The following is a 57,671-nucleotide window of genomic DNA, read 5'->3' on the forward strand; positions in this document are numbered from 1 at the left end:
GGAGCGGGAAACGAGACTCGAACTCGCGACCCCGACCTTGGCAAGGTCGTGCTCTACCAACTGAGCTATTCCCGCTTTAATCAGAACTTACTGATTTTTTTAACTTATCTTCTGGCTAATTGCTTGCTGCCTTCCGATGCGTTGCATTCTACTTACCTGACGCGGTGAGTCAATAAAATTATCGACTCATCGTGATTGATTGCCGTTTTTTAAATCACTTCGATCAAGGTTCCAGCAAATCATTACGTGCGGCGAACAAATACTGGAACATCGACCAGAAAGTCAGCACTGCCGCGATGTATAAGGCAACCACGCCAACGCCCACGGCGATATCGTTTGGACGCCACAGCAGCGCCACCAGCGAAAGCATCTGCGCCATGGTTTTCACTTTACCAATCCATGAAACGGCCACGCTGCTGCGTTTACCAATCTCGGCCATCCACTCTCTCAGCGCAGAAATGATAATTTCGCGAGCAATCATAGTCGCCGCAGGCAAGGTTATCCACCAAGCGTGGAAATATTCGGCCACCAGAACCAGCGCAATCGCAACCAGTACCTTGTCAGCGACCGGGTCGAGAAAAGCGCCGAAACGTGTGGTTTGCTTCCAGCGGCGGGCAAGATACCCGTCAAACCAGTCGGTGATGGCGGCGAGAACGAAAATCAGGGCACAGGCTGCCGGAGCCCAGACGTAAGGCAGATAAAAAGCCAATACGAAGAACGGGATCATGGCAACGCGAAACAGGGTAAGGCACGTCGGTATATTAAATTGCATGTGCGTAGGTAACTATCTGTCCGATGTAGATATTATGAGTATGTTGCTACAATGACCCTAGTGTTTCAACGCATTATGGATTTTTTCTGCCAATGCGTGTGAAATACCCGGCACTTTTGCAATTTCCTCTGCGCTGGCATTCAACAACGGCTGAATGCCTCCCATATACTTCAGTAGAACCTGGCGACGTTTCGGACCGACGCCCTCTATCTCTTCAAGTGCGCTGGTATTTCTGACCTTGGCACGCTTCTGACGGTGACCGGTAATGGCATGATTGTGCGAATCGTCGCGAATATGCTGTATCACGTGAAGTGCAGGCGAGTCCGAAGGCAACGCAATCCCCTCTCCTTCCGCCTTGAAGAACAAAGTTTCCAGTCCGGCTTTACGATCTGCGCCTTTGGCAATACCAATCAGCAGCGGTTTTGATTTGTCCCAGGTAACATCGAGCTCCTTGAACACGTCTAACGCCATACCGAGCTGCCCTTTCCCGCCGTCGATAAAGATGACGTCAGGAATTTTTGCCTCTTCTATAGACTTGCCATAACGCCGATTAAGTACCTGAGTCATCGCCGCATAGTCATCGCCCGGGGTGATCCCAGTGATATTATAGCGGCGATATTCAGCGCGCACCGGACCGTTGGCATCAAATACCACACAGGAAGCGACCGTTTGCTCCCCCATGGTGTGACTGATGTCAAAACACTCCATTCGATTAATCTCGGAGAGATTGAGCGTCTTGGCTAATTCTGCCAATCGCTGGTGAATGGTCGAGCGTTCAGACAGACGCGTCGTCAGCGCCGTGGTGGCGTTAGTGCGGGCAAGTTTCAGGTAGCGAGCGCGATCCCCACGTGGCTTGCTCTGAATATAAACCTTACGCCCCGCCATCTCGCTCAGCGATTCGGCCAGCAGGTCTTTTTCAGGCAGGCTGAAGTCGAGCAGTATCTCGCCCGGCAACGTACGCGCCTGGCTTCCCTGCAAGTAGAACTGTCCTACGAAGGTTTGTACCACCTCGGACATCTCGGTGCCGCCCGGCACTTTAGGATAATAGCTGCGGCTGCCCAACACTTTGCCCTGGCGAATAAACAGTACGTGCAAACAGGCCATGCCGGATTCGAAGGCCACGCCGATAACGTCAAGATCTTCACTGTTACCGCTCACGAACTGGCGCTCGGTCACGCGGCGCACGGCCTGGATCTGGTCGCGATAGCGCCCTGCGTCTTCAAAACGAAGGTCTTTACTTGCCGCTTCCATTCGCTCAATCAGCTGCGTTACCACCTGCTGGTCCTTCCCTTCGAGAAACAGTCGCACATAGTCAACCTGCTGCTTATATTCCTCTTCACTCACCAGGCCGCTCACGCAAGGCCCGAGACAGCGGCCAATCTGGTATTGCAGGCAGGGACGCGAACGGTTGCGATAAACGCTGTTTTCGCATTGGCGGATAGGGAACAGCTTTTGCAGCAGCGCCAGCGTTTCTCGAACCGCATAGGAATTGGGGAAAGGACCGAAATACTCGCCCTTGGCATGTTTTGCGCCACGGTGAATAGTCAGTCGGGGATGATTATCGGCACTTAAAAAGATCAGCGGGTACGATTTGTCGTCGCGCAGCAGCACGTTGTACCGCGGCTGATACAGCTTGATATAGTTATGTTCAAGCAGCAGCGCTTCGGTTTCGGTATGCGTGACCGTGACATCGATTTGATCGATATTCTTGACCAGAGTCTCCGTCTTGCGACTCGAGACCTGGACACGAAAATAACTGGAAAGCCGTTTTTTGAGATCTTTGGCTTTACCGACGTAAATCACCGTCCCGGACGCGTCGTACATTCTGTAGACGCCGGGTTGGCTGGTGACCGTTTTTAAGAAGGCCTGTGGGTCAAAACGCTCATTACTCACTACCAGATAACGTCTCCGAGTTGAAAAGACCGTGGCGGATTGCCAGATGGGTCAATTCTACATCACCGTTGATATTTAGTTTACTAAACATTCTATAACGATAACTGTTGACTGTCTTGGGGCTAAGATTGAGCTGCTCGGAAATTTCGTTCACCTTTTGCCCTTTGGTGATCATCATCATTATCTGAAGCTCACGTTCGGACAGCGTATCAAACGGCGTTTCTGACTGTGGCTCAAGCTGGCTTAGCGCCATTTGCTGAGCAATATCGGAGGCAATATAGCGCTGGCCAGAATCGACCAGGCGAATCGCGTTGACCACTTCCTGTGGTGCGGCCCCTTTACTGAGATAACCCGAAGCACCTGCCTGCATCACTTTGGCAGGTAAAGGGTTTTCAGTATAAATAGTCAGCATGATTATCTTGATATCGGGGCAAAAGCGCACAATCTTCTTCGTGGCTTCAAGGCCGCCAATACCCGGCATGCTCATATCCATCAAGACAATATCGACATGGTTACTGCGACACCATTTTACGGCATCTTCACCACACTGCATCTCATCAACAACTTTGATGCCTTTGATATCCTCAAGAATGCGTCGAATCCCTGCGCGCACCAGTTCGTGGTCATCTACAAGAAGAACGCTAATCAAAGAGAATTCTCCAAAAATAAAGGGCGTCACACGGTCGTATTTTTCATTCGTTTGCTCAGCGGCATCGAGTTTTCATGTAAACAATCTGCAAAAACTGCAAAAGGCACAGAACAATACATAAGCAAAAAAAGAGTCTACAGCGTCAGGTCGAACGCGTACCAGGTAAAACCTGAAAGCAAAAACATGACTGCGGAAATAAAAAAATAAATTTAAGCTAATTAAATTAACCGGCATATTTTACTGCATCCGAGGGAAATTAACCAAGCATTCATTGCAAAATCTTATCGTTTAAAAATGTAAAACTTAAATTCCATTCAGGAATCGATTACAGCGCAAGCACACAACAAAAGACTTTAAAATCATACAATAGCGTGTTTTACAACCCCTAATATCGAGTGCCTATCTACGATAAATATGACTTAGATCAACGATTATTTATTAACGAACAAAATAACAGCAGCCTAACCAAGGGATATATTGCTGATTTCAACGCGGATTATTTTCTTCTGCTAGTTCAGTTAACGGTTTTTAATATGAAAAAAGCGCCGGTTGTACCTGAACTATTCTCAACACCTGCTTAAGTTTAGTATCCTTGACGAAGATGATTATTTTTTTACAAAGATTATAAAAAAATTAATCGGCTCGAGCGGGACTTCCGCTACAGCCTGCTCCCAGCCTGACTGAGGACTGTGCTAGTATGGCGCCACCATTTTTAGCCGCCTCTGCACGCAGAGACGGTAAAGCTATTGAACACGTCATCCAGCGGCCCGGTGAGGCCACTGGTTTTTAAGGAGATATTATGAGCGCATGTGATTTTACTACCCAGGCCAACGTTGAAACACTGGCAACCGAAGTTGCCTGTCTGAAAGCGACCCTGACACTCATGCTCAAGGCCATCGGCCAGGCTGATGCCGGCAAAGTCGTGCTTAATCTGGAAAAATTCATCTCCCAGATCGAAGATCCCCAGCAGGCTCAAATCTTCAACGCCACGCTACAGCAGATCAAAACAGGCTATCGCCAATAAGTCTGACATAACCAGACGATGCCTTTTCGAAAGAGAGCCCGCGCGGCTCTCTTTTTTTACACAGTGGCCCAACTCAGCGCCCTCCTGGCCTACCTCGCGACAGGGTAAAATCTGCTAAAATGAATCACCGTGGCCTTTAAAAGGATTGGCTCTCTCGAGTAAACAATCTGGAGTAAAAGAAAATGAGCGACAAAGATAGCGAAAGCAAAACCAAAGCAGACGATGTTCACGTAAGCGACGGGCTGGCGAAGCTGCATGAGGTCGCCGAGCAGTTGACCGAGGAAGAGCTCCATCAGCTTGCCGAAGAAGCGAAACAGGCTGCTGAAAAAGCCAAAAAGAATCCTCACGCCTGAGGGTGTTAATTTCATTACCGTCATTTTTCGGAAGTTAGCTTCACCATGCATGAGAATTTTTTAGCTGAAAACCAATCGCTTGCCGCTGTGGCAGTCGATTACCAACACGGCGATTGCGAACCCTCCCACCGTCACGGCTGTTCACAGCTTATTCATGCAGTTACCGGGGTAGTACAGGTATCGACTCATCACGGCGTGTGGATGGTCCCGCCCGGGCGCGGTGTCTGGCTCCCCGCCAACGTCACCCACAGTCTGCGCTTTATCGGTGCTGTTCAGGCGCGGACGCTGTTTGTTGACTCTCTCGCCCGTGCGGATCTGCCTGCACAGTGCCAGGTGGTGCAGATTTCTCCCCTGCTGCGAGAACTGATCCTCGCCTCCTTCAGCGTGCCGGTCGACTATGCGCCCGGCGGACGCGACGAGCGCATCATTGAGTTGATTCTTGATGAACTGCGGCTGTTACCGATTCTTCCCCTTCACCTCCCGGAACCTACCGACCCGCAACTGCTGACGCTTTGCCAGCAGATCCGTGATGATTTGTCGGCGGCGTGGGAGCTTGAAGAAATAGCCAACCGTCTGGCGATCAGCGGCAGAACGCTTTCGCGACGTTTTCAGCGGGAGACGGGGTTAAGGTTTAGTGACTGGGTTCGCAGGGCAAAGATTCTTTCGGCGATGAATGCGCTGGCGCTGGGGCAATCGGTGCTGGATGTGGCGCTGGAGCTGGGTTATGACAGTCCCAGCGCCTTCAGCGCCATGTTTCGCAGAACGCTGGGCGTGCCGCCGAGCGAGTACTTCAATCCTGCGGCCCGAGCCGCAGAAACCGTGGGTTAGTTAACGCAGCAGCTGTGCGCTGGCGTTAAACAGAGCCTGCAGCGAGGCGCTGGAAACGTCGCTGTCGATGCCCACGCCGTAAACTCTTTCTCCCTGCGGACGCTGGCAGCTGACATAGGCAACCGCACGGCTGTGGCTCTGATGACCCAGCGTGTGCTCATCATAATCACCAATTTCCAGCATCAGGTCGAAGGAGCGATGCAGAGCATCTACCGCCGATGAGAGCAGGCCGTTACCGCTGCCGCTCAGCGTAATCTCTTTGCCCTGATGATTCACCTTGGCGCTGAAATGACGCAGATTGTTCTCGTCGCTGCGAATATCGTAGCTCAGCAGCTTCATCACCGGCTGGTCCACCAGACCATAGCGCTGGCGGAACAGACGCCATACGTCGCTGGTGCTCATCTCTTTACCGCTGGTGTCAGTCTCTTTCTGCACCGCTTTACTGAATTCAATCTGCAATCCACGCGGCAGTTTCAGCCCATGATTCTGCTCGAGCAGCCACGCCGCACCGCTCTTGCCGGACTGGCTGTTAACGCGGATAACCGCCTCATAGCTACAGCCCACGTCGGCAGGGTCCAGCGGCAGATAAGGCACATTCCAGATATTGCTTTCACGCTGCTTCTGCGCGGCAAAACCTTTCTTGATGGCGTCCTGATGCGAACCAGAGAAAGCGGTAAATACCAGCTCACCGGCGTAAGGGTGTCGCGGATGGACCGGCAGCTGGTTGCACTGCTCAACGATTTCGACAATGCCCTTCAGGTCGCTGAAGTCCAGACCCGGCGAAATACCCTGGGTATAGAAGTTCAACGCCATGGTCACCAGATCCACGTTACCGGTGCGCTCACCGTTGCCGAACAGGCAGCCTTCAACGCGGTCGGCACCGGCCATCAGTGCAAGCTCGGCGCTGGCAACGCCAGTTCCGCGGTCGTTGTGCGGATGAACGCTGATGGAAACCCGATCGCGACGGCTGAAGTGACGGCAGAACCATTCAATCTGGTCGGCGTAAACGTTCGGGCTGCTGACCTCAACGGTGGCCGGCAGATTGAGGATCATCGGGCGCTCGGCGCAGGGCTCCCACACGGCAGCCACCGCTTCACAGACTTCCAGAGAAAACTCCAGTTCGGTGAAGCAGAAAGTTTCCGGCGAGTATTCGAAGGTCCATTGGGTTTGCGGGTATTTTTCGCACAGCTGACGAATCTGTTTGGCACCGCGCACGGCCAAATCCAGCGTGGCGGCTTTATCCATGTTGAACACCACCTCGCGAAATATCGGCGACGTCGCGTTATACAAGTGCACGATAGCGCGCGGTGCGTCGATAAGCGCTTCAAACGTGCGCTCAATCAGGTCGCTGCGAGACTGGGTCAATACCTGAATCCAGACGTCTTCTGGGATGGCCTTGTCGTTAATCAAGCCACGAACGAAGTCAAAATCGGTCTGAGAGGCAGAAGGAAACGCCACTTCAATCTGTTTGAAGCCACAGCGCAGCAGCATGTCGAAGAACATACGCTTACGCTGATTATCCATTGGCTCCGCTAGCGACTGGTTACCGTCTCGTAAATCGCTTGAGCACCACTGCGGCACCTTATCAAGGGTCTTACTCGGCCACTGACGGTCCGGTAAGTTTACCGTTGGGAAAGCAACATACTTCTTCGACGGGTCGGCTAACATAGTTTTTCTCCATTCTTGCGTGCGGACCAAATTCCGCTACCTGAAACAAGTATGGCGTAATGTGCCGATTGCTGCGCCTCGTTAAACGACATTCACCCTCGCATAACGGACAAAACGACTTCAGGAAGAGGACGAAACGAGCAGTTGCTCAAAGAGTGTAAAAATAACAGTACATTCGCTATTAGATTCTGCAACGCCATAGCTATAATGAGCCGGAATTTAACATTATTATGGCAGATCTGCCTGACTGTCCTTCATCCTCAAGCAGCAGATCCCGCTATAAAAGCTGAGAAAAGAGCCAGATAGAGCCCTTATTCCATACATGACAGGAAGAAATAACCTATGCAACACGATACAGAAGTCATCAGTCAATCTGGGGACGAGACTCCGGAGCACCTGCGCAGAAATCTCACCAACCGCCATATCCAGCTGATCGCCATCGGTGGTGCCATCGGAACGGGCCTGTTTATGGGTTCGGGAAAAACCATCAGTCTGGCGGGTCCGTCGATTATTTTCGTTTATATGATCATCGGCTTCATGCTGTTCTTCGTGATGCGTGCGATGGGCGAGCTGCTGCTGTCCAATCTCGAATATAAATCTTTCAGCGATTTTGCCGCCGACCTGCTGGGTCCGTGGGCCGGATATTTCACTGGCTGGACCTACTGGTTCTGCTGGGTGGTGACCGGTATCGCCGACGTGGTTGCCGTCACATCCTATGCCCAATTCTGGTTCCCAGGGCTGTCGCAGTGGGTCGCCTCACTGATTTTCGTGCTGATCCTCTTCGGCCTGAACCTCGCCACGGTCAAAATGTTCGGTGAAACCGAGTTCTGGTTTGCGATGATCAAAATCGTCGCCATTGTCGGGTTGATTATCGCTGGCTTGGTCATGGTGCTAATGCACTACAAAACACCCACCGGCTCCGTCGCGGCGTTTAGCAATCTGTGGGACAACGGCGGACTCTTCCCGAAAGGCATCAGCGGTTTCTTTGCGGGCTTCCAGATTGCCATCTTTGCCTTTGTCGGCATCGAGTTAGTCGGTACTACGGCGGCGGAAACCAAAGATCCGAAGAAATCCCTGCCGCGCGCGATTAACGCTATTCCGCTGCGTATCATCATGTTCTACGTCTTCGCGCTGATTGCCATCATGTGCGTCACGCCGTGGAACGCGGTTGCCGCCGACAAGAGCCCGTTCGTTGAACTGTTTGTACTGGCAGGCCTGCCCGCTGCGGCAAGTATCATCAACTTTGTGGTACTGACCTCGGCGGCGTCTTCCGCCAACAGCGGCATCTTCTCCACCAGCCGGATGCTGTTCGGCCTGGGGCAGGAAGGGATGGCACCAAAAGCCTTCGGGAAACTGTCTTCCCGCGCAGTGCCGTCCAACGGGCTGATGTTCTCCTGCATCTGTCTACTGGCAGGCGTGGTGCTGATTTACCTGATCCCGAACGTCATAACAGTGTTTACGCTGGTCACCACCGTATCGGCCATTCTGTTTATGTTCGTGTGGACCATCATCCTGTGTTCGTATCTGGTCTACCGCCGTAAGCGCCCCCAAATGCATGCTGCTTCTGAGTACAAAATGCCGCTGGGTATTCTGATGTGCTGGGTGGGTATCGCGTTCTTCGCCTGCGTGCTGGTGCTGCTCACGCTGCAACCTGACACCCGTCAAGCCTTAATGGCAACGCCGCTGTGGTTTGTCATTCTGGGGATAGGCTACTGGCTGCGTTCTAAAAAGCGCGCCGCAGTGAAATAATGGCCGCCTGAAATCGGCATAAAAAATCCGGTGTATTTTGCGCCGGATTTTTTTTATCTTCGATATTTCATCATTTTAACCCTAAAAAATGCCCATCGGCGTGTCGGTATGGGCATTTCCCGTTGCGGGTCTAACCTCAACCCTGCGGTCGAATACCCTGCGTAATGATGTGCTGAAGATTAGCCACCGCCTGCTCGAAGAACGCCTCGTCGCCGAGGGTCTGTCCACTGATCGCCTCAATCTGTACGCCGAAGTCGGCATAGTGCTGAGTGGTGGCCCAGAGGATAAACAGCAAATGAAGCGGCTCGATAGGCGCGATTTGCCCGGCCTGAACCCAGCCACGAATAATGTCAGACTTCTCATCCACTAACACTTTGAGGTGTGTACTCAGCACCTGCTTGAGTAGCGGCGCCCCTTGCAACATCTCGAGGCAGAACAACCGGGATGCCTGGGGATGGTCTCGCGAGACGCAGAGTTTAAGATAGATGTACTGTTTTATCGCCTCCATCGGCTGCTGCTCGGGGCTTAGCGCCTTGAGCGGTTCGAGCCAGATGTCCAGCAGATCTTTCAGAACGGCGACGTAAAGCTCTTCCTTGGAGGGGAAATAATAAAGCAGGTTGGTCTTGGAGACGTCGGCACGCTCGGCCACTTTGTCGAGGCTGGTTCCGTGGAGCCCGTATAAAGAAAAGAATTCCAGCGCGGCGGCCATAATGGTGTTTCGCTTTGCCGCGACGGCGCGTGAACGCCGCGTCGGCGCCTTCTTGCTGCCGGTCAGTCCATCTGCTGCCAATTCTTCACCCTCTCTTCCTGTCAGTCTCGCTTTCGCTCAAGCATAACAAAACTCCCCCACTGCGACTATGCCCGTGCCTCTCTCCCCCAGGGAGAAATGCTGAAAATTCATTCAAAATTTAACATTTCCGCACCATTTTTGCTCATCCCTGCCTGATTTTCGTGCAGTTATTTTTTACCAAATGGTCCACTTTAGACCATTTGCTCTACCCTATTTCAAAAAACTTTTTTAAGACATTGATAATAAAGGTGATTTAAAAACTGGCATTGAGATTGCAATGTCAGTGTACGAGTAAGCGATTAGCCTGGCGCAATTAGGAACCCGCAGGATGCACTCAAGCCAGGCTTTCGCTGTTAAACGCTCCATGTTCCAGAGGCCAGACGGGCCTTTATCAAACAAGAGGTGTGCTATGAAAATCGGTGTCTTCATTCCTATCGGTAATAACGGCTGGTTGATTTCAGAAAACGCGCCGCAGTATCAGCCAACCTTTGAGCTGAACAAAACCATCGTGCAGAAAGCCGAGCACTACAACTTCGATTTCGCCCTTTCGATGATCAAATTACGCGGATTCGGTGGCAAAACCGAATTCTGGGAACACAACATGGAGTCGTTCACGTTGATGGCAGGATTGGCCGCCGTGACCAGCAAAATCAAGCTCTACGCCACTGCGGCAACGCTTGTGATGCCACCCGCCATCGTTGCCCGCATGGCGGCCACCATTGATTCCATCTCCAACGGCCGCTTCGGCGTTAACGTGGTGACCGGCTGGCAGAAACCAGAATACGAGCAGATGGGCATGTGGCCGGGCGATGAGTATTTCAGCAGCCGCTATGACTACCTGACCGAATACGTCACCGTGCTGCGCGACCTTTGGGGCACGGGCCACTGCGATATGCAGGGTAAATTCTTCAAGATGGACGACTGCCGCGTCAGCCCACGTCCACAGGCCGAGATGAAGGTTATCTGCGCCGGTCAGAGCGATGCGGGAATGGCCTTCTCGGCCAAACACGCCGATTACAACTTCTGCTTCGGTAAAGGCGTCAACACACCGACCGCTTTTGCCCCCACCGCCGCGCGCATGAAAACCGCCGCCGACGCAGAGAAACGCAGCGTCGCCTCCTACGTGCTATTTATGGTCATCGCCGACGAAACCGACGCCGCCGCGCGCGCCAAATGGGAATCTTATAAAGAGGGAGCCGACAGCGAAGCGCTGGCGTGGCTGACCGACCAGAGCAGCAAAGACACCAAATCCGGCGCGGATACCAACGTGCGTCAGATGGCTGACCCCACGTCGGCAGTGAACATCAACATGGGGACACTGGTGGGCTCTTACGCCAACGTAGCAAAAATGCTCGACGAAATTGCGACAGTGCCGGGCACAGAGGGCGTCCTTCTGACCTTCGACGATTTCGTACAGGGTATCGAAAACTTCGGCCAGTTCATTCAGCCGCTGATGAAAACGCGCCAATACCTGCTCAATGACACATCCGTCGAAAAAGAGGTCGCATAATGAAAATTGTAGAAAATGCCGTTGTTCGTCGAGATCCGGGCGCTATTAACGGCGAAGTCATTTTGCCCGCACGTCCTGAATCGCTGGCGTTCTCACCGCAGCAAACCGCGCTTATCGTCATTGATATGCAAAATGCCTACGCCTCCAAGGGCGGCTACCTAGACTTGGCGGGCTTCGACGTCTCGCACACGGGACCGGTTATCGCCAACATCAAGCGCGCTATCGCCGCCGCGCGATCGGCGGGCATCAAGGTTATTTTCTTCCAGAACGGTTGGGATAACCAGTACGTCGAAGCTGGCGGCGAAGGTTCACCAAACTTCCATAAATCTAATGCCCTAAAGACCATGCGCAAACGCCCCGAGTTGATGGGCAAACTGCTGGCCAAAGGCGATTGGGACTACGACCTGGTTGACGAACTTCAGCCGCAGCCGGGTGACATCGTGCTGCCAAAAACGCGCTACAGCGGATTCTTCAACACCCAGCTCGACAGCCTGTTGCGCAGCTATGGCATTCACCATCTGGTATTTACCGGTATCGCCACCAATGTCTGCGTTGAATCAACCCTGCGCGACGGCTTCTTCCTCGAGTACTTCGGCGTGGTGCTGGAAGATGCCACCCACCAGGCAGGCCCAGAGTTTGCTCAGAAGGCCGCTATCTACAACATCGAAACCTTCTTTGGTTGGGTGTCAAACGTCGACAGTTTCTGTAATACCGTCGCGAAAACCAGCGAAAAAATGAGCCAAACGGCCTGAGAAATTAAAATCTTTAATTAATTTTAAAAAGGAAAGCACTATGCCAAAAAGCATCATCATCCCTGAAGGCACCGGCGTCCCCATTGCGCCATTCGTTCCGGGCACCAAGGCCGATGGCGTCGTCTACGTCTCGGGAACGCTGCCTTTCGACAAGAACAATAACGTCGTGTTTCCCGGCGACGCCGAGGCACAGACTCGCCACGTGCTGGAAATCATCAAAGGGGTAATTGAAACCGCTGGCGGCACCATGGATGACGTCACCTTCAACTCCATTTTCATCACTGACTGGAGCCACTACGCGGCAGTGAACAAGGTTTACGCCGAATATTTTCCGGGAGAAAAACCCGCGCGTTTCTGCATTCAGTGCGGTCTGGTGAAACCTGAGGCACTGGTAGAAATTGCCTCAATCGCTCACGTAGGCCACTAGTTTTTCCGAAATCAGACGGTGAGAATGGCATGAGCAAAACGTCCCTGTTTTACAAAATTAGCGGCAACACCTCGCCCACGGCGCAAACCGTGGTGCTCTCTTCCGGGCTAGGCGGTGTACACAGCTTTTGGAAACCGCAGCTGGCGATGCTCGAGCAGCATTTCCGCGTGGTGGTTTATGACCAGTTTGGCACCGGCGCAAGTCAGGGTACGATCCCCGCGGGCTATCGTATGGAGGATATGGCCGATGAGCTCGCCGGTCTGCTCAATACACTGAAGATTGACCGTTGTCACGTGGTGGGCCACGCGCTGGGCGGCATTATCGGCCTGCATCTGGCGCAGCGTTATCCGGCATTGCTCGAGAGTCTGGTGGTGATTAACGGCTGGGCGACGCTTGACAGCCAGACTCGCCGCTGTTTTCAGGTGCGTCAGGATCTGCTGCTTAACACCGGCGTGGAAGCCTACGTTCGGGCGCAGCCGCTGTTTTTATATCCCGCAGACTGGCTTTCGGCACACGCCGAGCTGCTAGAACAGGAACAAACCCATCAGGTTGAACATTTTCAGGGAATGGAAAACCTGCTGCACCGTCTACAGGCATTGATGTCTTCGGACCTCAGCGGCAGCCTCGATATCCTAAATACGCCGACGCTGGCCTTTAGCTGCAAAGACGACCTGCTGGTTCCGTGGCACTGCTCCACGACGCTGGCGCATAATCTGCCCAACGGCGAGCTGGTGCAGATGTCGTACGGCGGCCACGCCATGAGTGTGACCGACAGTGAAACCTTTAACCCAATCCTTCTCGAATGGCTGCTGCGCTTTGCCCCGCCGTCTGCCGAGAGCTCACAGCCAACGGAGACATCATGGCCGAAGCATTAATCACCAGCGCACTGGCGACCTTGTTCACAGAAGCCCGCACCCACAACGGATGGCAGGATAAACCGGTCAGCGACGAGTTGCTACAGCAGGCCTACGACTTAGCGCGTATGGGGCCGACCTCCGCCAACTGCTGCCCGCTGCGCGTAGTGTTTATCCGCACTAAAGAAAGTAAAGAGAAGCTGGCACCTGCGCTGTCGAGCGGCAATCTGGAGAAGACCCTGAGCGCGCCTGTGACCGCGATTCTGGCCTACGATCCGGCGTTTTATGACCTGCTGCCGGAGCTGTTCCCGCACGGCGATGCACGCTCATGGTTTACCTCCAGTCCTGAATTAGCGCACGAGACGGCGTTTCGTAATGCCAGCCTACAGGCGGCGTATCTGATCCTCGCCCTGCGCTCGCTCGGCCTGGATACCGGCCCGATGTCTGGTTTCGATCAGGCGAAGGTCAACGAAACTTTCCTGAGCGAGCAAGGTTGGAAAGCCAATTTCTTGCTTAATATCGGCTACGGCGACAGTGGCAAGGTTTACCCTCGCGCACCGCGTCTGGCCTTCGATCGCGTGTGCAAAATTATCTGACTACGGCCCCAGCGGAGCTCATCATGACATTACCTCTTAAGGACCTCCCCCTGGCCGAGCTGGCTGGTGTGGAAAAACAGGCATTTCGCGACGCGATGGCGCATCTCGGTTCGGCGGTGAACATTATTACCACCGACGGACCCGCAGGACGCGCCGGATTTACCGCCTCGGCGGTGTGCAGCGTCACAGACACGCCACCGACCCTGCTAGTCTGCCTGAATCGCTCGGCTTCTGTTTATCCGATTTTTGAGCAGAATCAGGTGCTTTGCGTCAATACGCTGTCGGACCTCCATGAGTCGTTGTCCAACCTGTTCGGCGGCAAGACGCCGATGGAGGCACGTTTTTCTGCCGCACAGTGGCTAACGATGGCAACGGGTTCTCCCGCGTTGCAGGGCGCACTGACCTCCTTTGACTGCCGCGTCAGTCAGGTGACGCAGGTTGGCACCCACGACGTTTTATTTTGTGAAGTCATCGATATTTTACGCAGCGATGACAGCCATGGATTGGTCTATTTTGACCGACGCTATCATCCCCTGATGCGTCAAAAAACATCGGCCTGAGTTCAGGCCGTTTTCCTCTGTTTTAATCCTGGAGAAGATGATGGCGAATACGTGGTTTCCTCAATGGCGTAAAAGAACGGGCAGTCTGGAAGGGGCGGTAATAGCGCCGGATGAGCGGCTGCGCTTGGGGCCGACCATCATCATGGGACTTCAGCACGCGGTGGCCATGTTTGGTGCTACGGTGCTGATGCCGCTGCTGATGGGCTTCGATGCCAACATGGCGATTTTGATGTCCGGCATCGGCACACTGCTATTTTTCATCATCGTCGGCGGGCGCGTGCCAAGTTATTTAGGGTCGAGCGCCTCGTTCGTCGGGGTCGTTATCGCCGTCACCGGCTACAGCGGCCACGGACCGAATCCCAATATTGCCCTGGCATTGGGCGGCATTATCGCCTGCGGTGCGGTATATACGCTGATTGGCTTTGTGGTGATGGCGGTCGGAACCCGATGGATTGAGAAACTGATGCCGCCGGTCGTCACAGGGGCGATTGTCATGGCAATAGGCCTTAACCTGGCACCGATCGCCGTCGGCAGCGTCGCGGCCTCAATGTTCGACAGCTGGATGGCCGTCGTCACCGTGCTGTGTATCGGCGGCGTAGCGGTATTTACGCGAGGATTGATGCAACGGCTAATGCTGCTATTGGGGCTTATTGCCGCCTACATTATCTATTTTGTCATCACCAACGTGCTCGGCCTGGGAAAATCGATCGACTTTAGCGGCATCACGCATGCCGCCTGGTTCGGGATGCCAAGCTTTACATCGCCGGTTTTCGACAGCCACGCGATGCTGTTGATTGTGCCAGTAGCCGTTATTCTGATTGCTGAAAACCTCGGGCACATCAAAGCCGTCGCGGGAATGACCGGTAAAAATCTCGACCCTTATCTGGGACGCGCGTTCGTCGGTGACGGCCTGGCGACCATGCTTTCTGCCTCGATGGGCGGCACCGGGGTAACAACCTATGCGGAAAACATCGGCGTGATGTCAGTGACCAAGATTTACTCGACGCTCATTTTCGTGGCTGCGGCGGTGGTTGCTATTTTGTTGGGCTTCTCTCCCAAATTTGGTGCATTGATTCACACCATCCCAGGGCCGGTATTGGGCGGTGCGTCTATCGTGGTCTTTGGCCTGATTGCCGTCGCCGGTGCCCGCATCTGGTTACAAAATAACGTTGATTTAAACCAGAACGGTAACCTGATTATGGTCGCGGTGACGCTTGTACTGGGGGCTGGCAACTTTTCGCTGACCTTCGGTGGCTTCACCATGGGCGGCATAGGCACCGCAACGTTTGGGGCTATCTTGCTCAACGCGCTGTTGAAAAGCAGAAAGGTTAGCGTTATTGGCACAGATACTGCATTAAAAGATAACTGACGACCTCAGTTTCTCCTTAGCTCATCAACTTTGATGATCGCCAGCGGTTATTCGGTCCACCCGTCCGATTTAACCGCTGGTTTTTTTCTTTTTAAATCTCAAAAAATTTTTACAATCCAAAGCCCCACCGTCATCCTTTTCCGTCTATTGGAAACTCAGAGTCCGTACCGACCTCTGGCAAGTCATCAAGCTGTGGGCGAATACCTTCGGAAATATAGTCCTTGGCGGCTTTAACCTGTTTGTTGCCTTGTTCATCGCGAACCAGCACATGCTTGATGGTGCCATCCTGCAAAACCTCGCGATGAATTCCCGTAAATTGACTCATACCTTTACCCCTTTTCTCTTTGGATAATAATAAGCATAGCTTTTCGATGGCTTTTAGGGATTTGCGCGGGGGAATCAATTGGTGGAGAGAACATCGCGATGGGGAATTATTAACCCAACGTATCGCTTAATAAAAATCCGAAGTTTACACAGCGCCGTTTACAAATTCCTGTTAAATTAACATTATAGTCATTGACCCAGTGACAGGAAGAAAGCCGTAATACGTACAGGAGAAAGACACATTGGATGCGAGTACTATCAACACACTTTTTTTTATCGGCGCACTGTTGGTAGCAGCAAGTATTCTGCTTAGCTCGCTTTCTTCACGCCTCGGCATCCCTATTCTCGTGATCTTTCTGGCCATCGGTATGCTGGCCGGCGTCGACGGTATTGGTCATATCGCCTTTGATAACTACCCTGCCGCCTATCTGGTCAGCAACCTTGCCTTGGCCGTAATCCTCTTCGACGGCGGCATGCGCACCCGCGCCTCGTCGTTTCGTGTGGCACTTTGGCCCGCACTCTCACTTGCCACCGTCGGCGTACTTATCACTGCCGGTCTCACCGGTATGGCAGCGGCATGGTTGTTCCACATTAATATTATGCAGGGACTGCTGATCGGTGCCATCATCGGCTCAACCGATGCGGCGGCGGTCTTTTCGCTGATCGGCGGCAAAGGCCTCAATGAACGCGTTAGCGCCACGCTGGAGATTGAATCCGGCAGTAATGACCCAATGGCGGTGTTCCTAACCATTACCCTGATCGACATGATTGCCAAAGGTGAACACGGCCTCAGCTGGATGTTCCTGGTCGATGTTATTCGCCAGTTCGGGCTAGGTATTGCCTTCGGACTCGGCGGCGGCTGGCTTTTACAGCAGCTCATCAATCGCGTAACCCTACCCACCGGCCTTTATCCGATGCTGGCATTCAGTGGTGGGCTGCTGGTCTTTGCGGCCACGGTCGGCCTCGACGGCAGCGGTATTTTAGCGGTTTATCTCTGCGGTCTGATGCTCGGTAATCGGCCGGTGCGCAGCAAACACGGTATCATGCAAACCTTCGACGGCCTTGCGTGGCTTAGCCAGATTGCGATGTTCCTGGTGCTCGGGATGCTGCTTACCCCGAGTGACCTGTTGCCTATTGCGGTCTCGGCGCTGGCGCTTTCCTTGTGGATGATTCTTTTTGCCCGACCGTTGTCGGTGTTTGTCGGCCTGCTGCCGTTCCGAAACTTTACCCTGCGCGAGCGCTTCTTCATCTCGTGGGTCGGGCTGCGCGGTGCGGTGCCTATCATCCTTGCCGTATTCCCGATGATGGCTGGGCTGCCGCAGGCGCATCTGTACTTTAACGTCGCATTCTTTATCGTGCTGGTTTCATTACTGTTGCAGGGAACTTCGCTTGGCTTTGCGGCAAAAAAGGCCAAGGTGATTATCCCTCCTGCGCCGACGCCGATTTCTCGCCTGGGCCTGGATATTGATATCTACACCCAGTGGGAGCACTTTATTTATCAGCTTGGATCCGAAAAGTGGTGTGTCGGCGCCGCGCTGCGCGATTTGAAAATGCCGAAAGAAACCCGTATTGCAGCCCTGTTCCGCGGCACGGTTATGCTGCACCCTACCGGCAGCACGCGATTAAAAGAAGGCGACATTCTCTGCGTTATCGGCCAGGAAAAGGATTTGCCGGAGTTGGGTAAACTGTTTAGCGATACCAATGCGGTGGTGATGGACGAGCGCTTCTTCGGTGACTTTATTCTCGAGGCTGACGCACCGCTAGACGCTATCTCTCAGCTGTACGGGTTGAATCTCGATGACAGTATCGACAAAACGCTGTCGCTGGGCCATTTTGTGATTCAGCTGCTGGGCGGGGAACCGGTTATTGGTGACCATATCGAATGGGACGGCCTCACCTGGACCATCGCAGAGATGGAAGGCAATCGCGTCAGTAAAGTCGGGGTCCGCATCGTCACACAAACGGCGTAATGCTTTAGAGAACCTACAAAAAAACCTGCAACGATGCAGGTTTTTTATTTCAAACGGGCTGAGGCAAATTAGCTGCCGGTCTGAGGGTCTTTGTCGTAATCGGCACAGGTCTGGAAACCTTTATTCATCACGTGGCCGGTGTCATTAAGACTCACGAAATAAGTTTGCGCCTTGCCATCACGTGGCGCAACCGCGTAGGTCTGGCAGGTACCTTTCGCGTGAATAAGGGTAATTTCAGAAGACGGTGGGCCAGCAATCGCACGAACCTGTGCTCTTGTCATCCCTACTTTAACGTCACTTACGACCGGATCTTTAACATAGCTTGCCGCGCGGTCATAAGTCTGACAACCCGCAAGTACCGAAACCGCTGTAGCAACCATAATCAACATTTTCTTATTCATGACTTCTCCTCCAGAAGTGCTTTAAGTCCTTTTAATCCTAGAAGAAAATGGTCGTTAATCAAATTTATAGAACTTTTATTTGTTGATTGAGGCCCGAATTCAGTTTTTTCTGATAAATATGGCCCCTCGAAGTCTTAAAATCGTGCCATTGCTGCCGCTTTTTTCGTGATATTCCAACGCTTTTGTTCTATACCTGATGAAGATAACTCATTGAGATTTATGCTGGCTGAGAAATTTATTCTCTCGATCGCGCTTAGCTCGCCATTTAATTGAATCAGACCAACGAACGCTGTGGACAAGGAGCAGTGCCAATGCCGCTGAATCGCCGTCGCTTTTGTACTCTTGTCGGTTTTATGCCGTTGCTGGCGTTGCCACGGTGGAGTTTTGCCGAACCAAGAGAGGTGGCAATGGAAATTTTGCATATCACCAAGCCTGAGGGCGGCGTCCCCAACAGTCCGCTTCCGGTCGTGATTTATCACCGCGTGATCCCCCCCGATACGGTCGATAACGCCAGCTATCTGGAGCACCTTTTCAGCGCTAACGGCTGGCCGCCACAGTGGCGCTATGGTGTTTATGCCTTCACGCATTTCCACAGCAACACCCCCGAAGTGCTCGGCGTTTTTTCCGGTTCGGCCAAGCTGCAACTGGGAGGAGCGAAAGGCGAGATAATTGAGGTTAACGTGGGTGACGTGCTGCTGCTGCCCGCCGGAGTCGGGCACAGGCAGGTTTCGGCCGACGATAACTTTATGATGGTGGGGGCTTATCCGCCGAACGTCTCCGCCGATTTATGTCACGATGAACCTTCAAAACTGGCGGCGCGCACCAAGGCGGTGGCAAAAGTTCCGCTGCCCCAGACCGATCCGGTGACCGGACATTCTGAAGGCAGCATGCTGCTGTGGCGCAATGCCGCAGCGGCGGCTAACGATAAATGAGGCACGCTTACAGCCAGTGCTGCGCGTGCACCCTTTCACCGTCGGTAAAGCGTGAAAAACGAAACGGGGCAGGATCGACAATCGGCGTGCTGCCCTGCACCAAATCTGCCATCAGCTGACCCGCCGCAGGGGCGATGCCAAAACCGTGCCCCGAGAATCCCGTTGCGACAAACAGACCGGCAATCTTGTCGATGCCAGAAATTACCGGTATGGCATCCGGCAGGGTGTCAATCAGACCTGCCCAGCTTTGCGCCACCTGTACACCGGAAAACGCCGGCAGAACCTGTTTAAGATCAACAATCATCTGGCGCAGTAGCGCACGATCCGGCGCGGGATCCAACACTCTGATACGTTCATAAATTGAGAGTTTATCGGCCTGCCCCGGTCGCCAATAGAGTGCTTCTTCGATAAAACGTGGCCCAAATCTGAGCTTGAGCGACGCGCGCTCAACCTTGAAAGCGGGCATAAACGGTCTCATAAAACGCAGAGAATCCGGCGTGATATCAACCACGCTGGAGGCCGAACTGGCGACAGTCCATCCGCCGTCAAGCCGCTTGCGCAATGCCACACTGCCGAGACTGACGCAGGAAGAAACGTCGGCCTCCAGCGGCCGCGTGCGCAGCACGGTAGAGAGCACTTTTAACTGAGGAATTTCAACACCGCAGCCTTGCAGCAGCAAACGTGACCAGGCCCCACCCGCTACCACCACCGACTGGCATTTAATCTCGCCGTGTTCGGTCACGACATGGCTAACTCGTCCGGCGCTACGTTCAATGCTGCGCACCGCACAGTGTTGTTGCAGATTAAGACCCGCTTCCATAGCGGCCATCGCCATCGCAGGTGCCGCTTTTTGCGGTTCAGCGCGACCGTCTGCTTCAGTAAATAGTGCACCAGCAAAGTTCGCCTTCAAACCGGGTATCCGCTCGGCTAACTGGCTTGGGGAAAGTATCTGGCTCGCAATATCATACTGTTTTGCCTGCGCTATCCAGCGCAAATGCCGCTCACGCTGCGCTTCAGTTCGAGTCGCGTAAATAATGCCGTGACGGCGAAATCCGGTCTCACGCCCGGTGGTTTCATTCAGGGTTTCCCACAACCGCATACTGGCGTTGATTAACGGCAGTTCACGAATATCGCGTCCGGTACGTCGACACCAGCCCCAGTTGCGGCTCGATTGCTCGGCGGCCACGGTGCCCTTTTCAAGCAATACCGTTTTCACACCCTGCTTCACTAACGCTAATGCCGTGGCGATACCCACAATACCGCCGCCAATCACCACGACCTCGGCCTCGACGGGGAAATGCTCAGAAGAAGGTACCAGATCGACACTCGGTCCCATTGCCCACCTCAATCGAATGAAGAGTAAAGATTATTACGAAACAGTGAACGTTGAGTGTACCGGAATTTTCTTGATACAGAAGGAGATTGGCGCTGAGTCGGCAGGAGAGAGAGTCTGGATGAGAGCGTTTTAAAAAGTACAGATGAAAAAAAGCCGCTAATTTCTTAGCAGCTTTCTTATGTTGTTTATGGCGGAGGAGGAGAGATTCGAACTCTCGAATGGTTTCCCATCGCCGGTTTTCAAGACCGGTGCCTTCAGCCGCTCGGCCACCCCTCCGCAACGGAACGCACTATAAACTTAGGGGATGAGGATGTAAAGCCCGACGTTGTTCATTTGCTTGAAAAACAGACGTAAATTCCTTTTTTTTATGCAAAAACTTCACTCGGCGTTTATTTGCTGATTTAGCAGACAAAAAGCGTCGATAAATCCGCCCCTTACTTAACACATCATCATCAGTGGAATGAATGACTTAATGTGAATTGATTAAGGTCTTGCCCACGACATACAATGTCGTGATTAGCTAAAAGGATGAAAAGTGAACAAACAGTCGACAAACTCGGGCAAAGCATTCTCCGGCAGAGGCCGACCGGCCGTTCCCGAAGCGGAACTTGTCGAAAAAATCCAAAATGCCACCTTTCAACTGCTGCTCCAAAAAGACGTGGAGGCACTTTCTGTCGACGAGATTGCGCGTACTGCTGGGGTTGCCAAGAAAACGTTTTACCGGTTTTACAGCAATCGCACCGACGTTTTAGAAAAAATCATCCTCGACTGGTCTTCCACCTTTACCCTTTATCATCTTCCTCTGCCTAAAAAACCGCATGACGCTATCGCTATTCTCGAGCAGTTTTTTGTCGACCTCGCAGCACGCGCTCTTTCGGAAAGGTCGGTAGCATTATTCAAGTTTCTGCAAAATTCCCCCCATCAGAAAACACACTTCCTGAACCTCTATCGTGAAAGCGGCATCGACAATGCTGGCAAGATGCTGGATGCATGGCTGCAAGATTTACGACAACGGGGGATGATTGCCGCTGGCTGGCCAGAGAATGGCGCAAAACATCTTCAGGCGCTGATCATTGCTCCCGCCCTGCGTGATATTGCGCTGGGTATTCTGCCTGCCGTGCCGGAATTTGATATTCGCCCGCGGGTTCGCGAGGCACTGACATTAATGGCACCGCTGCTGGGACTGCCGCACTAAATCGTCAGCCCTTTCCTCAAGTCGTTACATCCTTTTACGCTTTGTCCCTTACTCGCCGGTTAGTGGAGTCGTATATTTAATTAAGAAACGAATTTCGTTTCTTAATTTGCCCATACCCTTAAATAATCGACTTCACGCCGGAAATTTATCATGACCAATAGAAGAGATTTTTTACGTCAGGCCACCGTTGCCGCCACCGCCATGGCCACCAGCGGTACCGCGCTTATGGCAAGCACTTCACTCAGTCAGGCGGCAACGCCAGACGAGACAAAGGTCGGTGTAAAACCGCCGAGGCGTATCATCGCGCTCGAAGAACATTTTATGCTGCCGGAGTTTGTAGGCTATCTGGGCGAAACGCGGCAAAACATCCGCCCGTCGTTGTTCGATAAAGTGGTGCCGATTCTCTCAGACTTTGGTCAGGGGCGTCTGGAGGTCATGGAGACTAATGGGGTCGATTTTGCCGTGCTCTCGCTTTCCGGGCCGGGTGTACAGGTTGAGCCAAACGCGGCAAAAGCCGTACGGCTGGCAAAATACGCCAACGATCGTCTGGGTGCCGAGATGCAGCGGAATCCAAAACGCTACGGCGGATTCGCCCATCTGGCAATGCAAAACCCCAAAGCCGCCGCCGATGAACTGGAACGATGCGTTAAAGATCTTAACATGCAGGGGGCGATGATTAACGGCGAAACGGATGGACTTTACCTCGACGATCGCCGCTATGATATTTTCTGGGAACGCGTGCAGGCGCTTGAAGTGCCGATTTATATTCATCCCGGAAATCCGCCTGATTATCCGCATATGTACACCCAGCACCCTGAGATGTGGGGGCCGGTATGGAGCTGGGCGGTAGAAACATGCAGTCATGCGATGAGATTGATATTCAGCGGGACCTTCGATAGATTTCCTGGTGCAAAAATTATCCTGGGACACATGGGGGAAACGCTGCCTATCCAACTGTGGCGTCTCGACAGCCGCATCGCCACCGCCAATCTGAAATATACCTTGCAGCATCCACCGTCGCATTACGCGCGCAGAAACATCGTGATTACTACCTCAGGTGTATGCTCCGACCCTGCCCTTCGCTGTGCGCTGGACTCATTGGGGGAAGAAAACGTCATGTTCTCGATAGATTATCCGTTCGAGAATACTGCAGTGGCCACCGACTGGATCAGAAAAGCCAGGCTGACCGACGAGGAGAGAAACGCCGTGGCGTGGGGCAATGCTTCGCGCATTCTCAAAATAACTTGAGAAACTGAATGAGAAATTAATAAACTGAATGAATAGGCTTTTTTGAGTGGTTGAAATGGGGGCTGCCTATGGAGGCATTGTTGCCGCCTGTGGGGTGCCAGTCAAAAATTCGGCTGCGCCCGCATGGCTCTCAAGCCAGCCTTCGGGCTGGTTTGTTTACACAGCCCCCCCAAATTCCAGACACAAAAAAAGCCGCTAATTTCTTAGCAGCTTTCTTGTGTTGTTTATGGCGGAGGAGGAGAGATTCGAACTCTCGAATGGTTTCCCATCGCCGGTTTTCAAGACCGGTGCCTTCAGCCGCTCGGCCACCCCTCCGCAACGGAACGCACTATAAACATAGCCCATCACCTTGTAAAGCCGGAATTGATTCATTTGCCTGAAAAACCGCCTTTCGCGCATCAAGTGCTGATTTTATCGTCATTTTAGCGCCTTTTGTCGATTTCCTGACCGCGAATAATGGGGTATCTCTGCTTTCCTGATTCATTAAGCGTAAAGAACCGGCTTAGGGGGTAAAGAAGGGTAAACCTCCTTTGTGAGCCAGGAGCAACTCTCTATTATCTCATCCTGAATGCTTTTTCATCGACTTCAATTCTGTCGCTAAGCGAGATTAAAAAATGGATCGTATCGTTGCCTCTTCTTCTTCACGCGCGGGCTCGTTGCTCAGCACGCATCGAGTGCTACGTAATACTTATTTTCTGCTGGCGCTGACGCTCGGCGTCTCCGCAATTACTGCCACAGCAAGCACCGTACTGATGTTACCGTCTCCCGGCATGCTGCTGACGATAGTTGGCTTTTATGGGCTGATGTTCCTGACCTATCGCATGGCCGATCGCCCTGCGGGTATTTTGTGCACTTTCGCCCTGACCGGTTTTATGGGTTATACGCTGGGGCCGTTGCTGAGCTCACTGCTCGCAGCGGGCGCAGGTAACATCATCATGCTGGCTCTCGGGGGGACTGCGCTGGTGTTCTTCTGCTGTTCGGCATACGTGCTGACCACCCGTAAGGACATGTCATTCCTGTCGGGAATGATGATGGCAGGCTTTGTCGTGCTGCTGGTGGCGGTCGTTGCCAATCTATTCCTGCACATCCCGGCGCTGTCACTGGCGATTAGTTGCCTGTTTATTCTGTTCTCCGCCGGTGCCATCCTGTGGGAAACCAGCAACATTATTCACGGCGGCGAAACTAACTACATACGCGCCACAGTCAGCCTCTACGTTTCACTTTACAACGTGTTCGTAAGTCTGTTGAGTATTCTGGGCCTGTCATCACGCAGCAACTGATAGTTTCTTATTACCGGCCCAGTTATCAAGCCCTGCCTTAGGCGGGGCTTTTTCTTTGGCTGGAGGCGCTTTTTTGCTAAACTTGCGCCCTGCTTTCAAGATTTCGAAGTTAGAGGTTATATGTTGGAGTTTAACGGCCAGGTTATTGAGACCGACGCCAAAGGTTACCTGAAAAACAGCGCAGACTGGCACGAAGCGCTGGCCCCGATTCTGGCAAGCCAAGAAGGCATTGTTCTGACAGACGCACACTGGGAAGTGGTGAATTTTGTGCGCAGCTTTTACCTGGAATTCAATACCTCTCCGGCTATCCGCATGCTGGTAAAAGCCATGGCGCAAAAGCTTGGGGAAGAGAAAGGCAACAGCCGCTATCTCTATCGCCTATTCCCTGAAGGTCCGGCCAAGCAGGCAACCAAAATAGCCGGACTGCCAAAACCGGTAAAATGTATCTAACAGCGCAGGCTGGCGATTCTGGAATCAGTGGCGAATACTGAATCCTTCAAATTCTACCAGCGCCTTAGGCTCGGTTAAGAGTTTATCGACCCTGGCATACTGCGGACCGCCCTGCTTCAGCCACTCGAGTAATTGTTCGATTTCCGGCTGCTCGCCACACGCAACAACTTCGACGCTGCCGTCGTCCAGATTTTTGGTGTAACCGGTCAAGCCGAGCGCTTTGGCTTTTTGCTGAGTGGCATAACGAAAGCCGACGCCCTGCACTCGGCCATAGACGTAAGCGGCTATACTGGTTTTTGGCATAATTATCTCCTCATAGCGATGAGATCCGTTGCATTCTCTGCTTCATGCTCGGACAATGTCGCTCTTTTTTGTCTCCAGACTGATTGAACCTAATTATATGACTGCACGTTTGTATCTGGCCAAAGGCCGTGAAAAATCCCTTCTTCGTCGTCACCCGTGGGTGTTTTCCGGGGCGGTACTTCGCGTCGAAGGAAAGGCACTTTCCGGCGATACTATTGATATTGTAGACAATCAGGGAAAATGGCTCGCCACCGGCGCCTATTCTCCTCAGTCTCAGATTCGGGCTCGCGTCTGGAGCTTTAAGCAGGACGAAGCTATCGACATCGATTTCTTCATCCGCCGTTTGCAGCAGGCACAAACCTGGCGTAACTGGATTGCCAAACGTGACGGCCTTGACGGTTACCGCCTGATTGCCGGTGAGTCCGACGGACTGCCGGGTATTACCATCGACCGTTTCCAGAATTTCCTGGTATTACAGCTGCTGTCTGCGGGTGCAGAATATCAGCGTGCCGCCCTGCTGAGCGCGCTGCAACACTGTTATCCGGAATGTGCAATCTACGACCGTTCAGACGTAGCCGTGCGTAAGAAAGAGGGCCTTGAGCTGACTCAGGGTCTGATTCTCGGCGAAACTCCACCTGACCTGCTGCCCATTCAGGAACACGGCATGAGCCTGCTGGTGGATATCAAAGGCGGCCACAAGACCGGTTTCTATCTAGACCAACGTGACAGCCGACTGGCGGCGCGTAACTATGCCGCGGGCCGTAAAGTGTTGAACTGCTTCTCTTATACCGGTGCATTTGCCGTCTCCGCACTGATGGGGGGCTGTGAGAAAGTGACTAACGTCGACACTTCCCAGGACGCACTGGATATTGCTAAAAAGAACGTTGAGCTTAACAAACTTGACCTGACAAAAGCGGAATTCGTGCGTGATGACGTGTTCCAGCTGCTGCGCAAATACCGCGCTCAGGGCGAACAGTTCGACATGATCGTTATGGACCCGCCGAAGTTCGTAGAGAACAAGAGCCAGCTGGCCAGCGCTTGTCGGGGTTATAAAGACATCAACATGCTGGCCATTCAGCTGTTGCGCCCGGGAGGCATCTTGCTGAGCTTCTCGTGTTCAGGGCTGTTGCCGACCGATCTGTTCCAGAAGATCCTGGCCGATGCCGCACTCGATGCGGGTCGCGAGATTCAGTTTGTTGAGCAATTCCGTCAGGCCGCCGACCACCCCGTGACCGGCGCGTATCCTGAAGGCCTGTACCTGAAAGGGTTTGCCTGCCTGGTTACGGCTTGATTTTTGCCGATTAGGCCCCATATCTCTTTCAAGATGCTATTTTGAGGAGGTCGCTATGTTAGCAAGCAAATATGGGGTCGCCAGCAAGTATGGTATTGGCCAGCAGGTGCGCCACAGAATGTTGGGTTATCTGGGCGTCGTTATCGACGTCGATGCCGAATATTCGCTGGAGAAACCTGCGGTCAGCGAGATTGAAGCCGACGATAAAATGCGTGCCGCCCCCTGGTATCACGTTGTGATGGAAGATGATGAAGGTCAGCCGGTCCATACCTATCTCGCCGAGATTCAAATCGACCACGAGGCGCGCATCGCACATCCAGAACAAAGTTCGCTGGATGATTTGGCGGAGTCCGTTCGCAGTCAGCTGCTGGCACCGCGCCTGCGCAACTAATTTGAGGTTACCCTCAATAGAAAAAACCGGTCCACGTTGACCGGTTTTTTTATGCCTGCGGTTTAACTCATACCTTAATGCGACAGCCCAAGGCGGGGGATTTCAATTTTCGGGCATCGGTCCATCACGACTTTGAGCCCTGCCTCTTTTGCCAGCACCGCCGCGTGCTCATTAATGACTCCCAGCTGTAGCCACAGCACCTTGGCCCCGATTGCAATCGCCTCCTGAGCAACGCCATAGGCCGCTTCAGGATTACGGAACACGTCCACCATATCGACGGGGTGTTTAATATCCTCTAACGTCGCCACTACGGTCTGCCCTAGTAACGTTTGCCCTGCCAGTTTTGGACTGACCGGCGTGACCTCGTACCCTTGGCTGAGCAAATATTGCATGACGCCATAACTAGGACGGGAAGGATTATCGCTGGCACCCACCAGGGCTATTGTTTTGATTTGCTTTAGAATTTGACTGACTTCGCTGTCTTGCACGGATTTATCTCCTTCACGATAAGGTTTCCTAAGTGTAATCCAGTCTGACCAGAGTGAAGGTGTTTTCACCTCGCAAATTGAGAAGACAGTTGTTTCATCGCCAGGAATAAAAATACATTTTGTAAAACTTTGACACAATATAAGCAATATTCAATAATGAGAGAGTGAGTTATTGAGGTCTGGAGAGAAAGATGAATCTTGGTTTTATGGTTGCCGGTATTTTTATGGCTAACCTGATAGCGCCCGCTTACGCATTAAGCCTTAAGCTATCGCCAGAAGTCGATCTCCTGGTTGTGGATGGAAGACTGGTTTCAGGGCCAATTTTAAAGGGCGCAGACAGTCTGGAGTTAGATGCAGGGCAGCATCAGATATTATTTCAGATAAGCAAACCCCTTCCGCAGGTGACCGCGGTTTATCACTCCCCGCCGATCATTGTCGCCTTTGATGCCAGGAATTTGCACGCGGTCAGCATCCGTTTACCTTCCTTGACAACCGAACAGGAAAGTCGTGATTTCAGCCAAAAAATGAATATCACTTTAATCGACGAAAAAGGGAATCAGATAGACTATCGACAGGACCGGCTTACGGGGCTACGAACTCACGATGCCACGAGCCTTGAAGCCGCGATGAACCAGTATAATTTATCGGGCCAGAGTGCCTCAATACCCGCCTTTGCGCTGTCGAAAAAAAGCGCGATGACGCTTAACGCCAGCAACCAGAGGCCAGAATCAGCTCGAATTGAGGGCAATGCCAGCGAGGTTTACCTCTCATTTTCTCTGTGGTCTATGTTGCAACATGACACTCGCAGCAGTACGACGGCGAAATGGTTTTCTGCTCAGTAATCTGACAATTGTCACGAATAAGGCCTGCCTGACGACATTTCCCCGCTTTATGCTTCCCTGAAAATCCGAGTTTAAGTAATCTATCAGTCATACTTTTCTCAAAGGCCAGGCTGATGGAATACACCACTCGCACGATTACAAAACAAAAACATATCGCCCTAGTCGCGCACGATCACTGTAAAAACAACCTGCTGAGCTGGGTAGATGCCAACAAGGCTCAGCTTGGCGAACATGTGCTCTACGCGACCGGTACCACGGGTAATCTGGTGCAGCAAAATACCGGCCTGCCGGTTACCAGCATGCTGAGTGGTCCGATGGGCGGGGACCAACAGGTGGGTGCATTGATTTCGGAAAGCAAGATTGATGTGCTGATTTTCTTCTGGGATCCGCTGAATGCCGTCCCTCATGACCCAGACGTTAAAGCTCTGCTGCGACTGGCGACCCTGTGGAATATCCCGGTCGCCAACAACCGCTCGACCGCCGATTTCCTAATCCAGTCTCCCCTGTTCAAAGAGGATGTTGAAATCAGCATCCCAGATTATCAGCGTTATCTGCAGGACCGCCTGAAATAATCTCAGAATAAACGCGTCGCGCATGATGTGGGCGACGCGTTTTAACCGTTACGGCTTACGCTGCGTGGGCACCCCCAGCGCCTCTAACTGCTCAATAAATACCGAGGGTCGCTCTTTGTCCTGCATCAGCCAGACCTGATGTTTCGCTCGGGTGATCGCCACATACAGCAGTCGACGCTCTTCCGCATCGGCAAAATCCTCTGGTTTAGGCAGTAACACTTCCTCCATCACTGACTCACGCGCCGCTGCCGGGAAACCGTCTTTGCCTTCATGCAGTCCAACAATTATCACGTATTCCGCCTGCTGACCTTTGCTGGCATGAATGGTCATAAAATCGAGATTCAGTTTAGGCCAACGCGTCGCCGCCTTTTCCAGCACTTCAGGCCGTAAGTGATGATAACGGGCCAGAATCAGGATCCGATCGTCGTCCTCAGCGAAACCACTCAGCTTGTCGAGCAGTTTCTCAATCTGGTCTTCCGGGAGTATGACGACGTTCTTTTTATTGCCCCGAGTGAGGCTGTTAAGCGGTTTTTTTAGCTGATGAGGATTCTGCAATACGAAACGATTGGCAATCTCTCCGATTCTGTCATTAAAGCGATAAGTGGTATCCAGTGCGCACTGGGCGCCTTCACCAAAGTGATGGGCAAACGCGGTGGTCAGCTCAAGCTCGGCGCCGCTAAAGCGGTAAATCGCCTGCCAGTCATCCCCAACTGCAAACAATGCCGTCTGGCTGTTTTGCTTACGCAGTGCGGACAATAGCCGTGCACGCTGCGGCGAAATGTCCTGAAATTCATCGACCAGAATGTGCTTCCACGGACTGACGAAACGGCTCTTTTCGAGGATATTGATGGCCTGATGGATAAGCCCGGAGAAATCGACGGCGTCCTCTTCTTTTAGTTTGGCTTTCCACGCTTTCATTAACGGAGCCATCAGGCGAACTCTTTTTTGGAAAAGCTCTCGCACCTCGTCAGAGGCCTGCTCAACCATCTCGGCTTGGCTGCCGCCGTGCGAGCGCATTAGCCCCAGCCATCGTTCGAGGCGACTCCCCAGCCGTTCGGCCAAGGCCTTGTTTTTCCAATAGTCGCCCTCAGGCACGTCCCACTCGAGCTCGTCAGTTAACCACTGACGCCAGCCGCTGGCCTGCGCTTTTTTTTCTGCGCACTGCTGCTGCCAGGTTTTCACCAGCAGGCTTCTGCACGCTTTGCTGTCGGTTTCGAGCTTACTGATTTTGGGGACTTTCTTGCTGCCTTCCTGAATGATTTGCAGCGCCAGTGCGTGGAAGGTTTTGGCTTTAATACCGTCAATCTGAAGTCGTTCTTTGATGCGGTTGTTCATTTCGTCTGCCGCCTGTCGCCCAAACGCCAGCAGCAAAATTTGTTCGGGGAGCGCTTCCTGACGACGCAGCAGCCAACCAGCCCGGGCCACCAGCACAGACGTCTTGCCGCTGCCCGCCCCCGCGAGCACCAGCACCGCGTCCTCACCGTTCACCACGGCGCGACACTGACTGTCATTGAGCGGCGAGGTCTCGACGCTGTCAAAAAAGTCACGATTTTGGCTGATAACCTGCTCAGTCCACGCCAGATTGCGCTGAACCACGCTTTGAGCGCCCTGATTCAGCCAGCGCAGGCAGGTTTCATAATCGTCACGGCAGTTGTCGAATTCGACAAGCCTTTCCACCGGAACCGGTATCGCTTCAAAGGCACGCTTAATTTTTGTCTGCACCTCGGCGAGACGTGTACGTTTGAACCAACTGTCCTGCTGCTCGATGCGGGTAATATTTTCAACCTGCTGCTGTAAAACGCCCGCACTGACCTCACTCATCTCCTGACTCCAGCTCTCCCATACCTTCAGCAAATGATGGTAGAACCTCTGCGTTTCCTGCCATTCAGTGCCATGCAGTCGGACCACCTTCTGCTCGGGAAGCTCGAACTCAAGCTCGCCCCAGACGATGCCGCGCTTGCAGCGGATGTTAATCAGCTGATTAAACGGAATCAGATAATGATGCTTATCGCCGCTGACCTCGACCCCCGCGTTCAGAAGCCGCACCCGATTGTAAGGGTGCTGTGCCAGATGCTTGCCAAATGATGTCGATTTCAGTTCCATGTTAATGCGCCATGTTTTTTAATTTTATGAGCGATACCCAAAGGGAGTTTACCTGCGATAGGCAGTGGCGCTCCAGCGCCAAAAACAGAGTAGAATACATAAGAGTAGGAATAAACGTAACGCAATGGCGTTGGAAAGCTTAAATCAAAGACGGGACTTTTTATGCGTACTGTACTGAACATTCTCAATTTCGTGTTGGGTGGTTTCTTCACCACTCTCGCCTGGCTGTTTGCCACTCTGGTCAGCATTGTGCTGATTTTTACGCTGCCCCTGACCCGCTCCTGCTGGGAAATCACCCGCCTTTCATTTTTGCCTTTTGGTAATGAAGCGGTACACGTTGATGAATTATATCCTGAAAAACGCAATGTGCTGCTTTCTGGCAGCGGTACCTTGCTCAATATCTTCTGGCTGATTTTCTTCGGCTGGTGGCTGTGTCTGTCTCACATCATCGCCGGCATCGCCCAGTGCATCAGCATCATCGGTATCCCGGTCGGCATCGCCAACTTCAAGATTGCCGCTATAGCCCTGTGGCCAGTGGGCAGACGCGTGGTGTCTGTTGAGATGGCGAAACAGGCCAGAGAGGCAAGCGCCGCGCGTTTAAGAAATAACGGACGTATCCGCTGAACCTATAATTTACCTTCTTGCTGGAGTACTCCGTGCTTTCAATTGCGCCAGGTTTGAGACGCTATGCTTACAACAGTAATTTGCTGTACAGCATTCGTATTTTTATCGCACTTGCGGGGACCGTTGCCGGTCCCTGGCTACTTTCTCAACCTAAACTGACCATTCCGCTCACGCTCGGCGTCGTAGCGGCCGGATTAAGCGATCTGGATGACAGGCTAGCGGGTCGCCTTCGTAACCTGCTGATCACACTTGTCTCTTTCTTTGTCGCCTCGGTGTCGGTAGTACTGCTTTTTCCTCATCCGTGGCTGTTCGCCGTGGGTCTGGCGGTGTCTACCTGTGGCTTTATTCTGTTGGGTGCGTTAGGACAACGTTATGCCACCATCGCCTTTGGCGCGCTGCTGATTGCCATCTATACCATGCTCGGCATTAATAACGTTTATCAGGTCTGGTATGAGCAATCTGCGCTGCTGTTGACGGGTACCGTATGGTATTACCTGCTCACGCTGACTGGACACGTGCTTTTGCCGATTCGCCCACTACAGGATAATATTTCACGCTGCTATCAGAAACTGGCGGTGTATCTGGATGCAAAATCCACCCTGTTTGACCCCGATCAAGAAGGTGATAACAGCAAACAGCTGGTCAATCTGGCGATGGCTAACGGCCAGTTAGTGACCACGCTGAATGAGACCAAAACCGCGTTGCAGAGCCGCTTAAAGGGTGACCGCGGTCAGAAGGGAACCCGCCGCACGCTGCAATATTATTTTGTGGCACAGGATATACACGAACGCGCCAGTTCGATTCACGTCAACTATCAGCGGCTTTCCGAACAGTTTCACCACACGGATATTTTATTCCGTCTGCAAAGACTCATGAGTATGCAGTCGGTAGCCTGTCAGCAGCTTTCACAGTGCATTCTTTATCGCCAAAAATATCAGCACAATCCACTGTTCGAGCGCGCCTTTGTTCGACTGGGTGAGGCCATCGAGCGTCAGATGGCGCTCAGCCCGGACAGTCGTCTTATCAAGGCATTACGTCACCTGATTAAAAACCTCCGCGCCATAGATGCCCAATTGTCTAACATCGAGTCAGAGCAGGCGCTGTCGGAAGCGGCGACCGCCGGACCTAAAACCTTTGCCGATGACAAACTCACCGGATTTCAGGATATCTGGCTGCGTATTTCGCGCCATCTGACGCCAAAGTCTGCGCTATTTCGCCACGCGGTGCGTATGTCTGCGGTGCTGCTTTTTGGCTATGCGTTTATTCAGATAAGCGGACTGAGCCACGGCTACTGGATCCTGCTGACCAGCCTGTTCGTCTGCCAGCCAAACTATAGCGCCACGCGAAGAAGATTGGCGCTGCGCGTTGTTGGCACATTAGCGGGCGTCGCGTTAGGCATGCCGATTCTGTATTTCATTCCTTCTCTCGAAGGACAAATGATTTTAATCGTCATCTGCGGGATGCTGTTTTTCACCTTTCGCAGCGTGCAATACGCACATGCCACGATGTTTATCACGCTGTTGGCGCTGCTGCTGTTTAATCTGATGGGACAAGGGTTCGAGGTTGCCATACCCCGAATCATCGACACGCTAATAGGTTGTCTGATTGCCTGGTTCGCCGTCAGCTTTATCTGGCCCGACTGGCGTTTTCGCCAGCTACCGACGGTGGTTAACAAGACCTTTTATGCTAACTGTCGCTATCTGGATGCCATTTTGGTTCAGTATCATCAGGGCAAAGACAACGGTCTTGAATATCGTATTGCCAGAAGGGATGCACATAACTGTGACGCAGAATTGGCGTCGGTTGTCTCGAACATGACCTCCGAGAAAGATAACGACAGAGACACGCTTGACGCGGCTTTCCGCCTGCTGTGCCTGAATCACACCATGCTCAGCTATATATCCGCGCTGGGCGCACACCGCGAAAAGCTTGAAGACAGTGAAACCTTGACGCTGCTTGATGATGCAACGCGCTATGTCGATAGCGCACTGCATCATGAAGGGACAGATGACTCTCAGGTCAAAGAATTGCTTCATACGCTCTCCGAACGTATTCAAGCCAAAACGACGGCGTCGGACACCAAAGAGCAACTAGTTCTGCAACAAATTAGGCTACTGCTGGAACATATTCCTGAAATGACCAGCCTTAATAATAAAATTTCCCCAGCCGGGAAAGGGCTTAACGTTTAAGCGCTCAAGCCGCTAAAACAAGGCCAGCGGAGAACCTGTGTTTTCCGCTGGCCCGACGCTAGGCCCTTATCCCCTGCTCTTCCTGAGTAAAGATATTAAACCAGTCGGTCAATCTGGCGCGCGACGGGACGGGCAACACCGACATGTGATACCCCAGAATCGCCCCTTCGAGGGCAAATAGCGTAAGGATGCCCGGCACCTTTTTCACTGAGCAGAGTTTAACGTAGGTTTTAATGGCCCCCTGCATTCGAAGTTCGGCGGAATTTTTAACGCCAATCTGCCACAGCATTCGCTCCATCGATAAATTGATATTCGGCAAATCCTTTAGCCTCCTCGGATCGTTCTTCTTCGCTGCCTTTTCAATTTGCATCCCCCGAATAGCATCATTCGCCAGCTTAATCAGCCGCTCAGGCTGCTGCCAAAGTGACTCACCCACCTGAAAATAGCGCAACAGGATCTCGATACCTCGTTTGTGATAAACAAACTGCCGCATAGCCATCTGCCTCATTATTTCTTCGTTTTCATTGGTGGCGCGCAGATACAGCTCTCCGTCCGCCACCAGCGCAAACATCGCATCACCGTACGACAGGCTGTACCCCCCGAATTGAGGCCGAGAATGAATCACACCCAAAGGTGATAACAAAGCTATGGATTGAGCAATCTTTTTTTTAGTTTCATTTAACATATTGATTTCCTTATCGCTTAATTCAAACGAAGTGAGATTTGATACTACATGAACCCTTTAAGCAAAATACTCAAACCCTCTTACGCAGCCAAATCTAAACTCTCTTTCTCGACGATTAACTTCAAGAGTTGCGAGATATCTTGGAAAAATTAGGTTGATCTCTCGCCATATGCACAGTACTGTATATCCGTACAGTAACTAACTGGTGGAACAACACTATGCGAACTCATCATCGTCATCATTCTCATTTCAGTCAGCATCCTTTATCGGCAAACGCGACGCCAATATGCCAAAATTCAACGGCTAACAGTGGCTTACTGAGCGAGTTCGTCTATAGTGAAAATCAGCCAGCTTTGACGCAATTGCTCTTACCGCTGCTCCACCATCTCGGTGCACAGTCTCGCTGGCTGCTTTGGCTTACTCCAACCCAAAAACTGAGCCGTCGCTGGTTGGCCCAATCGGGTTTACCCGTGGACAAGATAGTTCAGGTGAGTCAGCTTGAAGGTATTGCATCCGTCGATGCCATGGAGCGCGCTTTATTGACAGGTAACTACAGTGTAGTACTCGGTTGGCTGCCAGAATTAAGTGACTCAGATCGCAAAAGATTACAAGTCGCTGCAGAAACCGGAGGATCTTATGGCTTCATCATGAAGCCCCTGGAAGATCGATTTTCAGGTGCCGGACAACCTCCAGCAGTAAAAATTCATTCCTCCGTGTACCATTAATTCAATTTAGGAGTAATCTGACAAAAATAATCCGTTTATTAGTGATTCGTGCTGATTATCGCGCCGGAGCCAGTAAAAACGGGTGTTTTTGAGGTTTAAAAACACATAGTTTCGTCAACATTTTGTCTATGATGTTAAGAAATGTGTACATTTTCCCGTTTTTTTCCTGAGCGTAATCACATCAAGCTTGTAACTTTCTCGCCACGTTGTAGACTTTAGTTCGCCAAGGTTGCTCTTATAATGCCTACGAAAAGTGGCAAGTACCTAAGTGAAGCAATAACTTGGACGAAGGAATTTAACCAAGGGCTTAAAGCTTAAAGCTCAATTGCCTATTTGGATGATAACGAGGCGCAAAAATGAAAAAGACAGCTATCGCATTAGCAGTGGCACTGGCAGGTTTCGCTACCGTAGCGCAAGCCGCACCGCAAGATAACACCTGGTACACCGGTGGTAAATTGGGCTGGTCCCAGTATCACGATACTGGTTTCGCTAATGCTTACAATGGTATTGGCAACGGTCCAACTCACGACAGCCAACTGGGTGCCGGTGCGTTTGTAGGTTACCAAGCGAACCCATACCTGGGCTTCGAACTGGGATATGACTGGCTTGGCCGTATGGCTTACAAAGGCAGCGTAAACAACGGCGCATTCAAAGCACAAGGCGTTCAGCTGACTGCTAAACTGAGCTACCCACTGACTGACGATCTGGATATCTACACTCGTCTGGGTGGTATGGTTTGGCGTGCAGACGCTAAAGGTAACTTTGGCAACGGCAACCGCGTAAGCGACAACGACACCGGTGTTTCTCCACTGGCTGCAGTTGGTTTCGAATACGCACTGACCAAAAACTGGGCAACCCGTCTGGATTACCAGTGGGTTAACAACATCGGTGATGCTGCTACCGTGGGTGCACGTCCTGATAACGCAACTCTGTCTGTCGGTGTTTCTTACCGTTTCGGCCAGGGTGAAGCGCCAGCTCCAGTTGTTGCTCCAGCACCAGCTCCAGCTCCAGTTGTTCAGACTCACAAGTTCACTCTGAAGTCTGACGTTCTGTTCACCTTCGGCAAATCTACTCTGAAACCAGAAGGCCGTCAGGCACTGGATCAGCTGTACACCCAGCTGAGCTCACTGGATCCGAAAGACGGTTCAGTCGTGGTTCTGGGTTACACCGACCCAGTAGGTTCAGAAGCATCTAACCAGAAACTGTCTGAGCAACGCGCTCAATCAGTAGTGGATTACCTGGTATCTAAAGGTATCCCTTCTAACAAGATCTCTGCACAGGGTCGCGGTGAAGCAGATCAGCTGACCGGTAGCTTCGGTTACAAATCTGGTCGTGCTACTAAAGCTCAGATCGCAGCCTTCGCACCTAACCGTCGCGTAGAAATCGAAGTTAAAGGTATCAAAGACGTTGTTACTCAGCCACAGGCTTAAGTAATAGCGCTATCTTCTGATAGACCTGACTTTAAAAACCCCGCATTGCGGGGTTTTTTTTATGGCGTAAAAAGAGATAAAACAGCAGGCGGGGTGTAACCAGACGCATAAAGGGATCGCGTTAGCTTTCTTTGTTGTCGAGGATCTGCAAAAGATCCTGCTTGAGCGAAGACATTTGATTGGCGTACTTTTCTTTGCGTTCCGCATCTTCGAGCAGCTGAATGATGGTGTCCGACAGGGTAACGCCACGCCGCTGGGCCAAGGCAGCCAGTCTCTGCCAGACCAGAAACTCGAGATCGATAGACTTTTTACGCGTGTGCTGATGCTCCGAATTGAAATGACGCTTACGACGCGCACGAATAGTCTGCTTCAGACGATTATCCAGCGCTTTACTCATGTGGTTATCTATCCACTCGAGCACTTTGATCGGTTCGTTTTCTAATCGGAGAAGCTGCTCCACAGCATCCTGCGCCGCACTGTTCTCGATGTGGCGGGTGATCCTTTCACCTTCGCGGTGTTTTTTTACCAGATACTTCCATTTCCAACCGCTCTCAAGGTTTTCCAGTTGCTGATATTTCATCGCAGGCTCTTCTGTGACCATCTAACGTTGATAAGCATAGCAGCATTATGTCACTTTTTTCCCTAAATATGTCACGACATTACCAGAGGTAAGTGGTTAAATTTCACCCATAAACTGCATAATGTCACATCTGCATGGGCTAACCGTGACTCTCGTGGTATGCAGCACGGCTTATTCTTGTATAATCGCCCTTTCCCTTTTGAAGACTACAGCTAACACATTGACCAATAACCGACTTGATTGGCAGCTCTTACTGCCGGACTCTACGCCATACCAGACAATTTTTGCTACAGCGGATCAGTTGGCCCCGGTCGATTTTTCCCTTATTCAGCCTCGTCTTGAGAATGGACTTTCCCTTTTCTGCTTCCCTAATTCGCGCACGCGTTTTATGACGGTCAAAGGCCAGGAAAGTCGCGATTATCTCTCGCGTCTGGCCTCTGTCGTTAACGACCTGCTGCCAGAAGCTGAAGAAATTGTCGGCAGCCAGTACCAGATTGACGGACGTCACGTTCAGGTACTGCCCGCACAGGACCCAACGGCCCCTTTCAGCGGAACGTCGAGCTGTCTTTATCAGGAATGGATTGAACCCGAGCAACTCTTTGGCTGTGTCCGCATCTATAAGGACCAGATTGAGCTTCAGCCCGGTTTAATTCATCAGGTTAATGGCGGCGTACTGATCCTGTCTATCCGCTCGCTGCTGGCCCAGCCGTTGCTGTGGCTGCGCCTTAAGCAGATGATCACCCAGGAAAGCTACCATTGGGTTTCTCCCGATGAAACGCGCCCGCTGCCGGTAAATATTCCGCCGATGCCGTTAGACGTTAAGCTTATCCTGGTTGGCGATCGCGTCTCTCTGGGCGAGCTGAATGATATGGAGCCGGAGCTGCTGGAGTCGGCGTTCTACGGTGAGTTTGAAGCTGACCTGCCTCTGGCCGACAATGACGACATGGAAAAATGGTGTGCCTATGTCAATACGTTGGCCGACGAACTCGAGATCCCGCGCCTTGCCGCCGACGCATGGCCTGAGTTGTTCAAGGCTGCGGTGCGCTTTAGTGGCGATCAGGGCTGCTTGCCCCTTTGCCCAACCTGGCTCTCGGCTCAACTGAGCGAGGCCGAGCTTTATAATGACGATCCTGAGCTCACCGCCAAATCTTTCGACGCGGCGATTTCGACCCGCGCATGGCGTGAAAGCTATCTTCAGGAGCGTATGCAGGATGAAATCGAGCTGGGTCAGATTCTGATCGAGACCGATGGAGAAGTGATTGGTCAAATTAACGGCCTGTCGGTGCTGGAATATCCGGGGCATCCGCGCGCCTTCGGTGAACCTTCACGTATTAGCTGCGTTGTGCATACCGGTGATGGAGAATTCACCGACGTAGAACGTAAGGCAGAGCTTGGCGGCAATCTTCATGCTAAAGGCATGATGATTATGCAGGCCTTCCTGATTGCCGAACTGGAGCTCGATCAGCCGCTCCCCTTCTCTGCCTCGATTGTGTTCGAGCAGAGCTATGGTGAGGTTGATGGCGACAGTGCCTCGCTGGCCGAACTGTGTGCGCTGATCAGTGCGTTGGCGATGCAGCCTATCAATCAGCAAATCGCGGTGACGGGTTCGGTTGACCAATTCGGCAACGTACAGCCTATCGGCGGGGCCAATGAAAAAATCGAAGGATTCTTCGAGGTTTGCCAACGTCGTGGATTGACCGGCAAGCAAGGCGTGATTATTCCTACGGCTAACGTACGCAATCTCTGCCTGCACCCGCAGGTTATTGAAGCGGTTCGAGATGGCAAGTTCCACCTGTGGGCGGTTGAGAATGCGGCCGATGCGCTGCCTATCCTGACCGGTTTACTCTTTACGAATCAAGAGGAAAACGAGGAAAGTCCGACGCTGTTGGGACTTATTCAGGAGAGGATTGCTCAGGCAACCTTATCCGAGCGCCCTCGTTATCCGTGGCCACTGCGCTGGTTAAATTGGTTTTCGCACAGCTGATCGGACTTGTTCGGCTTACAGCTGTTAGCTAAGATGCGTGCTTCAACAAAATAAGGCTTACATACAACATGGTAGATAAACGCGAATCCTATACGAAAGAAGACCTCGTAGCCTCTGGCAAAAGCGAACTTTTCGGAGCAGGTGGACCACCATTGCCGTCGGGCAATATGCTGATGATGGACCGCATCGTCAAAATGACCGAAGACGGCGGTAGCCACAATAAGGGTTATGTTGAAGCCGAATTAGATATCAATCCCGATCTGTGGTTCTTCGGATGCCACTTCATCGGCGATCCGGTGATGCCTGGTTGTCTGGGTCTGGACGCGATGTGGCAGTTGGTCGGTTTCTATCTCGGCTGGCTGGGTGGCGAAGGCAAAGGCCGCGCACTGGGCGTTGGCGAAGTGAAATTCACCGGTCAGGTGCTGCCAACGGCTAAGAAAGTGACTTATCGTCTGAACTTCAAACGCGTGATCAATCGTAAACTGATCATGGGTGTGGCAGACGGTGAAGTGTTGGTTGACGGCGAAGTTATCTATACCGCCACTGACCTGAAAGTGGGTCTGTTCAAAGACACCGCCGCTTTCTAAAAAATAAAGCGTTACCCAGGTAATTTTGGATTTAGGCAACATGGCGAAAGAGTGAATTTCAGGAGCTTACACAAACAAAAGTAGGTGACTGGGGGGCATCAGAGACGCCAACGCAGCAGAAATTCTAGATATGAAGGGTAAAAAACCTCCGCAGTTTGCTGTCAAATTGCGGAGGTTATCCTTTTACTGTCAGGGGTAGACTTACGCGTTAACTGCCCTAACCTCCATGGCCTCTCGCCAACCTCCAAGCCAGTGTGACCGCGCATCTAGCGATTGGTAAGGACAAATTTCTTTCGAACGTCCTACAATACCTGCTTGGTATCCACGTGATTGTGCCCGTTCCAGGCGATCGCGTTTTTGTCTCTTCATGCCTCGTGTCCCTCATTATTCAGGTCAAGTGGAAAGAAAACAGTGTCCGCTTAACTGCGTCCACACCTAACAAATAGCCCCGATTCTCCCGTAGGTCAATGCGCAAAATTCACGCCACTGTCACAATATTGCGCTATCTTTATTGATTGCGCGCAAGCTAATCGCGCAGCTAAAGCCTCAGGCACCTGATCGCCAATAAAAAAATCCCGCCCCCTGAATGACCAGGAAGCGGGATTTTTTATCGAACTAATAAAAAGAATTTATCTTATTTGCAGGGCGATGCTGTTGGCTTCTTGTTCCCAACCCGTCGCCAAAGTCCTGACCAGCGCATCATAACCATCCTGATTCTGCTTCAGCTCGATATTGAAGTTATGCTGGCTGACCTGCCCATCACGCGTAAGCGTCCATGTGCCGCTGATGACGGCCGTGCCGTCATAGCGCCCATGGAACCCTGTTACGTTCACAGAAAGCTGCTCCTGATTGCCATCACTGGCCTGTTGGCCTGATACAACCCAGCCCGGCAGATTGCGGCCGAGGTAGGTTTGCAGAGTCTGCTGCAGCTGTTGGTCAAGCGGACTGGCCCACAGGTTATTGGCCGCCATCACGTACTGCACGTCGTTAGTCTGGTAAACCAGACCCGAGGTACCGAGGAAGTCGGCCACGCTAACCTGAGAAATCCACAGCTTCGGTTTTTGTGCGGCAGGCGTTAGCCCACCGCCTGCACTCACCACCGCTACCGGTGCCGAACTGTTGACAGTCGGCAGTTGGTAATAGGTTTTTTTACCGTCGCTGCTACAGGCAGCCAGGAACAACGCTAAGACGACAGGTATCCATTTCATCATTTATTTGGCCTTCTTCGGCTGAGGATCATCTTGCCCTGGGGCGGCGAATACCAGCGCATTACTCTTATGATTCAGAGTCCTGAGCACTGGCTGCAGTTCACGCAGCGTTTCATCCAGACGCTGCATATCATCGACCATCTTGTTGTAGGCCGGTGAACCAGGCTGGAAGCCCTGCATGCTGCGATTAAGCTGCAACAGCGTTTTCTGCATATCCTGCGGCAGATTCTTCATCTCTTTGCTCGAGACAATGGCGTTGAGCGAGTCGATGGTTTTCTGCGTCGATTGCAGCGTTTTCTGACTCTGCGCCAGCGTCTTGGTCGCTTCCGTAATCATTGGATTCAACGGCAAGGCGTTGATCTTATCCAGGGTTGCCATCAGTTTCTGCTGGATCTGTGCCAGACCCCCACTCACCGTCGGCAACAGCGCCTGACCATCAATAGACTTCGGTCCGGTCCAAGGCTTGGCGTTAGGGTAGAAGTCCAGATCGACGTACAGCGAACCGGTCAGCAGGTTGGCAGATTTCAACGATGCGCGCAGACCATGCTTGAGCGCCGCCTGAAGCTGTTCATCCATATTGAAGTTTTTACCCAGCAGTTTGTTGAAACGCTCAGGCTCGATGCGAATCAAGACCGGAATGCTGTAACCGCTGTCGATCTGGCTCGCCATACCAAACTTCTCATAAGGCACCTGGCCGACCGTACCCAAACGAATACCGCGGAACTCAACCGACGCGCCCGGCTGCAGACCACGCACCGAATCGCTGAAGAACAGCACATAGTCGGTATGGTTGGTATACAGAGAGTCCTGAATGCTGCGCTGGTCGTTGAACAGGGCATAGGACGCGCTGTTGTCGGCTTTGTTACCGGCTTCCCAACCGTCTGGCACGTCGAAGCTGACGCCACCGCTAAACAGCGTGGTGAGCGAGCCCATTTCGACGCGAATGCCGGCAGAAGACATATCAAAGTTCACCCCGCTCTCTTTCCAGAAACGCACGTTGGTGGTCACCAGGCCATCATATGGCGCACGGATAAACAGCTGATAGCGAATCTTACGCGACTGCGGGTCGAAGTGGCTGGTTTCCACCGTCCCCACCTGGAAGCCGCGGAACAGCACCGGATCGCCTGGATTTAGCTGACCGGCACGGTCACTGGTCAGAATAACGCGAATACCCTGGGCGTCCGGAGAAGCCAACGGCGGTGCGTCAAGTAACTTGTATTGCTCTTTCTCTTCGCCTTTAGATCCCGGCTGAAGCTGGATATAGGCGCCAGACAGCAGCGTGCCGAGCCCTGAAATCCCTTCACGCCCAATCTGCGGTTTCACGACCCAAAACACCGAGTCGTTCTTGAGCATTTTTTCCATGCCAGAATCGAGTCGTGCCTTGATAATGACCTGCTGTAGGTCAGCGCTCAGACTGACCGTTTCGACCTGCCCCACGTTAACGTTACGGCTTTTTATGCTCGTTTTACCGGCTTCAATGCCTTCCGCCGACGAGGTAATCAGTGTCACCTCCGGTCCCTGATGACTAAAGTGATAAAACAGGATCCAGCCGCCGATGAGGGCGGTCAGGATCGGGATTATCCACACTGGAGACCAGCGCTTGATACTCCCGACTTCGGCTTCACCCGAGGTGTTTTCATCCCGGGTGTGTTTATTTTCCGCCATCGCGTTGCTCCTTATTATCAAAGGTTCCTGAGCGATCCCAAATCAAACGGGGATCGAAAGTGGTTGCGGCGAACATCGTGAGGATCACGACCAATGCAAACAGCAAGGCGCCGATATCTGGATAAATACTCATTAACTGCCCCATTCTGACCAGCGCCGAGAGCACCGCGATAACGAAAACGTCAATCATCGACCAACGACCCACCAGCTCCACCACCTCATAGATGACGTGCTGCCTCTCGCGGTCGACCCGTTTGCGGCTTTGTGCGTCCCAGCACAGCCAGGCGATCGCCAACATTTTCAGCGACGGCACCATGATACTGGCGATAAAAATCACCATCGCTATCGGATAAGAGCCCTCTCCCCAAAGGAACACCACGCCCGCCATAATGGTCGAGGTCATCTTGGTTCCCAGTGACTGGGTAATCATGATAGGCATCAAGTTGGCCGGGATATACAGCATCAGCGACGTCACCAGCAGCGCCATGGTCCACTGTAGGCTGTAGCGCTTACGCGCATGTCCCTTGCTGGTACAACGCGGACACACTGACTGCTTTGCCGGCAGTATCGCCATGCAGCATTCGCAGGAGCGCAGCCCCTGCGAGAGGCCGCTTTGCCCAACGTGTAAAGGCTGAGCAATCGTCGGTGTCGGTGCCGCCTGATTCCACAGCCAGTAACGGTCTGTGCACTGGAATGCGCGTACCTGAAGTAAACAGAACAAAACGTAGGGAATAAAGCTGGTGCCGATCCCCACTTCACCGTAGGCGATAAGCTTAACAAAGCTCACTAATACGCCGGCGAGGAAAATCTCGACCATACACCAGGGTTTAAGGTGGAACAGGATCCAAGCGATACGAATCTTCCACGCCCTGGGTAGCGGCGCTCTTCCGCAGAGGATAACGATTGCCAGCATACAAAATGCCGGAATAAGCTGGACCACAATCATAAACAGCGACGCCATACTGGCGTAGTCATCTGCCACCAGCACCTGCGGAATTTGAATCAGGGTTATCTGGCTGGTCAGCCCTTTGACGTTCATGTTCACGAACGAGAACATATTCGCCAGCACCAGCATGAAGAGTGCACAAAGCGCGTAGCCAAGCGGCCGTTTACGCGGCTCTTTCCAGCGCGTGGTCAGCGTAGATTTACAACGAGGACAGCTGGCCTTTTGGCCATATTGCAGTGCGGGCAGCGTCACCAATAAATCACAGTCGGGACACAGTATGTGCGGGTCATGAGAGTGTGAACACACATTCAACTCCTCAATGGCGAAACACGGGGAAAACCGAAAACCTTACCGCCTTCCCTTCACTGGGAAAGCGGTAAAGCCAAGACGCAACCTTAGCCGTTTTTCTGGGCTTCAAGCGCTTCCCAACGCTCAAACGCCTGCTCTAATTCGAGCTCGGCACTGGCAAGGGCATTCAATACTTGCTGGGTTTCATCGTGAGGGCGCGTAAAGAAGTCGGCGTCACTCATCTGCTTGCCGAGTTCTTCGATACGTGTTTCCAACTCACTGATTTTCTGAGGTAACTGTTCCAGCTCACGCTGTTGATTGTAGCTCAGTTTATTCGCAGTACGTTTTACCGGCTCAGCTTTTACCGCCGCCGCCGCTTTAGTCTCTACCGGTGCAGACTGACGCAGCACGCGCTGGGATTTACGCTGATGGTGCGCATCGTGATAACCGCCGACGTAGCTGTTAATCACGCCGTCGCCTTCGTAGATCCAGCATTCGGTCGCGGAGTTGTCGACGAATTCACGGTCGTGGCTGACCAGCATAACGGTACCCTGGTAGCTGTCGATCAGCTCTTCCAGCAGTTCCAGCGTTTCTACGTCAAGGTCATTGGTTGGTTCATCGAGAATCAACAGGTTGCTTGGGCGCAGGAAAAGTTTAGCCAGCAGGAGACGGTTACGCTCACCGCCGGACAGCGCCTTGACCGGGGTCATTGCGCGTTTTGGGTGGAACAGGAAGTCCTGCAGATAGCCCAGCACGTGACGTGAACGGCCGTTGACCATCACCTCTTGCTTGCCTTCTGCCAGGTTGTCCATCACGGTGCGTTCTGGGTCGAGCTCGGCACGGTGCTGGTCGAAGTAGGCAACTTCCAGCTTGGTACCGCAGTGAACGCGGCCGCTGTCGGCTTCGAGCTGACCTAACATCAGCTTGAGTAGCGTCGTTTTACCACAGCCGTTCGGGCCTACCAGCGCAATCTTGTCGCCACGCATAACCTGGGCGGTGAAATGGCTAACCAGCTGTTTACCAGACACATTGTAGCTGACGTCTTCCATTTCGAAGACAATCTTGCCTGAACGAACCGCTTCTTCCACCTGCATTTTGGCGGTGCCCATCACTTCGCGGCGCTCGGAGCGCTCGCGACGCAAGGCTTTCAGTGCACGCACGCGGCCTTCGTTACGGGTACGACGTGCCTTGATGCCCTGGCGGATCCACACTTCTTCCTGCGCCAGCTTCTTGTCAAATTCGGCATTTTGCAGCTCTTCCACGCGCAGCGCTTCTTCTTTGCTGGTCAGATACAGCTCATAGTTGCCCGGATAGGACACCAGCTTGCCGCGGTCGAGGTCGACAATACGCGTCGCCATGTTGCGGATGAAGGAACGGTCGTGGGAGATAAAGATAATGCTGCCCTGGAACTCTTTCAGGAACTCTTCCAGCCACGCGATACTTTCGATATCCAGGTGGTTAGTCGGTTCGTCAAGCAGCAGAACCTGCGGTGAGCTGACCAGCGCACGGCCCAGCGCCGCTTTACGCAGCCAGCCGCCGGACAGTGCAGAAAGCTCGGTATCACCGTCAAGACCCAGCTGCAGCAGAACTTCCGAAATACGGCTGTCGAGCTGCCACAGGCCCTGGTGATCGAGGATCTCCATAATCTGCGCCAGCTTGTTCATGTTCTTCTCACTCGGGTCGCTTTCGACCAGATGTGAAATCGCGTGGTAGGCTTTGAGATGCTCGGCCTGCTCGGCAACGCCTTCGGAGACGAAGTCAAATACCGTGCCGCCGATGTTGCGCGGAGGATCCTGCTGCAAACGCGCAACAATCAGGTCCTGCTCATACACAATGCGTCCGTCATCCAGCGGCACTTCGCGGTTGAGGATCTTCATCAGCGTTGATTTACCCGCGCCGTTACGCCCAACCAGACAGACGCGCTCGTTAGGTTCGATATGTAATTCAGTGTTGTCTAAAATGGGGGCATCGCTGAAGGACAGCCATGCACCTGACATGCTAATTAACGACATAGACTTTATTTTTCCTCGCCGGCATGAGTGAGCAGCCAGCAGTTGTGAATTTGGCGGTTACGGGCAAAATCCTGAGACAGCGTTTGGCCGGTTATCTCTTTTGCATTCAGACCCAGCTTGCTCAGACCCTCAAGATCCATCTGGAATCCGCGTTTGTTGTTAGAGAACATAATGGTGCCGTTGCGACGTAAAATGCGCTTGAGATCTTTCATCAGCGCCAAATGGTCGCGCTGCACGTCAAAACTTTCGGCCATACGTTTCGAGTTGGAGAACGTCGGAGGATCGATGAAGATCACGTCAAACTGTTCATCGGCGTTACTCATCCATGACAGGCAATCCGCCTGAATCAGACGATGCTGGCGACCCGTCAGGCCGTTGGCACGCAGGTTTTTCTCTGCCCACTCGAGATAGGTACGCGACATATCTACTGTGGTGGTGCTGCGCGCGCCGCCGAGACCGGCGTGTACGCTTGCGGTACCGGTGTAAGCAAACAGGTTAAGGAAGTCTTTTCCTTTACTCATTTCGCCCAGCATCTTGCGGGCAATACGGTGGTCCAGGAACAGGCCTGTATCGAGATAGTCGGTCAGGTTAACCCAGAATTTGGCCCCAAACTCTTCGACCATCAGGAACTCGCCCTTCTGCGCCAGCTTCTCGTACTGGCTGGTGCCTTTCTGGCGCTCGCGCGTTTTCAGCACCAACTGGTTGGATGAAATATCCAGCACCGACAGCGTGGCATTGATCACGTCAAACAGACGCTGACGCGCCTTTTGCGCATCAATCGTTTTCGGTGGCGCATATTCCTGTACCACAATTTTGCTGCCGTAGCGGTCAACCGCCACGTTGTATTCTGGCAAGTCGGCGTCATACAGACGGTAGCACTCAATGCCCTGCTGCTTCGCCCACTTTTCCAATTTCTTAACATTTTTACGCAGTCGGTTAGCGAAATCTTCGGCAATCTGCGCCCCTGCTGTGCCTTGAGGATTCTCTGCCAGCTGGTAGTTCTTCTGCACACATTCGAGCGGACCGTTCTTCGCCTTGAATTGACGATCGGCGCGCAGCTGCAGACAGCTCAACAGCTCCGGCGAGGCGCTAAACAGAGAAAGCTGCCAACCGCCGAACTGCGTCTTGGCGATGCGACCCAGCAGGTTATGCAGGGCAATCAGCGCCGGTTCGCTCTCGAGACGTTCGCCGTAAGGCGGGTTGCTGATGAGCGTACCTACCGGGCCTTCCGGCAGAGGATTTTTCAGCTTGCCGACTTCTGCCGCGTCAAAGCTAATGAGCTCGGCCACGCCTGCACGACGGGCGTTGGACCGCGCCATCTCGATGACACGACGGTCGATATCAGAACCGAAGAAGCGAGAAGGGGTTTCCTGAATCGCGCGGCGCGTACGCACCTGTGCTTCAGTGGTCAGTTCACGCCACAGCGCTTCATCAAATTTAGACCAGGCGGTAAAGCCCCAATGCTGACGATGCAGACCCGGCGCACGATCGCCCGCGATCATCGCCGCTTCGATAAGCAGCGTACCGGAACCACACATCGGATCGACCATCGGTGTCCCGACCTGCCAGCCGGAACGCATCACGATCGCGGCTGCCAGGTTCTCTTTCAACGGAGCCTGACCGGTCAGATCACGGTAGCCACGCTGATGCAGACCTTCGCCGCTGAGATCCAGCGCAACGCTTGCAGTATCACGCTGCAAGAAGACGTTGACACGAATATCAGGCTGCTGTTTTGCGACGTTTGGACGCTGGTCAATCTTGCGGGTGAAGCTGTCGACGATGGCATCTTTAACCTTCAACGCGCCGTACTGGCTGTTGCGGATCTCGTCATTCAGGCCGCTGAAGTGCACGGCGAAGGTTTTTTCTACGCCGAAGATAGACGGCCAGTCAATTGCCATCACGCCCAGATAAAGGTCGAGATCGCTATGAACTTTAAATTCATTTAATGGAAGAAGGATGCGTGATGCCAGTCGGCTCCAGAGCAGACTCTTGTACATCAGGCGATCGTCGCCCTCAAAATGCACTCCCCCCTGCACCACTTTGCAGGCCTGCGCACCCAGCGTTTCAAGTTCGCTTTTTAATAGTTCTTCCAATCCACGCGCCGTGCTGGCAAACAAAGAGTTCATATTGACGTAATCACCTAGAAGTTATTTCCTACAATTAAAAACAGCCCTACCCATCAATCAGGCAAGGAGTGCCCTGAGTTCCTGACGTGAAGATTCAAGTTCTGCGGACAAAAGAGCGCGCATTATAGCTAATACTGCAAGATTGTCATAAAGTCTCTGGTTACTATTCAAAAAGAGACCTATCCCGCATCATAAGCATCCTGTTAAAGGTCTGCTGATGGCGCGGCCTGGAGCCCAAAGTGATTACCCTGTCGAGATTATACGTTCACCCCGTCAAGTCCATGCGCGGTCTGCAACTGTCGCATGCTCAGGTTACAGCCAGTGGCTTGGCCTTCGATCGCCTCTTTATGCTAACCGACCCGCAGGGAAAGTTTATTACCGCCCGAAAAGACTCCCAACTGGTTCAGTTTACGCCCGCTTTGCTCCCCGATGGATTAATTTTAACCTCTCCCGATGGAAGCGAAAGCGTCTGTATAAAATTCAGCGACTTCAATCCACAGCCGCTGGAGACCGAGGTGTGGGGCAGCCATTTCACCGCCCTGACTGCGCCAAAAAATATCAACCAATGGCTGAGTGGCTATCTTAAACGCGAGGTTGAGATGCGCTGGGTCGGACCCGAGTTGACTCGTCGCGTTAAGAATCAGCCCCAGGTACCGCTCTCCTTCGCCGACGGCTTTCCTTATTTACTCATTAATGAAGCCTCGCTGCACGACCTAAAGCAACGCTGTCCGGCCAGCGTGAAGCTCGAACAGTTTCGCCCTAATCTGGTCGTTACCAGCGCTGAGGCCTATGCCGAAGACACCTGGAAAACCATTCGCGTCGGCAGCGTTATTTTTGATTTGGTAAAACCCTGTAGCCGCTGCGTGCTGATCACCATCAGCACCGAACGCGGCAGAAAGCATCCCGCCGGTGAACCACTTAAAACGCTGCAAGGTTATCGCACTTCTGAAACCGGCAGCATCGATTTCGGGCAGAACATGATTGCGCGAAACGAGGGCATTATTCGGGCCGGCGACAGTGTAGAAGTGCTGGCAACCCACCCTGCCCGTGTCTATCGCGCCGGCGACGTGCTGGAGAAGGTCTCTCTGTCGCAGACGGCCGCACAGGAGGTCGCCATTACTTATCAGGGCACCGCTTTCAAGGGGAACAATCAACAAGTCCTGTTGGAACAGCTTGAACAACAGGGATTTATCATCCCTTATTCGTGTCGTGCGGGAATCTGCGGGAGCTGCAAACTAAACGTGATCGAGGGCGAAGTGACGGCATTAACGTCCAGCGCCATCGGCAAACAGGGCAAGATCCTCTCGTGCAGCTGCGTTCCGGTGACGGATTTAATATTGGAATAAAAAGGCTATAAAAATAAAGAAACGTGGGGTTGAGAAATTACACAGCCCTGTCGTAAATATTTTCCGAAGCAATAGAAATTGGCATTAAGCGATCGTGCATCACTTTAATCGCATCGCCTAAAACCATGCCGCGACCGGCTACGGTCAGACGCTCCTGTGCCAGCAAGCACAGACTGGCGTTATCACCAGACTCTACCACCAGCAGCGTTGCCTGCTCGCCGGACTCCGTCACGCTGACGCTGGCAAGCTGGCCATTATCGGGCTGGAAAGGACGATGCTGCTGAGTAAAATGCCAGCTCTTTGGCATCAGCGGTTTCAGGAAACGATAAGCGACCAAAGCATTAAGTACTAATTCGGCACGATGTTCAGCAGCCAATTTAATTTTCTTGCACTGCTCTTCGAAGTCGAAATAGAGCGCCGCATCATCAACGCAAAAAGTGGTTTCGGCAAACGCGTCGGGGGTCAGCATTTTAGCAGGAAAACGAGAACGGAAAATCATGCCATTGGCTAGGTCCAACATCAGTCGGTCATGTTCAGCGTCAAAATACCAACGCCAATTATCATCAGGTTTGATTTTCATTTCGTTATCCTATTGTCCATTGCCCAACGTTAACATTATTCTCGGTAACCTCTATATAGGACAAATCGCAGGTTAGCCTTGCCGCAAGAGAGATAATGACTGGGGTAGTACATTAAATGCTCAGTTAAGAAAATATAAACGAGGCCGGGGCAGAAATAAAGCCCCGACCAAGCTTTGTTTGCAAAATTAGTGTGAGCAGTAACTATATATGCATCAGAATATTTTTAATCAGCTGCGGGCCGTGATAGATAAACCCGGAATAGATTTGAATTAACGATGCACCCGCCGCCATTTTTTCACGCGCGGAGGTTAATGAATCAATGCCGCCGACGCCGATAATTGGCATCGCGCCTTTAAGTTCTGCGGACAGCATGCGGATAATCTGGGTGCTTTGCATTTGCACCGGACGGCCGCTCAATCCGCCCGCCTCGTCGCCATAATTCAGACCAGCAACCAAATTACGCTCCAGTGTGGTATTGGTCGCAATAACGCCATCCATATTATGACGGACCAGACTGTCGGCTATTTGGATCAACTCTTCTTGAGAAAGATCTGGTGCGATCTTCACCGCCACCGGCACATATTTCTGATGACGCTGCTGAAGTTCGAGCTGCTTATTCTTGATGGAACCGAGCAGATCGTCAAGCGCTTCACCATATTGCAGGGTACGCAGTCCCGGAGTGTTCGGCGAAGAGATATTAATAGCGATATAACCGGCATAAGGATAAACCTTCTCCATGCAGATTAAATAATCGTCTTTGCCGTTCTCGACCGGGGTGTCTTTATTCTTGCCGATATTAATACCGAGCACGCCACCGAAGTGTGATTTCTTGACGTTATTGACTAAATTATCGACGCCGTGGTTGTTAAACCCCATGCGGTTAATTATGCCTTCGGCCTCAACCACGCGGAACATTCTCGGCTTGGGATTACCGTCCTGCGCACGCGGCGTTACGGTACCCACTTCAACGAATCCAAACCCCATCGCACCAAAGGCGTCGATACATTCCCCGTTTTTATCCAGACCTGCGGCCAGACCCAGCGGGTTCTTGAAGTTCAGTCCCATGCAGGTAACCGGCTTGCTCGGCACCGATTGGCGAATCAGAAACTCGAACGGCGAACCGGAGAGGCGGCTGAGTTGGCGAAACGTTAATTCATGCGCGCGCTCTGGATCGAGCTGGAAAAGTGCTTTCCTAACGAAGGGATAATACATGGATTCTCCTGAGGTCCCGGTGGCTAATGGCTGGTGGCCAGTCGGGGCGGTATTATCGGCTAAGCCATCACTAATTGGAATTGATTCCCGTCAAAAATCGGTAATCCAGGCAAACGTTTTCTTTTTGTTTTCTTCTTTAATACATCCACGTCACAGCAAATGCGCAAAGATTGGCTGATTTTCGGCTCATATCCACTTTTGGTCTAAGAATTCCCGGAATTTAGATTTCCTGTCATAAGCTATCGCCTGTTAATTTAATCCAAATTCTGAACAAATTTGTTGGTTATATAACTTACAGTTATAAGGGAGCACAATGAAAGTCATATCACTCGCAGGTAGCCCACGTCAGCCGTCACGTTCATCTGCCCTGCTTGCTCTCAGCGAACAGTGGCTCAGCGCCCGAGGCGTAGAAGTTGTGTCATACAGTCTGCAAGATTTCGCCGCCGAAGATTTGCTGTTTGCCAACTTTTCCAGCCCACAGTTAAAAGAACTGGTTGCTCAGTTGGAAACCGCCGATGGTCTGCTGATTGCTACCCCGGTGTATAAGGCTTCATTTTCCGGTGCACTGAAGACGCTGCTTGATCTGCTGCCCGAACGCGCACTCGAGCACAAGGTCGTGCTGCCACTGGCCACCGCCGGTTCAACGGGCCACATGCTGGCGATCGATTACGCACTCAAGCCGGTATTAAGCGCGCTGAAAGCGCAGGAAGTGCTACAGGGCGTATTTGCCCACGACAAGCTGGTCGGCCAATACCAGAGTTTCCCGGCAGAACTGGAAGAAGAATTACAGGCGCGTCTGGATGATTCGTTGGAAACGTTTCTTGCGGCATTAGGCCATCGCCATTCGCTGGCTATCGCTCGCGCAAAACGTCAACACGCTCACGCTTAATTGGAAAAAATTTTAATGAATATTTTAGGTTCTCGTTTGCCTTCACTGTTGTCTTTGCAACCCAAGAAATGGCTGCCGCTGTTGGCTTTGACCCTCGGCCTGTCGAGCGTCGTTTCCGTTCAGGCAGAAGAAAAAGATCCGGCTGTGTTTCACATCGCTATCCAAAAAGGCTCCATCGGTCTGATTCTGGCACAGAGTCATCACCTGCTGGAAAAACGTTTCCCGAACACCAAAATCACCTGGGATCAGTTCCCCGCTGGCCCGCAGATTCTTGAAGCGCTGAACGTTGGCAGCATCGACTTTGGCGGCACCGGCGACCTGCCGCCGCTGTTTGCCCAGGCCGCAGGCGCGGACTTGCTGTACGTCGGCTATCAGCCTCCACAGCCTAAGGCTGAAGTGATTCTGGTTCCGGAAAACAGCCCAATCAAGACCGTCGCCGACCTTAAAGGCCACACCGTAGCCTTCCAGAAAGGCTCAAGCTCGAACAATTTCGTGCTGCGTGCCCTGCAAAATGCCGGCCTGAAGTTTACCGATATCAAACCGATTAACCTTGCACCGTCTGATGCGCTGGCCGCCTTCCAGCAGCACGACGTCGACGCCTGGGCAATCTGGGACCCATACTATTCTGCGGCCTTCAATCACGGCGGTGCTCGTGTGCTGCTCGACGGCACCACGCTAAACCAGACCGGCGCTTTTTATCTTGCACCGCGTAAGTTTACCGAAGCGCATCCACAGTTTATCTCTGAAGTCTTGCAGGTCCTGACGCAGGCCAATGGCCTGATCAAAACCGAGCAACAGCAGAGTATTCAGCTGTTGGCGAAATCTACCGGCCTGCCGGAAAAGGTCATCGCCACCTATTTCACTCATCTGCCGGACGATGAAACCATTCGCCCCGTTGATGACAAAACCGAAAAACTGCAACAGGCAACCGCAGATTTATTCTATGCGAACCATCTGCTGCCGAAGCCGGTCGAGATCAAGGATCGCATCTGGCATGCACCTGCCGCCGCGCAATAAGACTGTTTCATAAAATTATTTCAATAACTCACATTGCTGCTTCACCGTACGCGGTGAATTAAAGAGGAATATCACATGAGTCTGAACGTATTTTGGTTTTTACCTACCCACGGCGATGGCCATTATCTCGGTACCGATGAAGGTGCGCGCGTGGTCGACCACGGTTATTTGCAGCAAATTGCCCAAGCGGTTGATCGTCTTGGCTTTGGCGGCGTACTGATCCCGACCGGTCGCTCATGCGAAGACTCATGGCTGGTTGCCGCCTCGCTGATTTCCGTTACCCAGAAACTGAAGTTTTTGGTTGCGCTGCGTCCCGGTATTATTTCTCCGACGCTGGCAGCACGTCAGGCAGCGACGCTGGACCGCCTGTCCAACGGCCGTGCGCTGTTTAACCTGGTGACCGGTGGCGATCCGTCCGAGTTGGAAGCCGAAGGCCTGTTCCTCAATCACGAAGAACGTTACGAAGCGTCGGCAGAATTCGCCCACATTTGGCGCAAAGTGCTGGAAGGCGAAACGGTGAACTTTGAAGGCAAACATCTGAAGGTCAAGAACGCCAGCCTGCTGCACCCGCCGGTACAAACGCCGCGCCCTCCGCTTTATTTCGGCGGTTCGTCCGAGGCCGCCCAAGACTTGGCCGGCGAACAGGTGGAACTTTATCTGACCTGGGGTGAACCGCTGGAGCAGGTAAAAGAAAAGATTGCTCAGGTGCGGGCCAAAGCCGCCAAACACGGCCGTACCGTAAGATTCGGCATCCGTCTGCACGTCATTGTGCGCGAAACGACCGAAGAAGCGTGGAAAGCGGCAGAGCGTCTGATTGCCAATATTGACGACGAAACCATTGCCCGCGCCCAGGCTAAACTGACCAGCACCGACTCGGTTGGCCAGCATCGTATGGCCGCGCTGCACGGCGGTAACCGTGACAAACTGGAAATTGCGCCTAACCTGTGGGCAGGCATCGGTCTGGTTCGCAGCGGCGCAGGTACCGCGCTGGTCGGCGATGGCCCAACGGTTGCGGCAAGGATGCAGGAATATGCCGACCTCGGCATCGACACCTTTATTTTCTCAGGTTATCCACACCTGGAAGAAGCCTATCGCGTGGCTGAACTGCTGTTCCCACACCTTGATTTGGCAAAAGAAGATAGCAGCGTTACCCCACTGCGCCGTAGGATTGAACCGCGTGGGGAATTGGTCGCCCACGAATTTGTGTCCAAGCGCGCTGTGAAAAGTTAAGGAAAGCATCATGAGCAACAAGACTGAACGTTGGATAAACCGCATTAGCCCCTGGTTTTTACCGGTGGTATTACTCGCCAGCTGGCAGTTGGCGGTACAGGTAGGCTGGTTGTCGAACCGTATCCTGCCTTCGCCGAGTGCGGTCGTCGAAGCCTTCTGGACGCTGGCGAAATCCGGTGACCTGTGGCAGAACCTGAAAATCAGCACCTTCAGGGCGCTGACCGGCTTTGTCATCGGCGGCAGCATCGGTCTGTTGCTCGGCTTTATTACCGGCCTGTCGCGCTGGGGTGAGCGCCTGCTGGACAGCTCAATGCAGATGTTGCGTAACATTCCGCATCTGGCGCTGATCCCGCTGGTTATCCTGTGGTTCGGTATTGATGAATCGGCGAAGATTTTCCTGGTGGCGCTGGGAACGTTGTTCCCGATTTATCTCAACACCTACCACGGTATTCGCAATATTGACCGTGGACTGCTGGAGATGTCTCGCAGCTACGGGTTATCTGGATTCCCGCTGTTTTATCAGGTGGTGTTGCCGGGCGCGCTGCCGTCAATTATGGTCGGCGTGCGTTTCGCACTGGGCTTCATGTGGCTCACGCTTATTGTGGCGGAGACGATTTCCGCAAACTCCGGCATCGGTTATCTGGCGATGAACGCCCGCGAATTCCTGCAAACCGACGTCGTCGTAGTGGCCATCATCCTGTATGCCATCCTCGGTAAACTGGCCGATATCGTGGCGCGTTCGCTTGAACATGTCTGGTTGCGCTGGCATCCAGCCTACCAGAAAAAACAAGGAGAAACCGCATGAGTGAACCGACTCGCATTCCGCAAGGTACGCCGGTAACGCTGGCGGGCATTGTTAAAAATTACGGCAACCGTACGGTGCTTAAAGACATCAATCTGCGTATTTCTCCAGGGCAATTTGTCGCCGTAGTTGGCCGCAGCGGCTGCGGTAAAAGTACCCTGCTGCGCCTGTTGGCCGGTCTGGAAAAAAGCAGCAGCGGCGATCTGCTTAGCGGCAGTGCGCAGCTCAGCCAGGTCAGCGACGATACGCGTCTGATGTTTCAGGATGACCGTCTGCTGCCGTGGAAGAAAGTGATTGATAACGTTGGTCTTGGCCTCAAAGGCAAGTGGCGTGAGGCCGCCATGGCGGCACTGGAAGAGGTCGGTCTCGCCGACCGCGCCAATGAGTGGCCCGCCGCGCTGTCCGGCGGACAGAAACAGCGCGTTGCCTTGGCTCGCGCGCTGGTTCATCGCCCACGCCTGTTGCTGCTCGATGAGCCATTGGGCGCATTGGATGCGCTGACTCGCATCGAAATGCAGAGTCTCATTGAACGTCTGTGGCAGCAGCACGGTTTTACCGTCCTGCTGGTGACCCATGATGTAAGCGAAGCGGTGACCGTTGCCGACCGCGTTATTCTGATTGAGCAGGGTGAAATCGGTCTCGATTTGCAGGTCGATCTGCCGCGTCCGCGCCGTCGTGGTTCCGTACGACTGGCCGAGTTGGAAGAACAGGTACTGGAAAGAGTACTGCGACCACAGCCTGTGAGCGCTGAAGTAAAACGCGCGCAGAGATAACCCTTTTATCTTCCTCATAAAAAAGGGCGACATCACTGTCGCCCTTTTGTTTTTCAACCTTCAAATACGCGGTCAGGCATCCAGCGCCTTGCTGATTTTCTCATAAAGGTCACCGGAGAGATTCTCCAGACCTTTCAGCGTCTGCAACGCCTGACGCATCAGGTTCTGACGGTTTTCGTCATAGCGTTTCAAACGAATCAGCGGCTCAACCATACGTGCAGCAACCTGCGGGTTGCGGGTGTTGAGATCAGTCAGCATCTCGACCAGGAAGGCATAACCGCTGCCGTCTGCGGCGTGGAATGCCGCCGGATTTCCCTGTGCAAATGCGCCAATCAGTGAGCGAATGCGGTTCGGGTTACCCATGCTGAAGGAGCGATGCGACAGCAGTGCGCGCACCTGCTTCAGCACGTCCTGCGCCGGGCTGGTGGCCTGCAGAATGAACCATTTATCCATCACCAGACCATCCTGATGCCAGCGTTCGTCGTAGGCGCTAAGCAGACGGTCGCGACACGGCAAGTCTGCCGCCACGGCCGCCGACATCGCCGCCAGCGAGTCGGTCATATTGTCGGCGCTCTCGAACTGGGCGCTGACCAGCTTGTCGGCCTGAGCCGCATCGGCAAAGGCAAGATAACGCAGGCAGACGTTGCGCAGCGAGCGCTTGCCAATATCGGCATGCTCAACGCGGTAGGACGGCAGGCGATTAGCGTGGTAAACCGCCAGGAACTCGTCGGCCATCTCCCCCGCCAGGCAGCGTGTAATCGACTCGTGCACCGCGCTTATCGCTTCAGGATCGATGATGTCGAACAGCTCGGCAATCTCGTTTTCTGACGGCAGCGTGAGAATCTGCGCCGCAAGCGCCGGATCGATGCTCTCGTCCAGCAGCACTGCGCGGAACGCATCGGCCACGTGCAGCGGCAGAGACAGTGGCTGTTTCTGCTGGTGACGCGCCACATTGAGCTTAATGTAGATAGCCAGCAGACTTTGCGCCGCGTCCCAACGCGAGAAGTCATTGGTCGCATGCTTCATCAGGAACGTCAGCTGGTGATCACCGTATTTGTAATCGAGCTTAACCGGCGCGGAGAATTCACGTAATAAGGAGGGGATTGGCTGATAGGCAACGTCTTCGAACACGAAAGTCTGCTCGGCTTCGGTCACGTTAAGCACATTGCTGACCTTCTGGCCGCTTTGCTTGAGCTCAATCACACCGCCCTGTGGATCGTAAAGTTCGATATCCAGTGGGATATGCAGCGGAAGCTTCTCTTTCTGATCCGCAGTCGGCGGCGTTTTTTGACTCACGGTCAGCGTGTAGGTCTGCTTCTCGACGTCATAGTCGTCGCGTACGGTCAGGATTGGCGTACCGGACTGGCTATACCAGCGGCGGAACAGCGACAGGTCAACGTTGGAGGCGTCTTCCATCGCCTGCACGAAGTCGTCACAGGTCGCTGCGCTGCCGTCGTGGCGTTCGAAATAGAGCTGAATACCGGCCTGGAACTGCTGCTCACCCAACAGAGTGTGCATCATGCGGATCACTTCCGAGCCTTTGTCATACACGGTTAGCGTGTAGAAGTTATTCATTTCAATAACTTTGTCTGGGCGGATTGGGTGCGCCATCGGGCTAGCGTCTTCGGCAAACTGTGCACCGCGCATCACGCGGACGTTGTCGATGCGGTTCACCGAACGAGAACCCAAATCCGAACTGAACTCCTGGTCGCGGAAGACGGTCAGGCCCTCTTTCAGGCTCAGTTGGAACCAGTCGCGGCAGGTCACGCGATTACCGGTCCAGTTGTGGAAATATTCGTGGCCAATGACGGCTTCAATGCCCAGATAGTCTTTATCGGTCGCGGTTTCTGCT

At 52.9% G+C, this 57,671-nt stretch carries 55 protein-coding genes and 3 tRNA genes (1 of these 58 running past the window's edge); 33 read left to right on the forward strand and 25 right to left on the reverse strand.

The window, feature by feature from the left end; genetic code table 11:
* Positions 1–2 precede the first annotated feature (2 nt).
* The 4 genes from BS640_RS17000 to uvrY form a co-directional block, all read right to left on the reverse strand.
* Positions 3–75: transfer RNA gene (locus BS640_RS17000), tRNA-Gly, on the reverse strand.
* A gap of 148 nt (positions 76–223) precedes the next feature.
* Positions 224–772, reverse strand: a complete 549-nt coding sequence (gene pgsA / locus BS640_RS17005) for a CDP-diacylglycerol--glycerol-3-phosphate 3-phosphatidyltransferase (protein WP_017490470.1) — start codon at positions 770–772, stop codon at positions 224–226.
* A 57-nt stretch (positions 773–829) separates the two neighbouring features.
* Entirely contained in the window at positions 830–2,665 is a 1,836-nt protein-coding gene (gene uvrC, locus BS640_RS17010; protein WP_026110337.1) for an excinuclease ABC subunit UvrC, read from the reverse strand.
* Positions 2,658–3,314 carry a UvrY/SirA/GacA family response regulator transcription factor gene (gene uvrY / locus BS640_RS17015; RefSeq protein WP_026110338.1) on the reverse strand — a complete coding sequence of 219 codons (657 nt, stop codon included), beginning with the start codon at positions 3,312–3,314 and terminating at the stop codon, positions 2,658–2,660. Before uvrY ends, uvrC begins: the two co-directional genes overlap by 8 nt.
* A gap of 799 nt (positions 3,315–4,113) precedes the next feature.
* Here uvrY and BS640_RS17020 point away from each other — a divergent pair.
* From BS640_RS17020 to BS640_RS17025, 3 genes are all read left to right on the forward strand, one after another.
* Positions 4,114–4,338: a DUF2594 family protein gene (locus BS640_RS17020; protein WP_017490474.1), complete on the forward strand. Its 225-nt coding sequence runs from the start codon at positions 4,114–4,116 to the stop codon at positions 4,336–4,338.
* Positions 4,339–4,520: 182 nt separating this feature from the next.
* Entirely contained in the window at positions 4,521–4,691 is a 171-nt protein-coding gene (locus tag BS640_RS22145; protein WP_017490475.1) for a hypothetical protein, read from the forward strand.
* Positions 4,692–4,736: 45 nt separating this feature from the next.
* Positions 4,737–5,519, forward strand: coding sequence for an AraC family transcriptional regulator (locus BS640_RS17025; RefSeq protein ID WP_084912977.1), 783 nt, complete (start codon positions 4,737–4,739; stop codon positions 5,517–5,519).
* Here the strand turns inward: BS640_RS17025 and leuA are convergent, their stop codons facing one another.
* Positions 5,520–7,187, reverse strand: a complete 1,668-nt coding sequence (leuA, locus tag BS640_RS17030; protein WP_026110340.1) for a 2-isopropylmalate synthase — start codon at positions 7,185–7,187, stop codon at positions 5,520–5,522.
* Positions 7,188–7,529: 342 nt separating this feature from the next.
* Here leuA and cycA point away from each other — a divergent pair, with 342 nt between their 5' ends.
* Positions 7,530–8,936: a D-serine/D-alanine/glycine transporter gene (gene cycA, locus BS640_RS17035; RefSeq protein WP_017490478.1), complete on the forward strand. Its 1,407-nt coding sequence runs from the start codon at positions 7,530–7,532 to the stop codon at positions 8,934–8,936.
* A 136-nt stretch (positions 8,937–9,072) separates the two neighbouring features.
* Here the strand turns inward: cycA and rutR are convergent, their stop codons facing one another.
* Positions 9,073–9,726 (reverse strand): HTH-type transcriptional regulator RutR, encoded by a 654-nt coding sequence (gene rutR, locus BS640_RS17040; RefSeq protein WP_017490479.1) that lies wholly within the window; start codon positions 9,724–9,726, stop codon positions 9,073–9,075.
* A 409-nt stretch (positions 9,727–10,135) separates the two neighbouring features.
* Here rutR and rutA point away from each other — a divergent pair, with 409 nt between their 5' ends.
* Genes rutA through rutG form a run of 7 tightly spaced genes read left to right on the forward strand, consistent with a single transcriptional unit; the run spans position 10,136 to position 15,794 of the window.
* Complete coding sequence (gene rutA, locus BS640_RS17045; protein ID WP_017490480.1) at positions 10,136–11,236, forward strand: pyrimidine utilization protein A; 1,101 nt, start codon at positions 10,136–10,138, stop codon at positions 11,234–11,236.
* On the forward strand, positions 11,236–11,988 hold the full coding sequence (rutB, locus tag BS640_RS17050; RefSeq protein ID WP_017490481.1) for a pyrimidine utilization protein B: 753 nt from the start codon (positions 11,236–11,238) through the stop codon (positions 11,986–11,988). Before rutA ends, rutB begins: the two co-directional genes overlap by 1 nt.
* A gap of 40 nt (positions 11,989–12,028) precedes the next feature.
* Entirely contained in the window at positions 12,029–12,415 is a 387-nt protein-coding gene (rutC, locus tag BS640_RS17055) for a pyrimidine utilization protein C (RefSeq protein ID WP_084912978.1), read from the forward strand.
* 44 nt (positions 12,416–12,459) lie between these two features.
* A complete protein-coding gene (gene rutD / locus BS640_RS17060) occupies positions 12,460–13,290 on the forward strand; it encodes a pyrimidine utilization protein D (RefSeq protein ID WP_084912992.1) in 831 nt (276 codons plus the stop codon).
* The gene (locus tag BS640_RS17065; RefSeq protein WP_017490484.1) at positions 13,275–13,865 is read left to right on the forward strand and encodes a malonic semialdehyde reductase; all 591 of its coding nucleotides are present in this window, start codon (positions 13,275–13,277) and stop codon (positions 13,863–13,865) included. The genes rutD and BS640_RS17065 overlap by 16 nt, the downstream gene beginning before the upstream one ends.
* Before the next feature lie 23 nt (positions 13,866–13,888).
* Positions 13,889–14,425: an NADH-dependent FMN reductase RutF gene (gene rutF / locus BS640_RS17070; protein ID WP_017490485.1), complete on the forward strand. Its 537-nt coding sequence runs from the start codon at positions 13,889–13,891 to the stop codon at positions 14,423–14,425.
* A gap of 40 nt (positions 14,426–14,465) precedes the next feature.
* Entirely contained in the window at positions 14,466–15,794 is a 1,329-nt protein-coding gene (gene rutG / locus BS640_RS17075; RefSeq protein ID WP_084912979.1) for a pyrimidine utilization transport protein G, read from the forward strand.
* A 130-nt stretch (positions 15,795–15,924) separates the two neighbouring features.
* Here the strand turns inward: rutG and BS640_RS17080 are convergent, their stop codons facing one another.
* Positions 15,925–16,119, reverse strand: coding sequence for a hypothetical protein (locus BS640_RS17080; RefSeq protein ID WP_017490487.1), 195 nt, complete (start codon positions 16,117–16,119; stop codon positions 15,925–15,927).
* Between the two features lie 241 nt (positions 16,120–16,360).
* Between BS640_RS17080 and BS640_RS17085 the strand changes: the two genes are divergently transcribed.
* A complete protein-coding gene (locus BS640_RS17085; RefSeq protein ID WP_084912980.1) occupies positions 16,361–18,088 on the forward strand; it encodes a potassium/proton antiporter in 1,728 nt (575 codons plus the stop codon).
* Positions 18,089–18,156: 68 nt separating this feature from the next.
* Here BS640_RS17085 and osmE read toward each other — a convergent pair whose 3' ends face one another.
* Entirely contained in the window at positions 18,157–18,489 is a 333-nt protein-coding gene (gene osmE / locus BS640_RS17090) for an osmotically-inducible lipoprotein OsmE (RefSeq protein WP_017490489.1), read from the reverse strand.
* A gap of 311 nt (positions 18,490–18,800) precedes the next feature.
* On the opposite strand from osmE, the gene BS640_RS17095 reads away from it, so the two are divergent.
* Positions 18,801–19,421 carry a cupin domain-containing protein gene (locus tag BS640_RS17095; RefSeq protein ID WP_017490490.1) on the forward strand — a complete coding sequence of 207 codons (621 nt, stop codon included), beginning with the start codon at positions 18,801–18,803 and terminating at the stop codon, positions 19,419–19,421.
* Between the two features lie 7 nt (positions 19,422–19,428).
* Here the strand turns inward: BS640_RS17095 and BS640_RS17100 are convergent, their stop codons facing one another.
* The gene (locus BS640_RS17100) at positions 19,429–20,757 is read right to left on the reverse strand and encodes an NAD(P)/FAD-dependent oxidoreductase (protein WP_084912981.1); all 1,329 of its coding nucleotides are present in this window, start codon (positions 20,755–20,757) and stop codon (positions 19,429–19,431) included.
* A gap of 188 nt (positions 20,758–20,945) precedes the next feature.
* Positions 20,946–21,033: transfer RNA gene (locus BS640_RS17105), tRNA-Ser, on the reverse strand.
* Positions 21,034–21,292: 259 nt separating this feature from the next.
* Here BS640_RS17105 and BS640_RS17110 point away from each other — a divergent pair.
* Both BS640_RS17110 and BS640_RS17115 read left to right on the forward strand, forming a co-directional pair.
* The gene (locus BS640_RS17110; protein ID WP_017490492.1) at positions 21,293–21,952 is read left to right on the forward strand and encodes a TetR/AcrR family transcriptional regulator; all 660 of its coding nucleotides are present in this window, start codon (positions 21,293–21,295) and stop codon (positions 21,950–21,952) included.
* A gap of 150 nt (positions 21,953–22,102) precedes the next feature.
* Positions 22,103–23,200 carry an amidohydrolase family protein gene (locus BS640_RS17115; protein ID WP_084912982.1) on the forward strand — a complete coding sequence of 366 codons (1,098 nt, stop codon included), beginning with the start codon at positions 22,103–22,105 and terminating at the stop codon, positions 23,198–23,200.
* A gap of 227 nt (positions 23,201–23,427) precedes the next feature.
* On the opposite strand, the gene BS640_RS17120 is transcribed toward BS640_RS17115, so the two are convergent.
* Positions 23,428–23,515: transfer RNA gene (locus BS640_RS17120), tRNA-Ser, on the reverse strand.
* 299 nt (positions 23,516–23,814) lie between these two features.
* On the opposite strand from BS640_RS17120, the gene yccA reads away from it, so the two are divergent.
* On the forward strand, positions 23,815–24,480 hold the full coding sequence (yccA, locus tag BS640_RS17125) for an FtsH protease modulator YccA (RefSeq protein WP_017490494.1): 666 nt from the start codon (positions 23,815–23,817) through the stop codon (positions 24,478–24,480).
* Positions 24,481–24,600: 120 nt separating this feature from the next.
* A complete protein-coding gene (tusE, locus tag BS640_RS17130; RefSeq protein ID WP_017490495.1) occupies positions 24,601–24,930 on the forward strand; it encodes a sulfurtransferase TusE in 330 nt (109 codons plus the stop codon).
* 24 nt (positions 24,931–24,954) lie between these two features.
* On the opposite strand, the gene yccX is transcribed toward tusE, so the two are convergent.
* Positions 24,955–25,233: an acylphosphatase gene (gene yccX, locus BS640_RS17135; RefSeq protein WP_084912983.1), complete on the reverse strand. Its 279-nt coding sequence runs from the start codon at positions 25,231–25,233 to the stop codon at positions 24,955–24,957.
* Between the two features lie 97 nt (positions 25,234–25,330).
* Between yccX and rlmI the strand changes: the two genes are divergently transcribed.
* Together rlmI and hspQ are read left to right on the forward strand one after the other, a co-directional pair.
* Positions 25,331–26,524, forward strand: a complete 1,194-nt coding sequence (gene rlmI / locus BS640_RS17140) for a 23S rRNA (cytosine(1962)-C(5))-methyltransferase RlmI (RefSeq protein ID WP_026110345.1) — start codon at positions 25,331–25,333, stop codon at positions 26,522–26,524.
* Between the two features lie 55 nt (positions 26,525–26,579).
* Complete coding sequence (gene hspQ / locus BS640_RS17145) at positions 26,580–26,915, forward strand: heat shock protein HspQ (RefSeq protein WP_017490498.1); 336 nt, start codon at positions 26,580–26,582, stop codon at positions 26,913–26,915.
* Positions 26,916–26,989: 74 nt separating this feature from the next.
* Here the strand turns inward: hspQ and BS640_RS17150 are convergent, their stop codons facing one another.
* The gene (locus BS640_RS17150) at positions 26,990–27,403 is read right to left on the reverse strand and encodes a CoA-binding protein (RefSeq protein ID WP_017490499.1); all 414 of its coding nucleotides are present in this window, start codon (positions 27,401–27,403) and stop codon (positions 26,990–26,992) included.
* Between the two features lie 191 nt (positions 27,404–27,594).
* Here BS640_RS17150 and BS640_RS17155 point away from each other — a divergent pair, with 191 nt between their 5' ends.
* Entirely contained in the window at positions 27,595–28,245 is a 651-nt protein-coding gene (locus tag BS640_RS17155) for a YccT family protein (protein WP_084912984.1), read from the forward strand.
* Positions 28,246–28,358: 113 nt separating this feature from the next.
* Entirely contained in the window at positions 28,359–28,817 is a 459-nt protein-coding gene (locus tag BS640_RS17160; protein ID WP_017490501.1) for a methylglyoxal synthase, read from the forward strand.
* A gap of 48 nt (positions 28,818–28,865) precedes the next feature.
* Here the strand turns inward: BS640_RS17160 and helD are convergent, their stop codons facing one another.
* Complete coding sequence (gene helD / locus BS640_RS17165) at positions 28,866–30,920, reverse strand: DNA helicase IV (protein WP_084912985.1); 2,055 nt, start codon at positions 30,918–30,920, stop codon at positions 28,866–28,868.
* A 162-nt stretch (positions 30,921–31,082) separates the two neighbouring features.
* On the opposite strand from helD, the gene BS640_RS17170 reads away from it, so the two are divergent.
* Together BS640_RS17170 and yccS are read left to right on the forward strand one after the other, a co-directional pair.
* Positions 31,083–31,544, forward strand: a complete 462-nt coding sequence (locus BS640_RS17170; protein WP_017490503.1) for a YccF domain-containing protein — start codon at positions 31,083–31,085, stop codon at positions 31,542–31,544.
* Between the two features lie 32 nt (positions 31,545–31,576).
* Entirely contained in the window at positions 31,577–33,733 is a 2,157-nt protein-coding gene (yccS, locus tag BS640_RS17175) for a YccS family putative transporter (protein WP_084912986.1), read from the forward strand.
* Positions 33,734–33,791: 58 nt separating this feature from the next.
* Here the strand turns inward: yccS and BS640_RS17180 are convergent, their stop codons facing one another.
* Entirely contained in the window at positions 33,792–34,418 is a 627-nt protein-coding gene (locus BS640_RS17180; RefSeq protein ID WP_017490505.1) for a TfoX/Sxy family DNA transformation protein, read from the reverse strand.
* Positions 34,419–34,636: 218 nt separating this feature from the next.
* Here BS640_RS17180 and sulA point away from each other — a divergent pair, with 218 nt between their 5' ends.
* Both sulA and ompA read left to right on the forward strand, forming a co-directional pair.
* A complete protein-coding gene (sulA, locus tag BS640_RS17185; protein WP_081601386.1) occupies positions 34,637–35,143 on the forward strand; it encodes an SOS-induced cell division inhibitor SulA in 507 nt (168 codons plus the stop codon).
* Positions 35,144–35,499: 356 nt separating this feature from the next.
* Positions 35,500–36,573, forward strand: coding sequence for a porin OmpA (ompA, locus tag BS640_RS17190; RefSeq protein ID WP_017490506.1), 1,074 nt, complete (start codon positions 35,500–35,502; stop codon positions 36,571–36,573).
* Positions 36,574–36,694: 121 nt separating this feature from the next.
* Here the strand turns inward: ompA and matP are convergent, their stop codons facing one another.
* The gene (matP, locus tag BS640_RS17195; protein WP_017490507.1) at positions 36,695–37,153 is read right to left on the reverse strand and encodes a macrodomain Ter protein MatP; all 459 of its coding nucleotides are present in this window, start codon (positions 37,151–37,153) and stop codon (positions 36,695–36,697) included.
* Positions 37,154–37,373: 220 nt separating this feature from the next.
* On the opposite strand from matP, the gene BS640_RS17200 reads away from it, so the two are divergent.
* Positions 37,374–39,137 (forward strand): AAA family ATPase, encoded by a 1,764-nt coding sequence (locus BS640_RS17200; RefSeq protein ID WP_026110346.1) that lies wholly within the window; start codon positions 37,374–37,376, stop codon positions 39,135–39,137.
* Between the two features lie 68 nt (positions 39,138–39,205).
* Positions 39,206–39,724 carry a bifunctional 3-hydroxydecanoyl-ACP dehydratase/trans-2-decenoyl-ACP isomerase gene (fabA, locus tag BS640_RS17205; protein ID WP_017490509.1) on the forward strand — a complete coding sequence of 173 codons (519 nt, stop codon included), beginning with the start codon at positions 39,206–39,208 and terminating at the stop codon, positions 39,722–39,724.
* Positions 39,725–39,925: 201 nt separating this feature from the next.
* Here the strand turns inward: fabA and rmf are convergent, their stop codons facing one another.
* From rmf to rlmKL, 6 genes are all read right to left on the reverse strand, one after another.
* The gene (rmf, locus tag BS640_RS17210) at positions 39,926–40,093 is read right to left on the reverse strand and encodes a ribosome modulation factor (RefSeq protein WP_081601387.1); all 168 of its coding nucleotides are present in this window, start codon (positions 40,091–40,093) and stop codon (positions 39,926–39,928) included.
* 260 nt (positions 40,094–40,353) lie between these two features.
* Positions 40,354–40,935 carry a membrane integrity-associated transporter subunit PqiC gene (gene pqiC, locus BS640_RS17220; protein WP_017490510.1) on the reverse strand — a complete coding sequence of 194 codons (582 nt, stop codon included), beginning with the start codon at positions 40,933–40,935 and terminating at the stop codon, positions 40,354–40,356.
* The gene (pqiB, locus tag BS640_RS17225; RefSeq protein WP_084912987.1) at positions 40,936–42,597 is read right to left on the reverse strand and encodes an intermembrane transport protein PqiB; all 1,662 of its coding nucleotides are present in this window, start codon (positions 42,595–42,597) and stop codon (positions 40,936–40,938) included. It lies immediately after the preceding gene.
* A complete protein-coding gene (gene pqiA, locus BS640_RS17230) occupies positions 42,584–43,849 on the reverse strand; it encodes a membrane integrity-associated transporter subunit PqiA (RefSeq protein ID WP_084912988.1) in 1,266 nt (421 codons plus the stop codon). The genes pqiB and pqiA overlap by 14 nt, the downstream gene beginning before the upstream one ends.
* Positions 43,850–43,938: 89 nt before the next feature.
* On the reverse strand, positions 43,939–45,843 hold the full coding sequence (locus BS640_RS17235; RefSeq protein WP_017490513.1) for an ABC transporter ATP-binding protein: 1,905 nt from the start codon (positions 45,841–45,843) through the stop codon (positions 43,939–43,941).
* Positions 45,844–45,848: 5 nt separating this feature from the next.
* A complete protein-coding gene (gene rlmKL / locus BS640_RS17240) occupies positions 45,849–47,969 on the reverse strand; it encodes a bifunctional 23S rRNA (guanine(2069)-N(7))-methyltransferase RlmK/23S rRNA (guanine(2445)-N(2))-methyltransferase RlmL (protein WP_017490514.1) in 2,121 nt (706 codons plus the stop codon).
* Between the two features lie 239 nt (positions 47,970–48,208).
* On the opposite strand from rlmKL, the gene BS640_RS17245 reads away from it, so the two are divergent.
* Entirely contained in the window at positions 48,209–49,315 is a 1,107-nt protein-coding gene (locus BS640_RS17245) for a YcbX family protein (protein WP_084912989.1), read from the forward strand.
* Positions 49,316–49,352: 37 nt separating this feature from the next.
* Here BS640_RS17245 and BS640_RS17250 read toward each other — a convergent pair whose 3' ends face one another.
* Positions 49,353–49,895: a cell division protein ZapC gene (locus tag BS640_RS17250; RefSeq protein WP_017490516.1), complete on the reverse strand. Its 543-nt coding sequence runs from the start codon at positions 49,893–49,895 to the stop codon at positions 49,353–49,355.
* 202 nt (positions 49,896–50,097) lie between these two features.
* A complete protein-coding gene (gene pyrD / locus BS640_RS17255; protein ID WP_017490517.1) occupies positions 50,098–51,108 on the reverse strand; it encodes a quinone-dependent dihydroorotate dehydrogenase in 1,011 nt (336 codons plus the stop codon).
* Between the two features lie 313 nt (positions 51,109–51,421).
* Here pyrD and ssuE point away from each other — a divergent pair, with 313 nt between their 5' ends.
* From ssuE to ssuB, 5 genes are all read left to right on the forward strand, one after another.
* Positions 51,422–51,997 carry an NADPH-dependent FMN reductase gene (gene ssuE / locus BS640_RS17260; protein ID WP_017490518.1) on the forward strand — a complete coding sequence of 192 codons (576 nt, stop codon included), beginning with the start codon at positions 51,422–51,424 and terminating at the stop codon, positions 51,995–51,997.
* 15 nt (positions 51,998–52,012) lie between these two features.
* Positions 52,013–53,014, forward strand: coding sequence for an aliphatic sulfonate ABC transporter substrate-binding protein (locus BS640_RS17265; RefSeq protein ID WP_084912990.1), 1,002 nt, complete (start codon positions 52,013–52,015; stop codon positions 53,012–53,014).
* A 75-nt stretch (positions 53,015–53,089) separates the two neighbouring features.
* Positions 53,090–54,244, forward strand: coding sequence for an FMNH2-dependent alkanesulfonate monooxygenase (gene ssuD, locus BS640_RS17270; protein WP_017490520.1), 1,155 nt, complete (start codon positions 53,090–53,092; stop codon positions 54,242–54,244).
* 10 nt (positions 54,245–54,254) lie between these two features.
* A complete protein-coding gene (gene ssuC, locus BS640_RS17275) occupies positions 54,255–55,049 on the forward strand; it encodes an aliphatic sulfonate ABC transporter permease SsuC (protein WP_017490521.1) in 795 nt (264 codons plus the stop codon).
* Positions 55,046–55,819 (forward strand): aliphatic sulfonates ABC transporter ATP-binding protein, encoded by a 774-nt coding sequence (gene ssuB / locus BS640_RS17280; RefSeq protein WP_017490522.1) that lies wholly within the window; start codon positions 55,046–55,048, stop codon positions 55,817–55,819. Before ssuC ends, ssuB begins: the two co-directional genes overlap by 4 nt.
* Positions 55,820–55,891: 72 nt before the next feature.
* Here ssuB and pepN read toward each other — a convergent pair whose 3' ends face one another.
* On the reverse strand, positions 55,892–57,671 hold the 3' portion of the coding sequence (pepN, locus tag BS640_RS17285) for an aminopeptidase N (protein WP_084912991.1). Its footprint extends 872 nt past the window's final position; the window shows 1,780 of its 2,652 coding nt (coding positions 873–2,652); its start codon lies beyond the right edge, outside the window; the stop codon is at positions 55,892–55,894.

It is taken from the genome of Rouxiella badensis (assembly GCF_002093665.1).
In the GTDB taxonomy this organism is placed as follows: Bacteria; Pseudomonadota; Gammaproteobacteria; order Enterobacterales; family Enterobacteriaceae; genus Rouxiella; species Rouxiella badensis.

What these genes read in the sequence shown, in the direction of transcription:
- matP (WP_017490507.1), bottom strand. Translation starts at nt 37,153, where the DNA reads ATGAAATATCAGCAACTGGAAAACCTTGAGAGCGGTTGGAAATGGAAG.
- rlmI (WP_026110345.1), top strand. Translation starts at nt 25,331, where the DNA reads ATGACTGCACGTTTGTATCTGGCCAAAGGCCGTGAAAAATCCCTTCTT.
- BS640_RS17155 (WP_084912984.1), top strand. Translation starts at nt 27,595, where the DNA reads ATGAATCTTGGTTTTATGGTTGCCGGTATTTTTATGGCTAACCTGATA.
- hspQ (WP_017490498.1), top strand. Translation starts at nt 26,580, where the DNA reads ATGTTAGCAAGCAAATATGGGGTCGCCAGCAAGTATGGTATTGGCCAG.
- rutB (WP_017490481.1), top strand. Translation starts at nt 11,236, where the DNA reads ATGAAAATTGTAGAAAATGCCGTTGTTCGTCGAGATCCGGGCGCTATT.
- BS640_RS22145 (WP_017490475.1), top strand. Translation starts at nt 4,521, where the DNA reads ATGAGCGACAAAGATAGCGAAAGCAAAACCAAAGCAGACGATGTTCAC.
- ssuB (WP_017490522.1), top strand. Translation starts at nt 55,046, where the DNA reads ATGAGTGAACCGACTCGCATTCCGCAAGGTACGCCGGTAACGCTGGCG.
- helD (WP_084912985.1), bottom strand. Translation starts at nt 30,920, where the DNA reads ATGGAACTGAAATCGACATCATTTGGCAAGCATCTGGCACAGCACCCT.
- pyrD (WP_017490517.1), bottom strand. Translation starts at nt 51,108, where the DNA reads ATGTATTATCCCTTCGTTAGGAAAGCACTTTTCCAGCTCGATCCAGAG.
- pqiC (WP_017490510.1), bottom strand. Translation starts at nt 40,935, where the DNA reads ATGATGAAATGGATACCTGTCGTCTTAGCGTTGTTCCTGGCTGCCTGT.
- cycA (WP_017490478.1), top strand. Translation starts at nt 7,530, where the DNA reads ATGCAACACGATACAGAAGTCATCAGTCAATCTGGGGACGAGACTCCG.
- tusE (WP_017490495.1), top strand. Translation starts at nt 24,601, where the DNA reads ATGTTGGAGTTTAACGGCCAGGTTATTGAGACCGACGCCAAAGGTTAC.
- BS640_RS17100 (WP_084912981.1), bottom strand. Translation starts at nt 20,757, where the DNA reads ATGGGACCGAGTGTCGATCTGGTACCTTCTTCTGAGCATTTCCCCGTC.
- rlmKL (WP_017490514.1), bottom strand. Translation starts at nt 47,969, where the DNA reads ATGAACTCTTTGTTTGCCAGCACGGCGCGTGGATTGGAAGAACTATTA.
- osmE (WP_017490489.1), bottom strand. Translation starts at nt 18,489, where the DNA reads ATGAATAAGAAAATGTTGATTATGGTTGCTACAGCGGTTTCGGTACTT.
- ssuC (WP_017490521.1), top strand. Translation starts at nt 54,255, where the DNA reads ATGAGCAACAAGACTGAACGTTGGATAAACCGCATTAGCCCCTGGTTT.
- pqiB (WP_084912987.1), bottom strand. Translation starts at nt 42,597, where the DNA reads ATGGCGGAAAATAAACACACCCGGGATGAAAACACCTCGGGTGAAGCC.
- leuA (WP_026110340.1), bottom strand. Translation starts at nt 7,187, where the DNA reads ATGTTAGCCGACCCGTCGAAGAAGTATGTTGCTTTCCCAACGGTAAAC.
- BS640_RS17020 (WP_017490474.1), top strand. Translation starts at nt 4,114, where the DNA reads ATGAGCGCATGTGATTTTACTACCCAGGCCAACGTTGAAACACTGGCA.
- BS640_RS17065 (WP_017490484.1), top strand. Translation starts at nt 13,275, where the DNA reads ATGGCCGAAGCATTAATCACCAGCGCACTGGCGACCTTGTTCACAGAA.
- BS640_RS17180 (WP_017490505.1), bottom strand. Translation starts at nt 34,418, where the DNA reads ATGTTAAATGAAACTAAAAAAAAGATTGCTCAATCCATAGCTTTGTTA.
- pgsA (WP_017490470.1), bottom strand. Translation starts at nt 772, where the DNA reads ATGCAATTTAATATACCGACGTGCCTTACCCTGTTTCGCGTTGCCATG.
- ssuD (WP_017490520.1), top strand. Translation starts at nt 53,090, where the DNA reads ATGAGTCTGAACGTATTTTGGTTTTTACCTACCCACGGCGATGGCCAT.
- rutF (WP_017490485.1), top strand. Translation starts at nt 13,889, where the DNA reads ATGACATTACCTCTTAAGGACCTCCCCCTGGCCGAGCTGGCTGGTGTG.
- yccA (WP_017490494.1), top strand. Translation starts at nt 23,815, where the DNA reads ATGGATCGTATCGTTGCCTCTTCTTCTTCACGCGCGGGCTCGTTGCTC.
- rutA (WP_017490480.1), top strand. Translation starts at nt 10,136, where the DNA reads ATGAAAATCGGTGTCTTCATTCCTATCGGTAATAACGGCTGGTTGATT.
- BS640_RS17080 (WP_017490487.1), bottom strand. Translation starts at nt 16,119, where the DNA reads ATGAGTCAATTTACGGGAATTCATCGCGAGGTTTTGCAGGATGGCACC.
- BS640_RS17170 (WP_017490503.1), top strand. Translation starts at nt 31,083, where the DNA reads ATGCGTACTGTACTGAACATTCTCAATTTCGTGTTGGGTGGTTTCTTC.
- BS640_RS17160 (WP_017490501.1), top strand. Translation starts at nt 28,359, where the DNA reads ATGGAATACACCACTCGCACGATTACAAAACAAAAACATATCGCCCTA.
- ompA (WP_017490506.1), top strand. Translation starts at nt 35,500, where the DNA reads ATGAAAAAGACAGCTATCGCATTAGCAGTGGCACTGGCAGGTTTCGCT.
- rmf (WP_081601387.1), bottom strand. Translation starts at nt 40,093, where the DNA reads ATGAAGAGACAAAAACGCGATCGCCTGGAACGGGCACAATCACGTGGA.
- BS640_RS17095 (WP_017490490.1), top strand. Translation starts at nt 18,801, where the DNA reads ATGCCGCTGAATCGCCGTCGCTTTTGTACTCTTGTCGGTTTTATGCCG.
- BS640_RS17115 (WP_084912982.1), top strand. Translation starts at nt 22,103, where the DNA reads ATGACCAATAGAAGAGATTTTTTACGTCAGGCCACCGTTGCCGCCACC.
- BS640_RS17235 (WP_017490513.1), bottom strand. Translation starts at nt 45,843, where the DNA reads ATGTCGTTAATTAGCATGTCAGGTGCATGGCTGTCCTTCAGCGATGCC.
- fabA (WP_017490509.1), top strand. Translation starts at nt 39,206, where the DNA reads ATGGTAGATAAACGCGAATCCTATACGAAAGAAGACCTCGTAGCCTCT.
- BS640_RS17250 (WP_017490516.1), bottom strand. Translation starts at nt 49,895, where the DNA reads ATGAAAATCAAACCTGATGATAATTGGCGTTGGTATTTTGACGCTGAA.
- yccX (WP_084912983.1), bottom strand. Translation starts at nt 25,233, where the DNA reads ATGCCAAAAACCAGTATAGCCGCTTACGTCTATGGCCGAGTGCAGGGC.
- BS640_RS17265 (WP_084912990.1), top strand. Translation starts at nt 52,013, where the DNA reads ATGAATATTTTAGGTTCTCGTTTGCCTTCACTGTTGTCTTTGCAACCC.
- BS640_RS17025 (WP_084912977.1), top strand. Translation starts at nt 4,737, where the DNA reads ATGCATGAGAATTTTTTAGCTGAAAACCAATCGCTTGCCGCTGTGGCA.
- rutC (WP_084912978.1), top strand. Translation starts at nt 12,029, where the DNA reads ATGCCAAAAAGCATCATCATCCCTGAAGGCACCGGCGTCCCCATTGCG.
- rutG (WP_084912979.1), top strand. Translation starts at nt 14,466, where the DNA reads ATGGCGAATACGTGGTTTCCTCAATGGCGTAAAAGAACGGGCAGTCTG.
- sulA (WP_081601386.1), top strand. Translation starts at nt 34,637, where the DNA reads ATGCGAACTCATCATCGTCATCATTCTCATTTCAGTCAGCATCCTTTA.
- ssuE (WP_017490518.1), top strand. Translation starts at nt 51,422, where the DNA reads ATGAAAGTCATATCACTCGCAGGTAGCCCACGTCAGCCGTCACGTTCA.